Annotated in this window: 39 protein-coding genes, 1 other RNA gene and 9 pseudogenes (2 of these 49 running past the window's edge); 7 read left to right on the top strand and 42 right to left on the bottom strand. The window is 70.0% G+C overall.

The genetic code is table 11. The features are described from left to right. From G4Q83_RS23070 to G4Q83_RS06315, 22 genes and pseudogenes are all read right to left on the bottom strand, one after another. Positions 1-365: the 5' portion of a glycoside hydrolase family 97 C-terminal domain-containing protein gene (locus G4Q83_RS23070; protein ID WP_246432297.1), read on the bottom strand. Its footprint begins 94 nt before the window's first position; the window shows 365 of its 459 coding nt (coding positions 1-365); it begins with the start codon at positions 363-365; its stop codon lies beyond the left edge, outside the window. A 78-nt stretch (positions 366-443) separates the two neighbouring features. Beyond that, positions 444-833, bottom strand: coding sequence for a glycoside hydrolase family 97 catalytic domain-containing protein (locus G4Q83_RS23065; protein ID WP_484632462.1), 390 nt, complete (start codon positions 831-833; stop codon positions 444-446). A 202-nt stretch (positions 834-1,035) separates the two neighbouring features. Next, positions 1,036-1,653: pseudogene (locus tag G4Q83_RS23060) on the bottom strand (glycoside hydrolase family 97 N-terminal domain-containing protein); the annotation flags it as partial. A gap of 46 nt (positions 1,654-1,699) precedes the next feature. Then, positions 1,700-1,831: a hypothetical protein gene (locus tag G4Q83_RS24035; protein WP_281401994.1), complete on the bottom strand. Its 132-nt coding sequence runs from the start codon at positions 1,829-1,831 to the stop codon at positions 1,700-1,702. 29 nt (positions 1,832-1,860) lie between these two features. After that, entirely contained in the window at positions 1,861-3,654 is a 1,794-nt protein-coding gene (locus tag G4Q83_RS06395; protein WP_246432296.1) for a glycoside hydrolase family 127 protein, read from the bottom strand. 162 nt (positions 3,655-3,816) lie between these two features. Next, positions 3,817-4,845: a galactofuranose ABC transporter, permease protein YjfF gene (yjfF, locus tag G4Q83_RS06390; RefSeq protein WP_185817355.1), complete on the bottom strand. Its 1,029-nt coding sequence runs from the start codon at positions 4,843-4,845 to the stop codon at positions 3,817-3,819. Then, positions 4,842-5,897 carry an ABC transporter permease gene (locus tag G4Q83_RS06385; protein WP_185817291.1) on the bottom strand — a complete coding sequence of 352 codons (1,056 nt, stop codon included), beginning with the start codon at positions 5,895-5,897 and terminating at the stop codon, positions 4,842-4,844. Before G4Q83_RS06385 ends, yjfF begins: the two co-directional genes overlap by 4 nt. Beyond that, positions 5,894-7,408, bottom strand: coding sequence for a sugar ABC transporter ATP-binding protein (locus tag G4Q83_RS06380; RefSeq protein WP_185817290.1), 1,515 nt, complete (start codon positions 7,406-7,408; stop codon positions 5,894-5,896). The genes G4Q83_RS06385 and G4Q83_RS06380 overlap by 4 nt, the downstream gene beginning before the upstream one ends. 12 nt (positions 7,409-7,420) lie before the next feature. Then, the gene (locus G4Q83_RS06375; protein ID WP_128421897.1) at positions 7,421-8,413 is read right to left on the bottom strand and encodes an ABC transporter substrate-binding protein; all 993 of its coding nucleotides are present in this window, start codon (positions 8,411-8,413) and stop codon (positions 7,421-7,423) included. A gap of 97 nt (positions 8,414-8,510) precedes the next feature. Further along, the gene (locus G4Q83_RS06370) at positions 8,511-9,950 is read right to left on the bottom strand and encodes an aldehyde dehydrogenase family protein (protein ID WP_128421896.1); all 1,440 of its coding nucleotides are present in this window, start codon (positions 9,948-9,950) and stop codon (positions 8,511-8,513) included. A 34-nt stretch (positions 9,951-9,984) separates the two neighbouring features. Beyond that, entirely contained in the window at positions 9,985-10,992 is a 1,008-nt protein-coding gene (gene araD1 / locus G4Q83_RS06365) for an AraD1 family protein (RefSeq protein ID WP_128421895.1), read from the bottom strand. A gap of 317 nt (positions 10,993-11,309) precedes the next feature. Next, positions 11,310-11,569, bottom strand: a pseudogene (locus G4Q83_RS06360) (transposase); the annotation flags it as partial. 201 nt (positions 11,570-11,770) lie between these two features. Continuing rightward, positions 11,771-14,179, bottom strand: a complete 2,409-nt coding sequence (locus G4Q83_RS06355; protein ID WP_128421121.1) for a glycoside hydrolase family 127 protein — start codon at positions 14,177-14,179, stop codon at positions 11,771-11,773. Between the two features lie 209 nt (positions 14,180-14,388). After that, the gene (locus G4Q83_RS24030; protein WP_343068440.1) at positions 14,389-15,012 is read right to left on the bottom strand and encodes a porin family protein; all 624 of its coding nucleotides are present in this window, start codon (positions 15,010-15,012) and stop codon (positions 14,389-14,391) included. Beyond that, positions 14,994-16,973 carry a TonB-dependent receptor domain-containing protein gene (locus G4Q83_RS06350; protein WP_281401993.1) on the bottom strand — a complete coding sequence of 660 codons (1,980 nt, stop codon included), beginning with the start codon at positions 16,971-16,973 and terminating at the stop codon, positions 14,994-14,996. Before G4Q83_RS06350 ends, G4Q83_RS24030 begins: the two co-directional genes overlap by 19 nt. A gap of 547 nt (positions 16,974-17,520) precedes the next feature. Continuing rightward, a pseudogene (locus G4Q83_RS06345) lies at positions 17,521-19,332 on the bottom strand (Svx/AvrXca family virulence/avirulence protein). Between the two features lie 90 nt (positions 19,333-19,422). Next, a complete protein-coding gene (locus G4Q83_RS06340) occupies positions 19,423-20,589 on the bottom strand; it encodes a hypothetical protein (RefSeq protein WP_185817459.1) in 1,167 nt (388 codons plus the stop codon). Continuing rightward, a pseudogene (locus G4Q83_RS06335) lies at positions 20,540-22,501 on the bottom strand (MGH1-like glycoside hydrolase domain-containing protein); the annotation flags it as partial. The pseudogene G4Q83_RS06335 and the gene G4Q83_RS06340, both read right to left, overlap by 50 nt. A 59-nt stretch (positions 22,502-22,560) precedes the next feature. Beyond that, a complete protein-coding gene (locus G4Q83_RS06330) occupies positions 22,561-25,413 on the bottom strand; it encodes a TonB-dependent receptor domain-containing protein (RefSeq protein ID WP_128421123.1) in 2,853 nt (950 codons plus the stop codon). A gap of 317 nt (positions 25,414-25,730) precedes the next feature. Continuing rightward, complete coding sequence (locus G4Q83_RS06325) at positions 25,731-28,106, bottom strand: glucosidase family protein (protein ID WP_128421124.1); 2,376 nt, start codon at positions 28,104-28,106, stop codon at positions 25,731-25,733. 112 nt (positions 28,107-28,218) lie between these two features. After that, positions 28,219-28,527 (bottom strand): flagellar basal body protein, encoded by a 309-nt coding sequence (locus G4Q83_RS06320; RefSeq protein WP_128421125.1) that lies wholly within the window; start codon positions 28,525-28,527, stop codon positions 28,219-28,221. 476 nt (positions 28,528-29,003) lie between these two features. Then, positions 29,004-30,154 (bottom strand): annotated as a pseudogene (locus G4Q83_RS06315) (IS3 family transposase). Positions 30,155-30,191: 37 nt separating this feature from the next. On the opposite strand from G4Q83_RS06315, the gene G4Q83_RS06310 reads away from it, so the two are divergent. Beyond that, the gene (locus tag G4Q83_RS06310) at positions 30,192-30,629 is read left to right on the top strand and encodes a hypothetical protein (RefSeq protein ID WP_185817354.1); all 438 of its coding nucleotides are present in this window, start codon (positions 30,192-30,194) and stop codon (positions 30,627-30,629) included. 126 nt (positions 30,630-30,755) lie between these two features. Here G4Q83_RS06310 and G4Q83_RS06305 read toward each other — a convergent pair whose 3' ends face one another. From G4Q83_RS06305 to G4Q83_RS06255, 11 genes and pseudogenes are all read right to left on the bottom strand, one after another. Further along, on the bottom strand, positions 30,756-33,086 hold the full coding sequence (locus tag G4Q83_RS06305; RefSeq protein ID WP_128420319.1) for a S9 family peptidase: 2,331 nt from the start codon (positions 33,084-33,086) through the stop codon (positions 30,756-30,758). Positions 33,087-33,198: 112 nt separating this feature from the next. Continuing rightward, positions 33,199-34,770 (bottom strand): APC family permease, encoded by a 1,572-nt coding sequence (locus G4Q83_RS06300; RefSeq protein ID WP_128420318.1) that lies wholly within the window; start codon positions 34,768-34,770, stop codon positions 33,199-33,201. Between the two features lie 129 nt (positions 34,771-34,899). Continuing rightward, positions 34,900-36,732 (bottom strand): DUF885 domain-containing protein, encoded by a 1,833-nt coding sequence (locus G4Q83_RS06295; RefSeq protein WP_128420317.1) that lies wholly within the window; start codon positions 36,730-36,732, stop codon positions 34,900-34,902. Then, positions 36,729-37,034: pseudogene (locus tag G4Q83_RS24490) on the bottom strand (DUF885 family protein); the annotation flags it as partial. The gene G4Q83_RS06295 and the pseudogene G4Q83_RS24490, both read right to left, overlap by 4 nt. 482 nt (positions 37,035-37,516) lie before the next feature. After that, positions 37,517-38,725, bottom strand: a complete 1,209-nt coding sequence (locus G4Q83_RS06285; protein ID WP_128420315.1) for a M24 family metallopeptidase — start codon at positions 38,723-38,725, stop codon at positions 37,517-37,519. Next, complete coding sequence (locus G4Q83_RS06280) at positions 38,722-40,314, bottom strand: aldehyde dehydrogenase family protein (RefSeq protein ID WP_128420314.1); 1,593 nt, start codon at positions 40,312-40,314, stop codon at positions 38,722-38,724. Before G4Q83_RS06280 ends, G4Q83_RS06285 begins: the two co-directional genes overlap by 4 nt. Before the next feature lies 1 nt (position 40,315). Next, positions 40,316-41,221 carry a dihydrodipicolinate synthase family protein gene (locus tag G4Q83_RS06275; RefSeq protein ID WP_128420313.1) on the bottom strand — a complete coding sequence of 302 codons (906 nt, stop codon included), beginning with the start codon at positions 41,219-41,221 and terminating at the stop codon, positions 40,316-40,318. Then, the gene (locus G4Q83_RS06270; RefSeq protein WP_128420312.1) at positions 41,218-42,567 is read right to left on the bottom strand and encodes an NAD(P)/FAD-dependent oxidoreductase; all 1,350 of its coding nucleotides are present in this window, start codon (positions 42,565-42,567) and stop codon (positions 41,218-41,220) included. Before G4Q83_RS06270 ends, G4Q83_RS06275 begins: the two co-directional genes overlap by 4 nt. Then, positions 42,560-42,808 carry a (2Fe-2S)-binding protein gene (locus G4Q83_RS06265; RefSeq protein WP_246432295.1) on the bottom strand — a complete coding sequence of 83 codons (249 nt, stop codon included), beginning with the start codon at positions 42,806-42,808 and terminating at the stop codon, positions 42,560-42,562. The genes G4Q83_RS06270 and G4Q83_RS06265 overlap by 8 nt, the downstream gene beginning before the upstream one ends. Then, entirely contained in the window at positions 42,805-43,905 is a 1,101-nt protein-coding gene (locus tag G4Q83_RS06260; protein ID WP_128420311.1) for an NAD(P)/FAD-dependent oxidoreductase, read from the bottom strand. Before G4Q83_RS06260 ends, G4Q83_RS06265 begins: the two co-directional genes overlap by 4 nt. Continuing rightward, a complete protein-coding gene (locus tag G4Q83_RS06255; protein WP_128420310.1) occupies positions 43,902-44,843 on the bottom strand; it encodes a 4-hydroxyproline epimerase in 942 nt (313 codons plus the stop codon). Before G4Q83_RS06255 ends, G4Q83_RS06260 begins: the two co-directional genes overlap by 4 nt. A 174-nt stretch (positions 44,844-45,017) precedes the next feature. Here G4Q83_RS06255 and G4Q83_RS06250 point away from each other — a divergent pair, with 174 nt between their 5' ends. The 4 genes from G4Q83_RS06250 to G4Q83_RS06235 all read left to right on the top strand — a co-directional run bounded on the left by G4Q83_RS06250 (position 45,018) and on the right by G4Q83_RS06235 (position 48,776). Next, positions 45,018-45,725: an AraC family transcriptional regulator gene (locus G4Q83_RS06250; RefSeq protein ID WP_128420309.1), complete on the top strand. Its 708-nt coding sequence runs from the start codon at positions 45,018-45,020 to the stop codon at positions 45,723-45,725. 154 nt (positions 45,726-45,879) lie between these two features. Beyond that, complete coding sequence (ftsY, locus tag G4Q83_RS06245) at positions 45,880-47,250, top strand: signal recognition particle-docking protein FtsY (protein ID WP_128420308.1); 1,371 nt, start codon at positions 45,880-45,882, stop codon at positions 47,248-47,250. A gap of 155 nt (positions 47,251-47,405) precedes the next feature. After that, entirely contained in the window at positions 47,406-48,467 is a 1,062-nt protein-coding gene (gene mutY / locus G4Q83_RS06240) for an A/G-specific adenine glycosylase (RefSeq protein ID WP_128420307.1), read from the top strand. 30 nt (positions 48,468-48,497) lie between these two features. Then, positions 48,498-48,776, top strand: coding sequence for an oxidative damage protection protein (locus tag G4Q83_RS06235; RefSeq protein ID WP_128420306.1), 279 nt, complete (start codon positions 48,498-48,500; stop codon positions 48,774-48,776). Between the two features lie 339 nt (positions 48,777-49,115). Here G4Q83_RS06235 and G4Q83_RS06230 read toward each other — a convergent pair whose 3' ends face one another. The 3 genes and pseudogenes from G4Q83_RS06230 to G4Q83_RS06225 all read right to left on the bottom strand — a co-directional run bounded on the left by G4Q83_RS06230 (position 49,116) and on the right by G4Q83_RS06225 (position 51,824). After that, positions 49,116-49,598 (bottom strand): DUF6491 family protein, encoded by a 483-nt coding sequence (locus G4Q83_RS06230; protein WP_128420305.1) that lies wholly within the window; start codon positions 49,596-49,598, stop codon positions 49,116-49,118. 127 nt (positions 49,599-49,725) lie between these two features. After that, positions 49,726-49,923, bottom strand: a pseudogene (locus G4Q83_RS23055) (M48 family peptidase); the annotation flags it as partial. Between the two features lie 20 nt (positions 49,924-49,943). Continuing rightward, positions 49,944-51,824, bottom strand: coding sequence for a formylglycine-generating enzyme family protein (locus G4Q83_RS06225; protein ID WP_128420304.1), 1,881 nt, complete (start codon positions 51,822-51,824; stop codon positions 49,944-49,946). 103 nt (positions 51,825-51,927) lie between these two features. On the opposite strand from G4Q83_RS06225, the gene rnd reads away from it, so the two are divergent. After that, on the top strand, positions 51,928-53,013 hold the full coding sequence (gene rnd, locus G4Q83_RS06220) for a ribonuclease D (protein ID WP_128420303.1): 1,086 nt from the start codon (positions 51,928-51,930) through the stop codon (positions 53,011-53,013). On the opposite strand, the gene G4Q83_RS06215 is transcribed toward rnd, so the two are convergent. The 4 genes and pseudogenes from G4Q83_RS06215 to G4Q83_RS06200 form a co-directional block, all read right to left on the bottom strand. Further along, positions 53,010-53,498, bottom strand: coding sequence for a transcriptional repressor (locus G4Q83_RS06215; RefSeq protein ID WP_128420302.1), 489 nt, complete (start codon positions 53,496-53,498; stop codon positions 53,010-53,012). The two genes, rnd and G4Q83_RS06215, sit on opposite strands and share 4 nt — an antisense overlap. A 17-nt stretch (positions 53,499-53,515) precedes the next feature. Further along, positions 53,516-54,922, bottom strand: coding sequence for a glutamate--tRNA ligase (gltX, locus tag G4Q83_RS06210; protein ID WP_128420301.1), 1,407 nt, complete (start codon positions 54,920-54,922; stop codon positions 53,516-53,518). Positions 54,923-55,025: 103 nt separating this feature from the next. After that, positions 55,026-55,622: pseudogene (locus G4Q83_RS06205) on the bottom strand (IS630 family transposase); the annotation flags it as partial. 29 nt (positions 55,623-55,651) lie between these two features. After that, positions 55,652-56,642 (bottom strand): annotated as a pseudogene (locus tag G4Q83_RS06200) (IS630 family transposase). A 312-nt stretch (positions 56,643-56,954) separates the two neighbouring features. Here G4Q83_RS06200 and ffs point away from each other — a divergent pair. Next, positions 56,955-57,051, top strand: an RNA gene (ffs, locus tag G4Q83_RS06195) — signal recognition particle sRNA small type. 101 nt (positions 57,052-57,152) lie between these two features. Here ffs and G4Q83_RS06190 read toward each other — a convergent pair. Further along, on the bottom strand, positions 57,153-57,581 hold the full coding sequence (locus G4Q83_RS06190) for a molybdenum cofactor biosynthesis protein MoaE (RefSeq protein ID WP_128420300.1): 429 nt from the start codon (positions 57,579-57,581) through the stop codon (positions 57,153-57,155). 3 nt (positions 57,582-57,584) lie between these two features. Next, on the bottom strand, positions 57,585-57,671 hold the final stretch of the coding sequence (locus tag G4Q83_RS06185; RefSeq protein ID WP_128420299.1) for a MoaD/ThiS family protein. Its footprint extends 159 nt past the window's final position; the window shows 87 of its 246 coding nt (coding positions 160-246); its start codon lies off the right edge, out of view — the gene reads right to left on this strand; its stop codon occupies positions 57,585-57,587.

Here is a 57,671-nt window from a genome sequence, read left to right as displayed (position 1 = left end):
AGCGGGCCGTCGCCATCGACGATCAGGCGCGCGCCGACGCCGAGCTCGCGGAGATCGAGCCGCAGCGTGCGCGGCTGCGCGTCGGCGTTGATGCCGGCCACGTACCAGCGCGCGCCGCCGCGCCGCGCAAACACCGCCAAGCGCCCGGGATAGCCGTCCACATAGCGGCTGTCGTCCCACGCCGAGGGCAGTTCGCGCAGCAGCGCGCGCACCTGCGGCGCGGCCTTTTCCAGATTCTCGGGCGTCTCGGCGTAATGCTCGATGCCGGACACGAACAGCACCGTCTCGGCCAGCTCGAACCCCGGCGTGGTGCGGCGTTGCACCTTGTCGTTGAGCTTGACCAGGGCCAGCGGGGTGAAGTCCATCGGGTCGAACCGTTGCGCGCGAACGGCAGCATCGCCGCATGCGCCGGCACCTGGTCGGCGTTGGCCTGCTCGGAGGTGTCAAATTCCAGGCCGCGCACCGCCTCCATCGTCATCAGGTCGGGCCAGGTACGTTGCCAGCCGCGCGGCAAGGGGGCCATGGAAGTTGAGCAGCAGGCCGTACGGCGCGGCGTCCTGCAGGATGTCCAGGTAGTAGCCGATCATCGACTGCCCGTCGCCGCCGAAGAAGTCGATCTTCAGCCCGGCCACGCCCATCGCCTTGAGCCGCTCGAACTCGCGAATGTGGCTGGCGTGGGTCAGCATGCGCCCGCGCGGAGTCTGCGGCGCATCGTTCCAGCTGCCGGCCGAGTTGTACCAGAGCAGGATCGCGACCCGCTTGCCGCGCGCGTAGTCGATCAGCTCGCGCATCCTGTCCTCGCCGATCTGCGTGTCCCACAGGGCGTGGATCAAGGTGTAACGCCAGCCCATGCGCGCGGCGAAGTCTGTAGCGCTTCTGCACCTCGAAGATGGTGGCGCCGTCGCCGAGCAGCGGCCAGCTCCACGATGCCTTGCCCGGCTGCGGCTGCGGTGGCGCGACCGGCGCGGCCGCGGGCGGATCGGCCAGGTCGGTGGCGAGCGTGGACTCGGCGATGGTCTTCAGGCTGCCGACCGCGACGATGCGCCACGGCGAGCGCCACGGCAGCGCGAAGTGCGGATTGGCCGCGCCGCCGGGCAGCACTTCGCGCGGATCGGGCATGCCGCTCGCATATTCGCCGGGCGCGGCGGCGACCTCGCGCAGGCGGCTGCCGGCATGGCCGCGGCCGAGCGCGCCTTCGCTGAGCAGGACCCAGTCCGCAGCGTGGCGGAACAGGGCCGGATACACCCAGCCGGCGGCGAGCGGCGACGGCGTGCCCACCGCGATGTCCTGCAGGTAATACTCCTCGTGGGACGGATTGGTCCTGGCGAACCCGGTCTGCGCCTGCGACCTCGGCTGCAGCCAGGCGCGCGTGGCGGCGGCGAAGCGGAACGTGGTGGCGTCTTCGCGCAGTCGGCGGATCGTCACGTCGCGCTGCGGGAAAGCGTAGCGGAGCGCGACGCCGTCGTTGGAGACCTGGAATTGGATCTGCAGGCGTTCGCCGTCGGCGCCGCCCCAGGAGAACACGCGGCGGTTGGCGCGGTACTCGTTGATGCGCCGCTTGCCGGTGAGCAGCTCGTAGCGATCGCGCACCGCCTCGACCGGCGACACGGCGAGCAGGCGCAGGCCCTTGGAGAAATCGGCATCGTCGCGCACCAGGCCCAACCGCGAGCGCAGCAGCACCTCGCGCCCGTCGCGCAGCCTAGTGCGCGGTGCCGGCCGTGTCCACGCTCAGCTGCGCGCGCAGCGTCGCATCCGGGCTGGCCACCTCGCCGACCATGTGCTCGGCGGCCAGCGCCGGCAGCGCGCACAACAACAGCGCACAGGCCGCCACGATCGCGGCCGACGCGCGACGCCGGCGGCTCAGAATTGCGGATTCTTTTCCCATACGGGCCTCGCTCGACAATAGACGGCATACCGCTCGTGGGCGATGCGGTAGAACGGCACCAGGGTGATCGGGCCTTGGATGCCGTCGGCCTCGAACACCTGGGCCTGGCCCTCGCGCTGGCGCGCCCACAGCTGGTCCGGCGCGAAATACACCGCCGGCAGCTGGCGGCCGACGATCCTGTTGAACGACGGGCGCTGGTCGGACACGTGCAGCTGCGCCGGATCGATGCCGTCGCTGCCCAGCTGCGCGGCCAGCACCAGCGGGCCGTACATCATCGCCTGCAGGCTGGGTTCGTCCGGCAACGGCGCGGCATGCAGTGCCATCGGCAGGTCCAGTTCGATGCGGTCGCCGTCGGCGAAGCGGCGTTCCAGCGCCAGGTAGCTGCCTGGCGTCGCCTGCACCGCCTGCGCCTTGCCGTTGATGCGCAGGCGCACGCCCTGGGTGGCCCAGTACGGGATGCGCAGGCGCAGCGTCATCCGTTGCGCGCGCTTGCACTGGAACTCCAGCGCGGTGCCTTCCTGCTGCGGGAAGCGGGTGCGCTGCACGACGCGCAGGCCGCGCTCGGCCCAGTCCAGCTGCGAGGCGATGAACAGGTTGACGGTGAGGCCGGCGGCGTCTCGGAAATAGATGCTGTCGTTGCTCTTGGCGAACTCCTCCACGCCGGTGCCGGTGCAGCACCAGAACGAGGCGTACGGCGTGTTGTAGAGCTTCCAGTAGCCGGCATCCATCGGCACGAAGTACATCAGCATGCCGGCTTCGTCCTGGGTGCCCAGGCGCGCGTTGAACAGCACGCGCTCGTAGTAGTCCATCAGCGCCGCGTCCGGCTGCCAGGTGTACAGGTGCCGGGTCAGCTTGAGCATGTTGTAGCTGCAGCAACACTCGTGGCTGTGCCCGCTCAGGCGCCCGGCGAAGTGGTCCGGCTTGCCGAACAGTTCGTAGTCGCTGGTGCCACCGGTGCAGTAGGCGTGGTGGCCGCTGACCGTGCGCCAGAAGAAGCTGGCGATGTCGCGCTGGCGCGGGTCGCCGTCGATCTCGTAGGCGCGCGCGGCGGCGACGATCTTCGGGATCTGGGTATTGGCGTGCAGACCGGCCAACGCGTCGCGCTGCTGCGCCAGCGGTTCCAGCAGCGAGGCATGCTCGTAGCGCGCGGCCCAGCGCCGGTACCTGGCATCGCCAGTGAGCAGGTACAGCTCCAGCAGCGACTCGTGCACGCCGCCGAACTCCACGCCGAGGATGCGCTGCCACTGCGCGTCGTCGAAGCCGTCCATCCACGCGCCCAGCCAGTCGGCGAAGCGCTGCGCGCTGCGCAGCGCCTGCGCGTTGCCGGCATGGCGGGCCATGTCCAGGTGCCCGGCCAGGATCTTGTGCGCGGTGTAGAGCGGCACCCACACCTCCTCGCCGCGGCCAAGCCGGTCGTAGAACGAGGACGGATACGCGCTCAGGTAGCCGTCCGCGCGCTGGCAGCGCGCCAGTTCGGCGACCAGCGCGTCGGCCTTGTCCTTCAATGCGGCATCGCTGGTGGCGGCGTACAGCAATGCGCAGGCGGACAGGTAATGGCCGCCGGCGAAATGCCCGCGCAGTTCGCAATGCGGCGATTCCCAGCCGCCCAGCGGCTCGGCCTGCGAGTCCAGGCCCGCGGCCAGGCGGAAGTTGTGCAAAAGGCGATCGTTGGGGATCGACATCAGGTAGCGGCGGTCGCGCTCACGCGCCTGCAGGAACGGACCGTCGAGCAATTGCACCTGGCCCAGCGCGAACGGCTGCTCGCGCAACTGCAGCGCCGGCTGCCGCCTGGCCGGTTCCGGCGCCGCCGCCGGCGCCGCGGCGCCCAGCGCCTCGCCCTGCGCCAGCAGGCCCAGCGCGGCCAGCGAGGCGCCGCCGTAGTGCAGGAACGCGCGCCGCGCGCAGGTGCCCGCATGGGTTCGGATGTCCGCTCATGCGTGCTCTCCGGTGGTCCGAGGGCGCCGGGTCAACAGCCGCTGCAGCAGGCAGAACAGCAGCAGCAGCGCGCCGATCACGATGCGCGTCCACCACGCGCTGAGCGTGCCGTCGAACACGATCAGGGTCTGGATCACGCCCAGGATCAGCACCCCGAACAAGGTGCCGATCACGTAGCCGCTGCCGCCGGCCAGCAGGGTGCCGCCGATCACCACCGCGGCGATCGCGTCCAGTTCCAGGCCCAGCGCGTGCAGGCTGTAGCCGGACAGCATGTAGAACGTGCACACCACCCCGGCCAGCGCCGAACAGCCGCCGCTGAAGGCGTAGACCTTGATCTGGAGGGCGGCCACCGGCAGGCCCATCAGCCGCGCCGAGGCCTCGCTGCCGCCCAGGGCGTACACGCCGCGGCCAAAACGCGTGCAGTGCGCCAGCCACATGCCCAGCGCCACCGTGGCCAGCGCGATCAGCGCGCCGATCGACAGCGAGGCGCCGGCGCCGATCGGCACCCGGAACTGGGCGATGGCCACGTACAGCGGCGCGTCGATCGGGATCGAGTCGACGCTGATCAGATAGCTGGCGCCGCGCGCCAGGAACATGCCGGCCAGGGTCACCACGAACGGCTGCAGCCGGTAGCGCTGGATCAGCATGCCCATGAACGCGCCGAACAGCGCCCCGAGCAGCAGCACCAGCGGGATCACCGCCAGGGGCGACCAGCCGTGGCGCTGCACCAGCGAGGCCGACAGCACTGTGGTGAAGGCGATCACCGCGCCCACCGACAGGTCGATGCCGCCGCTGAGGATCACCAAGCTCATGCCAACCGCGGCGATGCACAGGAAGGCATTGTCGATCAGCAGGTTGGCGAACACCTGCGGCGACAGGAAGCCGTCGTAGAGCACGCCGCCGGCGCCGGCCATGGCCGCGAACAGGGCCACGGTGATCGCCAGCGGCAGGCGCGCGCCATGCAGCCGCGCGCCGACGCCGCGCAGGCCGCGTGCGCGCTGGACCGGCGCCCCGGCCGCGCTCATCGCCCCGCTCCGACGGGCGCACGCCGCACCCAGCCGCGCACGCTGGCGCGGAACCGCGGCGATTGCAGCAGCATCACCGCGAACACCAGCAGCGCCTTGATCAGCATGGTGACCTGCGCCGGTACGCCGATCGCGTAGATCGTGGCGGTCAGGGTCTGGATGATCAGCGCGCCGATCAGGCTGCCGGCCAGGCTGAAGCGGCCGCCGTCGAGCAGCGTGCCGCCCAGGGTGACCGCCAGGATCGCGTCCAGCTCCATCAACTGGCCGGCGTTGTTGGCGTCGGCGCTCTTGACGTTGGAACTGATCAGCAGACCGGCCAGGCCGGCGCTGAACGCGCAGAACACGTACAGCAGCACCGCGATCCGCCGCGCCTTGATCCCGGCCACGCGCGCCGCGCGCGGGTTGTGCCCGATCGCGCGCACGAACAGGCCCAGCGCGGTGCGCCCGAGCAGCAGCTGCAAGGCCACGAACACCGCCGCGACCACGAACAGCGCGAACGGCAGGCCGAGCAGGTAGCCGTTGCCCAGGTAGAAGTACGGCCGGGAGTAGATGGTCAGGATCTGGCCGTCGCCGATCAGCTGGGCCACGCCACGCCCGGCCACCATCAGGATCAGCGTGGCGATGATCGGCTGCATGCCGACCTTGACCACCAGCAGCCCGTTCCACAGTCCGCACGCGGCCGCGACCAGCAGCGGCGCGGCGATCACCGCCCACAGCGGGAAGCGGCTGTGCGCGCCGCCGCCGATCATCCACGCCGCCACCGTGGCGGCGATCGCCACCACCGCGCCGACCGAGATGTCCAGCCCGCGCACCGCGATCACCAGGGTCATGCCCAGCGCCACCAGCGCCAGCGGCGCGGCGCGGTTGCCGATGTCCACCAGATTGCCGTACAGGTGCCCGTCGCGCCATTGCAGCGCCAGGAAGCCGGGATTCCACAGGCCGTTGCCGAGCAGCAGCAGCGCCAGCGTGGCCAGCGGCCAGAACAGCGGGTGGGCGAGCAGGCGCGCCGGCAGCCGCGGCGCGCTCGGCGCAGGCGTGGCCGCCGCGCTCATGCCGCCGCGCTCCCGGCGATCAGTTCGAACACCGCGCGCTCGCCGCAGCCGCCGGGCAGTTCGCCCACCAGGCGGCGTTCGCGCAGCACCGCGATGCGGTCGGCGATGCGCGCGATCTCGGCCACTTCGGCGGAAATGAACAGCACCGCCATGCCCTCGCGGGCCAGCGTCAGGATCCGGGTCATGATGTCCTGTTTGGCGGCGATGTCGATGCCGCGGGTGGGTTCGTCGAGGATCAGCAGCCGCGGCTGCGTCGCCAGCCAGCGCGCCAGCACCACTTTCTGCTGGTTGCCGCCGGACAGCAGGCCCACCGGCGTCTCCACGCTGGCGGTCTTGATGTCCAGCGCGTCCACGTAGCCCTGCGCGAGGCGCAGCTGCTCGGCCAGCGGCAGGAACCGGCGCAGGCCCATGCGCGCCTGCAGCGCCAGCACGATGTTCTCGCGCACCGACAGCTCGGCGACGATGCCCTCGGTCTTGCGCTCTTCCGGGCACAGCGCCAGGCCGTGGCCGATCGCGTCGGGCGGGCCGAGCAGCGTCACCGCCTGCCCGTCGATGCAGATGCGGCCGCCATCGGCGCGGTCCAGGCCGAACAGCAGCCGCGCCAGTTCGGTGCGGCCGGCGCCGAGCAGGCCGGCCAGGCCCAGCACCTGGCCGCGGCGCAGTTGCAGGTCCAGCGGATGCAGCTGGCCGCGCCGGCCCAGGCCCTGCGCCTGCAGCAGCACCGGCGCGTCTTCGGGCGGCGCGGCGTCCACCGCCGCCGCCGCCGCCGCGGCCACGTCGAGTTCGCGTCCGACCATCGCTGCGATCAGCCGCGGCGCCGGCAGGTCCGCGGCCAGGTACTCGCCGACCAGGCGACCGTTGCGCAATACGCTGATGCGGTCGGACACCGCGTACACCTGGTCGAGGAAGTGGGTCACGAACAGGATCGCCAGGCCCTGCGCGCGCAGGCCGCGCATGACCCGGAACAACTCGGCGACCTCGCTCCCGTCCAGGCTGGAGGTGGGTTCGTCCAGGATCAGCACCCGCGCCGACACGCTCAGCGCGCGCGCGATCGCCACCATCTGCTGCACCGCCACCGGATAGGCCGACAGCGCGCGGCGCACGTCGATGTCCACGCCCAGGCGCTGCAGGCCCTCGCGCGCCTCGCGCTCGACCCGGCGCCAGTGGATGCGCCGCGGCCAGCCCGTCAGTGGATAGCGGCCGGCGAAGAGGTTCTCGGCCACCGACAGGTTCGCGCACAGGTTCACTTCCTGGTAGACCGTGCTGATGCCCAGTTGCTGCGCCTGCAGCGGCGAGCCCGGCGCGACGGCCTCGCCGCCCAGCGCGATGCGCCCGGCGTCGGCGGCCACCACCCCGGTCAGCAGCTTGATCAGGGTCGATTTGCCGGCGCCGTTCTGGCCCATCAGCGCATGGATCTCGCCGCCGCGCAGGCACAGCGCCACGTCCTCCAGCGCCGCGACGCCGGCATAGGCCTTGCTCAATCCCTGCGCGTGCAGCACGACCGGGGTCATCGCCGCGCCCCGTCAGTACTTGCGCTTGGGCAGCTCGGCGGCGGCCTGCTCCTGGGTATAGACCGACTCCTCGACCACGATGCGCTTGGGCAGCGGCTTGCCGGCCTTGACGTCGCCGATCGCCTGCACCAGTTGCGGGCCCAGCAGCGGATTGCATTCCACGGTGACGTTGAGCTTGCCGGCCTGCATCGCCTCGAACGCGCCCTTCACCCCGTCGATGGAGATCACCAGGATGTCCTTGCCCGGCGTCAGCCCGGCTTCCTCGATCGCCTGGATCGCGCCGATCGCCATGTCGTCGTTGTGCGCGTACAGCACGTCGATGTTGCGCCCTTCCGACTTCAGGAACGCCTCCATCACTTCCTTGCCCTTGGCCCGGGTGAAGTCCCCGCTCTGCGAGCGCACCACCTGGAAGCGCGGGTTGGCGGCGATGATCTCCTTGAAGCCCTTCATGCGGTCGATCGCCGGCGCCGAGCCCACCGTGCCCTGCAGTTCGACGATGCGCACCGGCGTGTCGCCGTCCTTCAGCGGCGACTGTTCGAGCAGCCAGCGCCCGGCCTTGCGCCCTTCCTCGACGAAGTCCGAACCGATCAGGGTGACGTACAGGCTGTCGTCGGACACCTTGACCGCGCGGTCGGTCAGCAGCACCGGGATGTTCGCCGCCTTGGCCTCGCGCAGCACGGTCTCCCAGCCGGACTCGACCACCGGCGAGAACGCGATCACGTCCACGCGCTGGGCGATGAACGAACGCAGCGCCTTGATCTGGTTCTCCTGCTTCTGCTGCGCATCGGAGAACTTCAGCTTCATGCCGGCCTGCTCGATCGCCTGCTTCACCGAGGCGGTGTTGGCGGTGCGCCACTCGCTCTCGGCCCCCACCTGGCTGAAGCCGACGGTGATCGGGGCGTCCTTCCCGGCCGCGTCCTTGCCCCCGCCGGAACACGCGCTCAACGCCCAACCCAGCAGCACCGCCATCCCCAGCACCGCCGCACGCACTCCTGACTTCTGCATAACCCCTCCTCGTTCGTTGCACGCTGGCGGCCGTGCGGCGTTCGGGCCGCGGCGGCCGCCCACCCTCCCAGGCAGGCGCGCGAGTGGATCGATCAGTTCATCCCGCCAATGTATAGGCCGTCTTGACCGTCGTATAAAACTCCACCGCATAGCGGCCCTGCTCGCGCGGGCCGTAGCTGGAGGCCTTGCGCCCGCCGAACGGCACGTGCGGATCGACCCCGGCGGTAGGCAGGTTGACCATCACCATGCCCGCCTGCGCATGCCGCTTGAAATGCGTGGCGTGCTTGAGCGAACGCGTGGCGATGCCGGCGCACAGACCGAACTCGGTGTCGTTGGCCAGCGCCAGCGCATGTTCGTAGTCCTCGGCCGGCATCACCGCCGCGACCGGACCGAACACTTCCTCGCGCGCGATGCGGTGCTGCGGCTGCGCGGCCAGCAGCGCCGGGCGCATGTAGTGGCCCGGGTGCGCGCACTCCAGCGCCTCGCCGCCGTACACCAGCTCGGCGCCCTCTTCCTGGGCGATGCGCACGTAGTCGCGGTCCTGCGCCAACTGGCTGGCGCTGGCCACCGGGCCGATGTCGATGCCGGGGCTCAGCGCATGGCCGATCTTCAGCGTGGCCAGGCGCTTGCTCACGCGCGCGACGAACTCCTCGTACACCGCGCGCTCCACGATCAGCCGGCTGGACGCGGTGCAGCGCTGGCCGGTGGAGAAGTACGCGCCGTTGACCGCGATCTCCACCGCCACCTCCAGGTCCGCATCGGCCAGCACCACCAGCGGATTCTTGCCGCCCATCTCCAGCTGGATCTTCAGCCCGCGCGCGGCCGCCTGCTTGAGCAGATGGTTGCCGGTCGGCACCGAGCCGGTGAAACTCAGCGCGTCGATGCCGCGGTCCTCGACCAGCGCCTGGCCGACGGTGCGGCCGCTGCCGATCACCAGGTTGAACGCGCCATCGGGCAATCCGGCCCGGCTCAGGATCTCGGCGATCGCCCAGGCGCAGCCGGGCACGATCTCGGCCGGCTTGAACACCACCGTGTTGCCGTAGGCCAGCGCCGGGGCGATCTTCCACGCCGGGATCGCCAGCGGGAAGTTCCACGGCGCGATGATGCCCACCGTGCCGACCGGCTCGCGGGTGATCTCCACGTCCACGCCGGGGCGGGTGGAGGCGAGCTTCTCCCCGGGAATGCGCAGCGCCTCGCCGGCGAAGAACTTGAAGATCTGCCCGGCGCGGGCCGCCTCCCCGATGCTCTCCGGCAGCGTCTTGCCTTCCTCGCAGGCCAGCAGCGTGCCCAGCTCCTGCTTGCGCGCCAGGATCTCGCTGCCGACCAAGTCCAGCGCGTCGGCGCGCTGCTGCGGCGTGCTCGCCGCCCACTTGGCCTGCGCCGCATTGGCCGCGGCGATCGCGCCGCGCACCGCGTCGGCGTCGACGCTGCCGACCTCGCCGACCGGCGCGGACAGGTCCGAGGGATTCTCGTCCGGCGCCGCATCCGTACCGGCCACCCACTGGCCGTCGATATAGCTCTGGAAACGTTGGTTCATGCAGTCCTCCTGATGTGGTGGCGGCGCGTGGCGATCACAGCGCGCGCACCCCGCCGAGCGCGAACCCGGTCGGCACCCGCTGCAACGGGTTGACCAGCGCCGCGCCCAACGCGGGCAGTTCGATCTCGAAACGGTCGCCCGGCTCGGCCTGCACGCCGTCGGCGAAGCTCAGCGTGGCGGTGCCGAAGAAGTGCAGGTGCACGTCGCCGGGCACGCGATGCGCAGCGTACTTGAAATGGTGGTACTCCAGATTGGCCAGCGAATGGCACATGTTGGCCTCGCCGGTGACAAAGGGCTTCTCCCAGATCACCGCATCGCCGCGGCGGATGCGGCTGCTGCCGCGCAGGTCGCGCGGCAACGCGCCACTGCGCAGTTCCGGACCCACCGCGCAGGCGCGCAGCTTGGAATGGGCCAGGTACAGGTAGTTCTGGCGCTCGGTGACGTGGTCGGAGAACTCGTTGCCCAGCGCGAAGCCGAGCCGGTACGGCACGCCGTCGGCGCCGATCACGTACAGCCCGACCAACTCCGGCTCCTCGCCGCCGTCCAGCGCGAACTCCGGCGACGGCAGCGGCGCGCCCGGCGCCACCAGGATGCCGCCGTCGCCCTTGTAGAACCACTCCGGCTGCGCGCCGGGCTGACCGTCGCACGGAATCCCGCCCTCCACCCCGAGTTGGAAGATCTTCATCGAATCGGTGAGCGTGCCCAGGCTCGCCTGCTGCTGCAGCTGCTGGTGCATCGCATCGCGGGCCGCAGCGCTGCCCAGGTGGGTCAGGCCGGTGCCGGTGACACGACAGTGCGCCGGGTCCGGATGGGTCAGCGGCGACAGCACGCGGCCGCTGCCCAGCAGGTCGGCGTAGTCGAGCACGCTGTCGCCGCGCTGGCGCGTGGCGTAAGCGTCCAGCGTGGTGCCGGCGGCGAGCGCGGCGTTGGCCAGCGCATAGATCGAACCAACCTCGCGCAGCACGCGCACCTGGGTCCCGGACGCCTCCACCACCCCCACGCAGGGAAGGCCGCCATCGTCGAGCAGTTGGATCAGTCGCATGAATCGGTCGCCTGTCGGAATGCGCTAAGAGCGGCGCGGCAACGGGACCACCCCGCAGCCTCGGATGCGGCTCCTATTCTGGCCGGATGACCTATATACAACAAATATCGTTTTTAGATTAATGTATACCAACATTAATATGCATCGGCCGCCATGCCCACCACCGCCACGCCCTGGTTCGTCCGCGCCCGACTGAAGACCCGGCAAGTCACAATCCCCCGGCAAAGCCGGGGGCATTCGTAATGTGAGCCGCTCAAAGCGGCTGGCGGGGGCGCTAACGCGCCTCCCTCGAATGGCGCCACCTGAAAGTGGCTGGCTTATCGCAGCAACTGCAACTGATCGAGCCGGTCATCCTCCTTCTCCTGATTGCGCACGTCCTCCCGGACCTCCGCTCCATCCCGACCTACCGTCGATACAAAGTAGCCTCTGGCCCAGAAGTGCCGACCCACGACGTTCCGTTTACGCTCGGCATACCCCCCTGCCAGATGGATCGCGCGCTTGCCCTTGATGTAGCCCACCACCGGCGACACCGCCAGCTTCGCCGAATCCGCAACATCCTGTGCACGTGATCGGGCATCTTGGCTGTGACTTAGACTCTGATACCTGTCCATCTCCGGATTCTCCGATCGTGTGCTTGGCGGCTCACAACCGCCGTCTCCGCGATGGACTCCTGTAAACGGCAAACGGCTACTGCTACCCCGGCAAAGCCGGGGGAACTCCCTTGGGGGTGAGGGAGGTCCGTGCCGCGGCGCGCATGCGCCGCGACGGTGGCCAGGGCTCAGGCCGGGATCAGCCAGCCACCGAACAGCGGCCCGGCGGTGTCGCCGTGCTGCGGCTCGATGCGGATCGTCAGCCGCGCTGCATCACGGGTCAGCGCGGGCGGCAGCGGGTAGTCGCGGTCGACGAAGTCGATCACCTGGCCGCGCTCCACCTGCACTTCCACCGCCAGCTTGCCGTCGACCAGGATGTTGAAGCGCCCCTTGTCGCTGCCCCAGAAGCGCAGGCGCAGCGCCAGGGGCCGCGCGCTGCCCTGCATCTGGAATTCGACGAAGCCCTTGCCGCGCACGTCGCGGCACTGCTGGCGGCGGTAGGCGCCGCCGAACGAGGTGTCGCTGCGCAACTGGTGCGCCTGCTCGGAGGCCGCGTCGCCGAACTGGATCATGTCCACTGCGCTGGCCTGCAGCGCGGCGCGCTCGGCCTGCTGGCGCGCACGCCGCACCGCTTCCTGCGCCCATTGCGCTGGCGCCATGCGCTTGAAGTACAGCGCGCTGCGGCGCTCGTACTGCGCGTAGAACGGCACGAAGGTCAGCCCCGGCGGCTGCGTGCCGGCGGCCAGGAAGTGCCCGGGCTGCGGCAGTTCCGAGAACCCGGCCAGCGGATCGGCCGACGCCACCAGCGCCGGGTCCGGCGCGTCGTAGGCGCCGGCGACCGGGCCGAGGTCGGCGGCCAGCGCCAGCGGGCCGCGCATCACCACTACCGTGTCCGGATCGCCGGCGGCGTGTTCCAGCCGCAGCGGTGCCGCCAGCTCCAGTTCGATCACGTCGCCGCTGCGCCAGGCGCGCTCCAGCGCCAGGTAGCCGTCGGCCACCGCGCCGCGCAGGGCCTTGCCGTTGAGGCGCAGCGTGTAGCCGCCCTGGCACCAGGCCGGCAACCGCAGCAGCAGGCGCCGCGGGGTCCGTGCGCCGGCGCGGCGCAGCTGCAGCCGCACCTTGCCGTTGTCCGGCACGCCGCTGTCCAGTTCCAGCGCCAGGTCGCGCTCGGGCCAGTCCAGGGTCGAAGGAATGTACAGGTTCACGTACAGCGCCGCCGCGTCCTGCCAGTAGATCGAGTCGCCGAACTGCGCGTGCGCCTCCATGCCGCTGCCGACGCAGCACCAGAACGAATCGAACTTGTCGGAGAAGCCGCGCTCGCCGCCGCCGATCATCGGCGTCATGTAGGTGAACATGCCGGTGGCCGGATGCTGCGCGGCCATCGTATGGTTGTACAGGGTGCGCTCGTAGTAGTCGAAATAGCGCGCCTGCGGCGTCCACTGGTACAGGTGCCGGGTCAGCTTGAGCATGTTGTAGCTGTTGCAGTGCTCGCAGGTCTGCTCGGTCAGGAACGCGGCGATGCTGTCCGGCTCCTGGAAGTACTCGCGGTCGGCGTTGCCGCCGATCACGTAGCTGTAGTGCGCGGTCACCGTTTCCCAAAAGAAGCGCGCGGCGGCGGCCGCGTCGGCATCGCCGGCGACCTCGAACTGGCGCGCCTCGCCAATGAACTTGGGCACCTGGGTGTTGGCGTGGAGATGCGGCAGCGCATCGCGCCCGGCCGCCGCCGGATCGATCACCTTGTCGTGGCGCAGGCGCTTGCCGACCGCGACCCAGCGCGCCTGGCCGGTGCGCGCGCCCAGTTCGATGTAGGACTCGTTGAGGCCGCCGAACTCGGTATCCAGCAAGGTCTGCATCTGCGCGTGGTCGAGCGCGTCGAACACGCCGGCGAAATAGCCGGCCACCGGCACCAGCACCACCAGCGCCTGGGCGTTGCAGGCCAGCGCGTGCACGTCCAGCAGCCCCGCGAACAGCTTGTGCTGGGTGTACAGCGGCGACCAGCTGCCGTTGAGGTTGAACTTGCTGCCCTTGATGATGCCGCGGCGCAGGTCCTCCATGACCGCCTTGCCGCCTTCGATCTGGCCGTTGTCGTTCTTGCGGGTGAAGCCGCCGACATAGCCGTCCGCATCCTGCGCCTGCGCGCGCGCCAGTTCGGCGACGATGTAGTCGATGCGCTGGCGCAGTTCGGCGTCGCGGGTCTGCGCGTGCATCTTCGCCAGCGCGCTGAGATAGTGGCCCAGCGTGTGCCCGGCGATGGTGTCGCCTTCCCAGCCGCCATAGACCGCGCCCTTGGCCGGCAGCCCGGCGTACTGCAGGAAATTGTGCAGCAGCCGGTCCGGTTCCAGCTCCAGCAGGTAGCGGCGGTTGGTCTGCAGCGAGTCCAGGAACAGCGACGGCTTCAGCGTGACCTGCTGCAGCGGCAACGCGCGCACGCGGCCGGCGCTGGACGCGGCCGCGTCCAGCGGGAAGCGCAGCAGCCCGGCCGCCGCCGCCAGCGCGCTCCATTGCAGGAAGCGGCGCCGCGATGGATCCAGCGCCGCGGCGGCCGCGGCGGCGGACGCGCACTGCGCCGAGTGCCGGTGGTCGCGACCGCAATTCATCGGGCGCCACGCGGGCCGGTGGCAGCGAAGACCAGACGGGATACGAAACCAGGCATGGCGTCTCCTTTGCGCTGGCTCCAGCGCGGCAACCGACCGCCGCCGCGCTGGAGCTGCGTCCCGGCACTGTGTCACCGATGCGTCGCCCGGTCTTGTCGGTCGCACCGCGCTGGCATGCGGATTTGTGCCGAATGGCGCCGGCGGCGCGCCGCTCACAGCGCCAGGCGGATCCCGCCGTAGTACATGCGGCCGATCACGTCGTACACGCCGGCATGGTAGCCGAGCTCGAAGTTGGCGCCGCCCGCTTCCGCGCCCGGGACCCGCGGCGGCGCGCGGTCGAACGCATTGCTGAGGCCGCCGAACAGTTCCAGCCCCGACTTGCGCCGGTAGTAGCCGGAAACGTCGCTGTAGAAAACGTTGCCGGTCCATACCTTCTGGTAGTCGGCGTCGCCGATCTCGGTGCTGTTGCGCATCCTGGAGACGTGCCGCAGCGACCAGGTGGCGCCGGCCTGCGCGTTCGACCAGGTGCCGCGCACCACGCCCTTCCAGTGCGGCGAGCCGAACACGCCGGCGAAGCGGGCGACGTCGTCCGGCCGATCCGGATCGAGCGTGTAGTCCTGGCGGATCAGGCGCGTGTAGTTGAGATCGAACGACACGGCGCCGGCGTTCTGGCCCCAGTTCGGCGCCAGGTCGTAGCGGTACTGGGCGAAGAAGTCGACGCCGCGGGTCAGGTAGCGCGACAGGTTCAGCTTCTGGGTGATCGCGTTGCGCAGATTGCCCTGGGCGTCGCGGCCGACGAATGCGCAGAACGGGTTGTTCAGGCTGGCCGCGTCCACGCACTTGTTGATGATGGTCTGCGCCGGGAACGAATCGATCGCCCCGCGCAGGTCGATATTGTATGGTAGTCCACCGACAGCGAGACATCCTCCAGGAAGCGCGGACGCAGCACGATGCCGAGGGTGCGGGTCTTGGCGGTCTCGTTGGCCAGTTCCAGGTTGCCCTTGGTGATGATGTCGCGGTACAGCCAGTAGGTGCTCTTGTCGGAGGGATCGAGCTGCGCGCAGTTGGCCGCGGTGTATTGGCTGCGGTCGGTGCGGTAGCGCAGGTTGTCGCTGTTGCACGGGTCGCTGATCCACATCCCGCCGATGCTGCTGGCGGTGTACAGCTCGCCGATGTTGGGCGCGCGCACCGCCTTGCCGTAGGTGCCGCGCAGGGTGACGTCGCGGACCGGCGCCCAGTCGAAGCCGAACTTGTTGGTGATGGTGCGGCCGGCGACGTTGTAGTCGGACACGCGCACCGCCGCATCCATGCCCAGCCGCTGCGCGAACGGGCGCTCGGCCAGCAGCGGCAGGTGCAGTTCGCTGTACAGCTCCTTGACGTCGTACTGGCCGACCAACGGCAGCTGCGTGGTGCCCAGCGAGGCGTCGTAGGCCGGGCTGGCCGGATCGTACTGCGGCACCGCGCCGATGCTGTTGCGCTCCTTGCGGTACTCGCCGCCCAGCGCGATCTGCGCCTCGCCGCCAGGCAGGTCGAATACGCCGCCGGACGCGTATGCCGACACCACCTGCTGGGTCATGCGGGTGATCGCCCAGTCGCTGCTGTAGCGCAGGTAGCCGATCTCGGCCCGGGTCAGGCGCTTGAACGGATTCAACGGCACGCAACCGTTGCCCGGATCGGTAAGCGTGCTGCGGCAGACCGCGCTGCCGTCGGCGCCGGTGGTGGAGTCCAGCGCCAGGTAGTAGCGGCTGTAGGCCACCGTGTCCAGATCGCGGTTGCGCTGGCGGGTGCGGCCATTGGAGTAGTAGGCCGAATAGTTCCAGGCGCGCGCGCCGAGGGTGAAATCGCCCTCCAGGCCGATCACGCCCTGCAGCAGCTGGCGCCGGTAGTCGCTGCGGCCCTGACCCAGTTCGGCGTCGAAATGGCGGGCGAAGTACACCGGGTCGGTGATCGCGCCGCCGTTGGCGGCGCGCATCGCCTCGGTGATGAACGGGCTGTCGGCAGGGACCGCCTCGCTGCCGAACGCACTCAGCGCGCGCCATGCCGATTGCGAACGGGTCTGCGAATAGCCGAGGTTGGCGAACGGGCGCAGGCTGTCGCTGACATCGAAATTGAACGTGGCGCGGCTGGCGAAGCGGTCCGAGGGCACCGCCAGATACCACGAATCGTAGCGCCCGCCGTACTCGCCGCCGCCGGTGAGCAGGCTGCCCAGCGTGTCCGCGCCATTGGCCAGGCGCACCGGCGCGGCGTTGACGTAGCCGTCCGGCCCCAGCACCGGATCGCGCAGGCGGCCGTCGGCGGTCATCGCATAGTGGCGCCCGCCCAGGATCAGCTGCGCGTCCTCGGCGTTGTTGATGTTGCGGTTGCCGTTGGAGATCCAGTAGCGCTGGTTGCGGTTGTTGCGCGTGTACATCGGGTAGCCGCTGGCGGTCCACGGCCGGTCCTGGCCGGACACCGAGTCCGGTTCGCGCTCGTAGAAACCGTAGACGGTGACGTTGCCGCGGTTGTCGGCGAAGTTGCGCCCGGCCAGCGCATCGACGCTGCGGCTGCGCATGTCGCCGCGGCTGGAAGCGCCGTAGCGCGCGCTGGCGTCCACGCCCTGGAAGTCCTTCTTGAGGATGAAGTTGGCCACGCCGGTGACCGCGTCGGCGCCGTACAGCGCCGATGCGCCGCCGGTGATGACATCTACGCGCTCGACCAGGCTGGAGGGGATATTGCTCACGTCCACCGCCGACATGCCCGGGATCGCCGGCACCTGGCGGCGGCCGTCGACCAGCACCAGCGTGCGTTGCGTGCCCATGCCGCGCAGGTCCCTCGCCTCTGGCGCGGAAATGTGTAAACACATCGCAACGGGCGTCGGCCGTTGCCACACGGCGCGCGCGGTGCGCCGCGCGGCTCGATGCGCGACGGGCGCCGGCGCTGTGGCCTGCCGATCCAGTCCGGCGTCGGCGCCTGCCGCAGCCAGCGCACGAAGAAATCCGCCAGCCGGGGCGCATGATCGCCTTGCCGCCTTCGATCTCGCCCGCTTCGTTCTTGCGGGTGCAGACGCCGACGCAGCCGTCAGCTCCCTGCGCCTGGACAGCGAGTCCGGTTCGTCGTGGAGGCAGTGCGCGGCGACGTTGCCGAGGCTGCCGAAAGGGACGAGCGGCCAGTGCATCGGGCCCTGGCACCGCGCCATGTCGTCGCAGCCGCCATGGCCCACGTCGGCGTCCACGTCCTGCAAATCGTTGCCCGAGATGGAATTGACCGCGCCGGTATTGACGGCGTACGCCAAGGAGCGATCGCCACGCCGCCACGGCGTCCGGAATCGGCCGCCGCGGCGAGACGTCGCCCCGATCGGGATGCGTTTACGGCTGGGCAGTCACTTCCGGCACCGCTTCGGTCAGATCGGCGCCGAAGTCCGGATTGAGGATCGTCTCGGCATCGGCCGATCCGTAGAACACGCCCTTGCTCGGCGACACGCCATGCGCCGCGATGTCGCCCCGGAACTGCGCGCTGCCCGACAGCGTGACCGCGCCCGGCCCCATGAACACGGTGTGCGCCTGCGCAGCATTCTGCACCGTCGCGCCATCGTGCAGCACGGTCAGTCCGCCGACGATCGCGTTGTCCTTCACCGTCCCGCCCATGATCGTGGCATGGTCCTGGATCCGGGCGTTGCCCAGCACCTGCCCGCCAAGCACCCGTGCATTCGGCCCGACGTAGGCGCTGGCGGCGACGTTGGCGGTATTGGCGACCCAGCCACCGCCGTTGGCATGCCGGCGGCCGGTCGGGGTCGGCGTCGGCGCGTCGGGCTGGCGGCCATCCGGATAGGCGCCGGTCAGGGCGACGCTCCACGGGTAGCGGTAGATCGAGTAGTAGGACTGATCCCACTTGATCTTGTGCATCGCGCTCGGCGTGCCCATCACCACCAGGTACACGCCCTGATCGCCTGCGCGCAGCGCGAAGTTCAGCGACGCGCCGGCACCGCGCTGCAGCGCGCTGTAGCGGGCCTTGCCGGCGGCATCGATCGCGACCACGCCCCAGCGCCAGTCCGAGTCCGGCGCCTCGATTCGCTGCGGGTCGTTGGCCAACCCGGGCAGTTCCTGCACCGCCGGCGCCGACTGCACGTCGCCTTTGAAGTTCACGCCGATCGCCTGCGCATCGGCGGCCGGCACCAGCCGCACCAGGTTGTAGCCCCAGCGCTGCGGCGCCCAGGCAAAGGGCACGCGGTAGCGCCCGGCCTGGCCGGCCACCGGATCGAGCGTGGTCAGGCGCAGCGCGCGGTCGCGGTTTTCCCAGTCTTGGATGTTCTTCGGATCGAACGCGGTGTTGGGGCCATACTTCTCGCGCAGCAGCGCGCCGTGATCGCGGCCGTCCGGATCGGTGTAGTCCCAGTTGACGTTGTGCAGCGCCCAGTCGCCGAACATGTCGTTGAGTTGCGCCTGACTCCAACCCATGTTGTCGCGCAGCACCACGAACGGGTCCGCCTCGGCCTGGCCGGCCTGGCCGGGCTTGGGAGCCTTGGCCCAGATGTCGTTGACCACCGAGTACCCGTAGCGGTTCTTCAGGTACTCCATGAACTACCAGTTGCAGTAGCGGTCGCGGGTGGAACCGAGGTAGATGTGCGGATAGTTCACCCGCTTCGCCGAACAGTGCACCTCGCGGTCATGGAATTGGTCCATCTGGTGCGCCATCCAGTTGGCATGCGATTCCCAGATCCAGCCCGTGTAGGGGGAATCGCGCAGCCCGCCGGTGCTGCCCTGCAGCGCATGGGTGAACTCGTGGGCGAGCCCCCAGCGGTCGGCCAGCGCCCGCGTTCCGATCCACATGCCCATGCCGCCGCTGGCCGCGACGCCGCCGTTCAGGCCGAAACCGGGATCGATGTAGATGCTGACCTTGTACTTGGGCGCCGATCCGCAGTACGGCTCGGGGAAGCCAATCCGGTCGATGAACGTGTCCCAGATCAGCTCCAGTTGCTGGCCGGCGGAGCGGGCATCGGCGAGAGCGACGTCGTCGTTCTTCCAGCGGAAGGCGAAATGCTCGGTTTCATAGCGGACCGCCGGCATGTCGGTGTCGCGCGGGTTGGCGACCCAGTCGCCGGCGGTACAGGACGCGTTGGCGGCACGCGCGCCGGCCGATGCCATCGCCAGCCCCGCGCACAGGCACAGCAGCGCGAACATGCGCGACAGACAGGAAAAATTGACCTTCATATTGGTTTCTCCCTCTTTTCGAATCCGGACGATTGAACGATGCAATTGGCGCGTGCCCTCCTACCCGCAGCGCGCTATCGCCGGCCGCGGACCAGTTCCCGTTGTAGCGGACGACGAAGTTGGTCGAACGCGGCGCCGAGCGCACTCTGCCCCCGTAGCACAACTCGCGAACCTGGGACGGCCCATCATAGTGACCATAGTGCGGATCAACCCAGACGAACCTGTCACGATTGAGGAGATTGGACACACCGAATTCCACGCGCAGGGGCTCGGTCCCCAACTGTATGCCCAGGCCGCGTTCGCGTTCAGCAGCCACCAGTTGGGCAGACGCCCCAGGCTGCCGCGCGTCACCGCCACGCCGCCGCAATAGTAGGCATGCTCGCCGGCGCTGCTGGCGGCATCGGCCGGCACCGGGTCCTGCGAGTAGCAGGATTTGTTCGCCCCGCCCTGCCAGTTCGCCCCCAGCCTGGCGCTGAATCCGCTACTGCCGAACGTATGCGAGGCGTTGAGCAGGAACGAATGGCGGATATCCTGCAGCAGGTTGCCGGCCGCCCTCTGGGTCAGCGCAGCGCACTGGAAGACCTGCGATCCCGGCAGATTGCTGGCCGGGTCGCCTTCGGCGTAATAGCCTTCGTAGTTGCCCAAGACGTGCTTCCAGGTGTAGCTCGCCTGCAGGAAGAACGGCTGCTCCTGGGTTTCCGGATGGACCATCTCGACGCCGACGGTGTAGGCCCTGCGCTTGGGCTTGGGCTGGCCGCCGCGCCGGCGGGGACGACGACGGTTTCCAGGGTGCCGTCGTGATTGAGATCGTTGGTCAGCACGATGTCCCGACCGGGATTGACCAGCACGACGTTGTCCAGATACGGATTCTCGTATCCCAAGGACTGCAGGTACCGGTAGCCGACGCTGCTGTAGCCGGGCGTGTTCAAGTCGCGCCAGGCCGAAATCGCGCTTGACGTTCGAATAATTCAGTTCGACCGTTTCCGAACAGTTCGGAATCGATCCGTTGTCCTGGAAGTACAGCCCCAGGTTCTCCTGCTGCGACGTCCTGATGTTGCGCGAGGACACCGCCCGCGGATCGGAGACCGTGCTGGTGACGGCGTGGCTGCCGAACTGCTGCGGATCGACCGGCGTCCCGTCGGCGTTGATGCCGGCATAGGTGGCGTACGTGTATTGCGTAGTGCGCCCAGGCGTTCCAGTACAGCAGCTTGCGGTAGCTGCCGGCATCCAGGTACGGGCTGGGATAGTCGCGCAGCGCGCTGCCGAGCAGGCGGGACGCGACGGTGGCATTGATCACCGAGAAATTGTTGCTGCCGCCGGCGCCGCGCGCCTGTTGGTCGGCCTGGTTGGCGGTGTAGAACGGGAAGATCGGGTACTGCCGCGCGTCGGCCAACAGGCGCAGCGCGCGCACGTACTTCGGGTCATAGTCGACGTCACCATGCCTGGGAATCAGGCCGACGCTGAACGGGTAGTAGTTGTTGGTTTCCTTCCAGTCACCGGCAGCCGCGCTCCCTCGGCCTGGCGCTGCTTGAGCAGGTCGCCGTGCAGGCCCATGCCGTCGGCGCGCGCGCTGCGGTCCTGCCACAGCACCTCGAGCACGGCGCGGCGGATCTTCGCCGCCAGCGCCTGCATGCGCTCGGCGGTGGCCGCATCGCCGGCCAGCTGCGCCGCCTGCGCCGCGGCCAGCGCGTTGGCGTAGACGTAGGCGCTCTCGCTGCGGTCCATGCGCGCCTGGCCATGGCGCTTGGCCCAGTCGAAGGACACCGCATCGGCGTCGTTGCCGGTCATCGCCGCCCAGTCGTACTCGATCAGGCCGTTGCCGTTGCGGTCGTAGGCACGCAGCAGGTCGGACACGTCGCGGCTGCCGTACTCGGCCAGCTTGCCGGCCAGCGCGGCCGGCCCGCCGTGCAACCGGTAGGCGCGCCAGGCCGCGGCGGTGATGTACTGGGCCTAGGAATTGGACCGGTTCTCCGGCGCGCCGGGATTGTCGACGTATTTGCCGCCGGCCGCGACCTCGCCCGCGCAGGTACTTGAGGTGGTCGATGAACATGCCGGTGGTCAGCACGATCGCGTTGTCGTAGCCGAGCACGCCTTCGATCGCCACCGGGAACTGGTAGTGGTTGCCGGGCACCGCGGCGTCGAGGAAATTGAAGCGCAGCAACCACCAGCGGTAGAACAACGTCTTGTCGATGTTGTCCTCAGGCGTATCCAGGTACGGCAGGATGTCGGCCCACCAGCGGTTGTAGGCGACCACGTGCTCGGTATACGCCTGTCGCGGCACCTGCGGGGCGATGCGCCGGTATTGCTGCAGCGACGCCGGCAGTTCGCGGGTGACCAGCCCCAGCTGCACCTTCAGCGTGGCCGCCTCCCCCGTGGCCGGCAGCGCCACGCGGCGCGCGATGGAACCGCCCTGGACCGTGAAACCGTCGCCGGACGGGCGCGGGAATACCGCGGTGATCGCGTTGTGGGTGGCGAACGCGCCGGTGAGCTCGGCGCCGTCGGCATGCGTGGCCATCGGCGAGGTCGCGCGCAGGGTCAGCGTGCGCGCCACGCCGTCGCTGCTGGACAGCGTGACCTCGGCCACGGTCACGTTCTGCTCGCTGATGAACTTGACCAGGCACCGCCGCACGCCGGCGCCGGCATCGGCATCGGCATAGACGCTGCTGAAATAGCTCGGCGTCTGCCGCCGCTGCGCGCTGTCTTCGACCAGGCGCAGCGGCTTGCCGTCGAGCTCGGCCTGCAGCCGGAACAGCGCATCGTGGCCGGTCTTGTGCACGTAGGCGACATCGCCGACGAAACCCGGCTGCTGCGGCTGGTGGGTGTACAGGCGGCGCGGCCGCGGCTGAACAACCAGTCGTTGCTGTCGTCGAAGCCGCCGTCGGTGCCGCTGCGCGCGAGCATGCGGTCGATCCAGAAATCCTCGCCCGGCGCGGCGCCGACGCCGGCCGCCAGGTCGGCGGCGAACACCCGTCCGAGGTAGCCCTCGTCCGGTGAAGGCCACGCCGCTGTCCGGGACGGGCGTCGCTGCGCCCTTGAAGTGCGGGTCGCCGAGCGCGGCGTTGCTGGCCTGCAGCGCCTCACCGTCCGCGGCGGCGGCCGCCACCGCACTGCACGCCGCGGCCAGCAGCACCGCGACCAGGGTGGTGGCGGCGCGCGGCCCCCACCCTGCTGCGCCTAGGCCGCCGCCTGTCGGGAAACTCAAAACTCGATCCTGATCCGGGACCAGAAGTAGCGCCCCAGCGTGTCGTAGGTGAACGCGTCGGTATTGGCCGCGCTTGCATAGCCGTAGTACTGCGGCGGCTTGCGGTTGCCGAGGTTGTCCACGCCGGCCGACAGCGTGGTGTGCAGGCGTTCGAACTTCCGGCTCAGCGCGGCGTGGTGGTAGGTCACCGTGCCGACCCGGAAGTAGACGCAGCTGCCGGCGGCGGCGGTGTTCGCGCAGACGTCCTCGTAGGCGCTACCGACCGTGGTCGGGCCGAGCAGGCGCGTGTTCCAGCTGGCGTGCCACGGCCCGTTGTCCCAGCCCAGGTTGAAGCTGGCGCGCCAGCGCGGCATGTTGCCGTAGCTGGACATCTCGCCGACGTAGTTGTGGCCGTTGCCGCTGAACGTGTAGCTGGACAGGAAGGTGGCGTCGACGCCGGCCTGGAAGTCCCCCCAGCGGGTGTCGCGCAGCGCGTACTTGATGCCGATGTCGTAACCGCGGATGTCGACCTTGCCGCTGTTGATCGCGAACGGCACGGTCACGCTGACCAATTGCCCAGTCGCATTGCGCTTGATCAGCGGACAGTAGGCGCTCTGGCCGTCGTAACAGTGCTGCAGCACCTGGTCCAGGCCGACGCCGCTGATCATGTCGTCCAGGGTGACCCGCCAGCTGTCCAGGTTCAGCGACAGCCCGTCCGCCCAGCCCGGATCGTAGACCGCGCCGACGTTGTAGGAGCGGCCCTGCTCGGGCTTGATCGCGAAGCCGGCATTGGCCGAGCCGGTGGTCAGCACGGTGAACGCGGCAGTGTTGACGAAGCTGCCATCGGTGGGCACGTTGATGCAGGCCGTGGCGTTGCCGCCGCCGGTGTAGCCATTGCACGGGTCGGTGTAGTTGCCAGTGCTGTCGACCACAGAATTGTACGGCGAGCCGTACAGGTCGCCGAGCGCCGGGGCGCGGAACACCTGCGAGCCGGCGGCGCGGACCAGCAGGTTGCCGATCGGGCGCCATTCCAGCGCGACCTTGCTGTTGGTGGTGTCGCCCCAGTAGTCGTACTTGGAATAGCGCGTGCCCAGGTTGAGGTTCAGCGCCTGCACGCCGGGCAGATCCGCGAGCAGCGGGATCAGCACTTCGGCGTAGGCTTCCTTGATCGTCTCGTCGTGGCCCTGGTTCAGGATGCAACCGTCGTTGTAGTCGCAGTTGCCGCCGGCATCGGCGGCGGCGACCGGATTGCTGGTGCCCTGCGCGAAATCGTTCTTGCGCAACGACAGCCCGAACGCGGCCTGCACCCTCCCCGCCGGCATCGCGAACAGGTCGCCGTCGATGCTGGCCTCGGCGAACTTCATGGTGCTCTCGTCGATCAGGTCGACCGCGCTCTGGGTGGCCTTGATCGCGGCGATGGTGGCCGGGTCGTCGGGATTGAACACGTTGATCGGGGTACAGCCGGCGATCGCGTTGCCGGGCGTGCCGCACTTGACCACGCCGTCGCTGTCCAGGAACGAGGCGCCGACCGCGTTGTTCAGCGCCGAGGTGATGGAGAAGCCGTTGCGCACCAGGGTGTCCTTGTAGCGCGCATAGCCGGCCGCCGCGTCCCACTGCCAGCTGCTGTGGGCGAACTTGCCGCGCAGCCCGGCCACGATGTTGGTCTGGTACATGGTCGAGGAGTAGACGCGGGTGTTGGCCGGCACCGAGCGCAGCAGGTAGCGCGAGAGCTGGCTGCCGAACGGATTGTAGTAGTTCTGTGCGACGTTGGGCAGTTCCAGGCCATAGGCGGTGAGCTGCGAGGTGGTCTCGCTGCGGGTCCAGAACATGTCCAGGTAGCCCTGCACGTCCGGGGTGAAATCGAAGCTGGCGTGGGCGGAGAAGTTGGTCCGCTGCACCGGGGTGATCAGGTATTGCCCGGTGTAGGCGTTGTAGCCCTCGACCGCCTGATCGTAGGGGTGGAAGTCGCCGGCGTCGACCGCGCCCGGGGCCAGGCCGCTGTTCGGGGTCAGCACGCGGCCGTCGCGGAGGAAGGCGCGGGTGCCGTTGCCGCGGCGCTCCACCACTTGCCCGTTGAGGTAGTTCACCGCGGTCTTGGCGTCGCTGCGGTCGGCAGCGTACAGCGCGTTCATCGAGCTGCGGCTCAGGCCCAGGATCAGCCCGCCACGCTCCCAGGTCTTGCCCCACTCCACGCCCGGCGAACGGCGGTTGCCGTCGCCGTGCGTGCTCTGGCCGTAGTCCGCGGTGGCGGCGAAGCCGTCGTACTTGTCCTTGAGGATGATGTTGACCACCCCGGCGATGGCGTCGGAGCCGTACACCGAGGAGGCGCCGTCGGTCAGCACCTCGATCCGCTCCACCATCGCCGCCGGGATCGCGTTGACGTCCACGCCGGGCGCGGCGGAGACGCTGCTGGCCGGCCCCGCCATGCGGTGGCCGTTGACCAGCACCAGGGTGCGCTCGGCGCCAAGATTGCGCAGCGAGACCAGCGCGCGGCCATGGCTGAAGCCGGAGTTGAGCGCGATGTTGGGCATGTTGCCGGCCATCGCCGGCAGCTGCTGCAGCAGTTGGCCGAGCGTGTTCTGGCCGCTGTCCTCGATCCGCTGCCGGTCGATGGTGATCACCGGGCTGGCGGTCTCCGCATCGACGCGGCGGAGACGGCTGCCAGTCACGGTGACCGGTTCCAGCGTGGTGGCCGCCGCGTCCGTGGCGGTGGCGGTGGCGGTGGCGGTAGCGTCCTGCGCCAGCGCGGCCGGTGCCGACACCGCGACGGTCAATGCGGCGCAGATCGCCGCCGTCAACGGGCCCGGCCGCTGCACACGGCGCCATGGCGATGGGAAGAGCGGCGCAACGTGTTCAGACAAAGACGACATCGGATTCTCCTGGGCCAGGCACGGCGATCGGCAAGGCCGGCACGCCCATCGCCAGCGATCGTTGGCGAGTACGGAAAGAACGTGTTCCGCAGCGCGGCGGCGGGTGGGAGGTCCCACCGCCGCACGCACCGCGACGCGAATGGGCTACGCGCTGCGTCCTGCGCTACATGGTGCGGGAATCTCCCCCCGGCAGAATTCATTGCACGGCCACAATGTGCGCGTACGGTAACCGCACCGTCTTGTCGTATTTATCGGCAAAACATGCGGAATACCGCATTGCGCGACGCGCGCCGGGACGTTTCCGACTTTTTCGCCACTCAGCCGTAGGCGGCCGAGAGCGTCATTTGCCGTGCAGCGCCGGCGGGCACCTGCACGCGCTCGTCGTGCGGCCCGGACAGGGCCACCGCGCGCCCGTCCAACCGCACCTCGCGCAGGCGCGTGCCGGCGGGAACGCGCAGGCTCAGCCAGGTGCACGCCGGCGCCCGTGCCGGCAGGGTCAGCGTGCCGTCGATGCGCTGCCGCGCCGGATCGGCGCGCAGCGCCAGCGACACCGCGCCCCAGCGGGTCGGCGCGGCCTCGATCGCGATCGGCTCGCCGCTGCCCAGCCAGTCGCGCGGCAGCGCCCGCGCCAGAAACAGTTCCTCGCCGGCGCTGTCCTCGAACACCAGCATCCAGCGCAGCAGCAGCGGGATGGTCATCTGCGCCGGGATGCAGAACAGCGGCATGCCGCCGCTGATGCCGCTGACCTCGCCCGCGGTCCAGCTGCCGCGGGTATGCACATGGTAGCGGTGCGCGTACAGGAACAGCAGGTATTCCTCGATCCGATCCAGGCGCAGCAGCAGCTGCGCGTAACCGTAGGAGATGAAGCCGAGCAGGTCGCGCCCGTCCGGGGTCGGCGCGGCGATGTTGCCGACCACGCCGAGGCTGGTGCCGCCGTGGCCGCGCACGCAGTCGATGACCAGGTGCGCCAGATCCTCGGGCAGCACGTCGGCCTGCAGCAGTTCGGCGTAGGCGCGGTGCGGCCAGCCCTGCTCGCTGGGAGTCTCCTGCTGCAGCGACTGGCGGAAGGTCAGCGTCACCCCGGGCAGCGGGCCGATGTAGGCCGGGGTCAGGTCGCGGCGGATATTGCCGCGCAGGGTCTTGTGCAACTGCGCGGTCAGTTGCTGCGCACGCTGCCGCCATTGCGCCGCGGTGGCTTGCGCGCCCGGCCCGGCGATCGTGGTCCATACCGCGGCGATGTCCTGCCAGCCGCGCACGGCCAGCGCGCTGTTGGCGTAGTACGGCTTCCACCATACGGTCGGGTCCGGGAACAGGCAGGCGTCGGATTCGTTCCAGCCATGGATCAGGCCATGCCCGGGCGCGTTGGCCGGCAACGTCAGGCTGGCGTCGTGCAGTTCCAGCAGCAGCTGCGCGGTGGCGGCGATCTTGCCGCCGTGCTTGCGCAGCAACGCCGCATCGCCGGTGTAGCGCAGGTAGCGCGCCAGCAGCGACAGGGTCAGGCCGAACTGGCCGGTCTCCGCGCCGCGCATGTTGACCATGCCGTCGTCCTGCACGAAGTCGCTGAAGTAGCCGTCCAGCACCGCCGCGGCCTGGGCGAAGCGGCCCCATTCCAGGTTCGCGTACAACGAACTGGTGAAGGTGTCCTGGAAACCGTCGTACTCGTTGCCGTAGTAGTCGCGATCGACCGCGCCATATTTCGGATAGGTGCCGCCGGGGCGCACCACCAGTTCGCGGGCGAAGGCGAAGCGCGCCATGTCGCTCCAGCCGGCATCGGGCAGTTGCGCCTGCACGGTGTCGGCGAGCAACCCCTGCCAGTAGCCGGCGAAGGCCAGCAGGCCGCGGTAGAAGTCCTCGGCACTGCGCGGGCCGCGGCGCGGCGGGTAGTCGGGATAGCTGTAGCCGTACACCACCTTGGTCACCTGGCCGTGCTCGACCAATGCGCTGCGGTGCCAGGTCTGCACGACGAAGCGGTCGCTGGCGAGCACGTCGGCGAACAGCAGCACGTCGTAGTAGCGGCCCTCGCCGGCCGGCACCACCTTGCGCACCGCCGGCATCCAGCCACCGATCAGGCCTTCGTGGCGGCGCTCCACCAGTTCCTTCTTGTCCAGCTCGGGGAAGGCGTGCAGCGCGCGGTAGCCGCGGGTGCGCCCATCCGGGTACACCGGCATGGTATCGGCGCACTCGCGGGTGCCGACGAAGGTGGTCCACGGCAGGCGCCCGTTGTAGTCCTTGGGATCCAGCCGCGAGGCCGGCGGCGGTGCCGCGTCGCGCACTTCGTCCACACGCGGGTCGCCGTCGCGCAGCAGGCGTTCGGCGAGCAGGTCGGCCTGCGCCATCGCCACCTCGGCCAGCGGCATGCCGAAATACGGCGGCGCATCGCCGCCCCAGACCGGTTCGGTGCGCTTGCCGAGCACCAGCGCGCCGCCGGGGCCGAGCAGGGTCAGGTCGCCGTCGGCGCTGCGCAGGTCCTCGTACACCTGCCATTGTGCGCCGGCCTCGACGAAGCGGCATTGCAGGGTGTGGCCGGCGAGCGCATCGGCGGCCAGCGGCCGCAGCTGCGGCCGCGCAGGCGCAGGCGCCGCGGCGGACGCGGCATTCGCGTCGGCGGCGACGCTGCCGCTGCCGGCGAACGCTGCGACCCCGGCCGACGCGCCGGCCGCCAGCCCCTGGCGCAGGAAATCTCTCCGATCCATTCATCGTCTCCGCTCAGCACTAGCGGCCCATCCTGCGCCGCGTCAACGCCGGCGTCTTGTGCGTCGTGTCGGGGATGAATGCGGAAAACCGCACAGCCGCGACCGCGGCGGCTCAGGCGAGCACGTCGAGCAGGCCGCCGAGCGTGGTGTCGGCCGCGCGCAGCACCCGCGCACTGGCCTGGAAATCGTCGCGCGCGGACAACCCGCCGAGCATGTCCTCGACCAGATCGCGGCCCGCGCCGCCGGCCGCGGTCACCTGGGCGACCACGCCGCCGCCGGCGGCTTCCTGGTTGGCCGGCACCTGGCGCTGGAACCCCTCGGTGGCGGCGTTGGCGACATTGTTCGCGCGCACCTGCAGCCCGGTCGCGGCGGCGCGCATGCCGGACAGGGCGATCGAGGACACCGAAGCGATGGAATTCATGTGCGTACGCTCGTCGGGCGGCCGTACTGCGACCGCTTGGTCGATGGGGTCCCACGTTCCATCGCGGCACGGGGGGATCGCTGCGGCGCACGTTGCGCCCGTGATCGGTCCGGTCGTCGTCACGCAGGCGCACGAAGCGTCATCGCCGAGCAACGTCGTGGCCGGCTCACAGGGACAGCCATCCACCCTCCCCGTCATCGGCACGCTGGCGGATAACTTCAATGCGTGGAGCGCAAGGTGTGACCGGCAACACATCCGACTCCCTGCGCGTGCAGTCGCGGGCCACACTGCGCCAGGCTGGCATTCGCTGGTCCGGACACCGCCGACTGCCGCTCATCGGTGGCCTGTGATGCAACACCGGACAGCGATAAACCAGAAAGATCGGGATATGCGCGCTGCGATCGTGCGTTACCGTGAGGCCGGGTTGTTTGCAAAGCTGCAGGCTCGTGCTGGACCGGCCAGATTTCCGTAGACACTCAGTCGCCGCTCTGCGCGTAGCGCCTTTCAAACTCTACCGGTGACACGCCGCCAGCGGAACCATGCCGGCGGATCGGGTTGTAGAACATCTCGATATAGTCGAACACGTCCGATGCCGCCATGGCGCGTGTCGGGTAGATCCGACGCTTGATACGTTCCTTCTTCAAGACGCTGAAGAAGCTCTCGGCCACGGCGTTGTCATGGCAGTTCCCGCGTCGGCTCATGCTCGGCACCATCCGGTGCGCCTTCAGGAACGACTGCCAATCGCTGCTGGTGGACTGCCAGCCCTGGTCGGAGTGCACCATCACGCCAGGACCGGGCTTGCGCCGCCACGCCGCTGCCACCAGTGCCTGCAGCACCAGATCGCTGGTCATTGTCGAAGCGGTTGCCCAACCCACGATCTGGCGCCAATACAGCTCCATTACCGCTGCCAAGAACAGCCAGCCCTCGTAGGTGCGGATATAGGTGATGTCCGTGACCCAGACCTTGTTCGGGGCCTGCGGAATGAAGTCCCGGTTGAGCACATTCGCCACCACGCCGACCGGACCTCCCCGCTAACGCGGCTTGCTGCCGTAGCCAACCTGCGCTCGCAAGCCTTCGGCCTTCATCAAGCGCCGCACCCGGTGACGGCTGCAACGCTCGCCGGCCTCACGCAGATCCAGGGTGAGCTTGCGATAGCCGTACACCGCGCCGCTGGCCAGCCAGTGGTGCTTGATCAGGCCCAGCAAGCGCTGGTCCTCGCGTTCGCGGACGCTGGTGCCGTTGCGCAGCCAGGCCTAGTAACCACTGCGATGCACGCCCAGCACCCGGCACATCGTCGCCAGACGAAACTCCCGGACGTGCGCACGCATGAACGCGTACTTCGCCCTTACCCCTTGGCAAAGTACGCGGCGGCTTTTTCTAGGATGTCGCGCTCCTCGGTTACCCGCCTCAGTTCGGCCTTGAGCCGGCGAATCTCCGCTGAGTCGGTCGACGCCGCTGCAGCGCCGGCTGCCGGCGCCATCTTCCTGGCGGCCTGCACCCACCCGTATAGCGTGTGCTTGGGAATCCCGATTCGGGAGGCCACATCCACCACCGTGAAGCCGCGTTCGATCACCTGCTTCACCGCCTCGGCCCGGAACTCATCCGTGTACTGCTTGCTGTTGCCCATAAACACCTCGGTCATTGCCATCAATTATGGCGTCCGGATGTCTACGAAAGGCTGGCCGGTCCAATTCACTATGACGACGTACAAGAAAACGCTCCTGACGTGCATTCTCCTTTCCGCCGCCGGAGCGGCAAATTGCGGGATAAGCGAGAGGGCGTGGCACTTCGAGCCTTTGGAAGAGCAGTTATTCGATTCCACGTACAATCAAGGTTTGGAAACCGGGTGCGAATCATTCACTGCGCGCCGGGTCTCATTCGTGATCTCGTACATCCCCGATCCCAGGACGGAAAATAGGATACATGTCAGAACCAACGATCCAGGCAATGTCGTCCATGACAAGGTGGCGAAGAAGTTCTACGTGAAAGATGCGACGCAGCTTACTGTGGGATTCCCAAGCTGGGGAGCCTACACCATTCAAAACGTCACGCCTGGATCGGCCGTGACAGCTCACGATTGTGACAGCGGAATATACGACTGAGGTTCTGACGCACCACCGCTGATTCGGGTTTGCCCGCGCACAGGTGTTTCCACGCCTGCGCGCTACCGGACCATGACCTGGCAGCGTTGACTGGGCAATGTTGCCACTTCCACGGACACGGCCCGCTCATCGCGCCGGTCGGCTGTCCAGTTCATTCCACCGCGGCGTCGGCGCACCCAGCAGGTGCCGCACGAAGAAGTCGTACTGACGCCGCTGCACGTAGTCGATCGGGCCGCTGGACCGGCCCACCGAGTGCTCGCCGCCGGGCACGCCGAGCAGGTCGAAGTCCTTGCCGGCCTGGATCAGCGCCTCCACCACTCGCGCGGTCGAGGCCGGGTCGACGTTGCTGTCCTGCTCGCCGACGATCAGCAGCAGTTCGCCGCGCAATTTGGAGGCATTGTCCACGCCGGACGCAGCGGCATAGCTGGCGTCCACCGGCCAACCCATCCACTGCTCGTTCCAGCTGATCTTGTCCATGCGGTTGTCGTAGCAGCCGGCATAGGCCACGCCCACCTTGTAGAAATCCGGATGCCGCTCCAGCGCGCCGAGCGTGCTCTGGCCGCCGGCCGAGGCGCCGTAGATGCCGACGCGGCCGATGTCGTAGGACGGATCCTGCGCCGCCAGCGCCTTGTGCCAGGCGATGCGGTCGGGGAAACCGGAATCGCCGAGGTTCTTCCAGGCCACGTCGTGGAATGCCTTGGAGCGGTTGGCGGTGCCCATGCCGTCGATCATCACCACGATGAAGCCCAGGTCCGCCTGCGCCTGCATGCCGATCTGCTTGTCGCCGCCGGCGTGGTAGCCGAACGGCCAGAAGGTCTTGGGCACGAAGTTGTCGTGCGGGCCGGCGTAGATGTTCTCGATCACCGGGTATCGCTTGCGCGGATCGTAGTCGCGCGGGCGCACCACGATGCCCCAGATGTCGGTGCGGCCGTCGCGGCCCTTGGCCACGAAGGTCTGCGGCGCGCGCCAGCCGGCGGCCTGCAGCCGGCCAATGTCGCCACGTTCCACCACCTGCAACAGCGTACCGTCGATGGCGTGCAGTTCCATCACCGGCGCCAGGTCCGGGCGCGAATAGGTGTCCACGTAGCGGCGGCCGTCGTCGGCGATGGCCACGTCGTGGTCGGCATCGGCCGTGGTCAGCCGGGTCAGCCGGCCGCCGTCGAAATCCACCGCGAACAGCTGGCGATGATACGGATCCCTGCCCGCGTCCATGCCGCTGGCGGAGAACCAGATGCGGCGCTGCGCATCGTCCACGCGCAGCACCTCGCGCACGATCCACTGGCCCTTGGTGATCTGGGTCTTGAGCTTGCCGCTCACGCCGTCGAACAGATAGAGATGACGCCAGCCGTCGCGCTCGGAAATCCACAGGATCTCCTTGCCGAGTCCGTCCACGTCGTGGCGGTAGCGGCGGTCGGCGTAGACGAAGGTCCTGGCGTCCTCGCCCACCGCCACGTGCGCGCGGCCGCTGGCGGCGTCCACCGCGATCGCACGCACGCGCTGGAAGCCGCGCTGCACGTAGTCGAACACGAAGCTGCGACCGTCCTTGCGCCACTGGATCGGCGACAGTTGGTACGGATTGGCGAACAGCGCGTCGTCGATGGCGATGCGGCGCGCGCCGGCGCCGGCGGACACCCCGGCGAGGTCGAACAGCACCGGCCGCTCGATATCCACCGCATCGCCGGGCTTGGGATACAGCTGGGTGCGCACCCGCGGCTGGCCGCCGCCGGGCGGCGCCGCCTCCACCCGCGTCACCCGCCGCACGAAACCCGGGCGCACCCGGTACACCGCCAGCCGCTGCGAATCCGGCGACCAGGCCAGCGTTTCCGGATCGTAGAAGTCGTCGGCGCGACCGTCCTCGCTGAGGCGCAGCACGTGGCCGTCGGCGGCACTGCGCAGCACGATGTCGTGGCCGTCGCCGAACGCGTCCCAGCGCCCGTCCGGCGAGCGCCGCGGCGTGTTGTCGGCGGCGACCGCCGGATCGCGGACCACGCCGAAGCCGCGTGGGCGCGGCTGCGAACCTGTGTCCAGGCGCGCGCATACGTAGTCGGTCAGCGTGCAGCGCCACGGCACCTCATCGATCTGGAACACGATCGCGGCGTCGGCGCGGTCTGCCTCGGCCACATAGGCGAAGCGCTCGAACGGCAGCCGCAGCGCCGGATAGTCGATGCCGGCCGCCGTGCTCAGCGCCCGCGCCAGCCGCGCCGCATCGAACGCCGGCCGCTTGCGCTGGCCGGCCACGTCCTCGCGCACGAAGGCGAAACCGCCGGGCACCGTCTTGCGGTAGTAGAACGCGCCGTCGTCGCGCCATTGCGCTGGCCAGGCGACGTGCTCGGTCAGCGTCATCCATGCCTCGCGCAGGCCCAGCGAGCGCTGGTAGTCGGCGGCGCCCGGCGCGGCCTGGGCGTGGCCGGCGAAGGACGCCGCGGCCAGCACGATCGATGCAACGAATCTGTTCATTCTGTTCCGATATCCCCGATACAGCTTTTTTGTAGGAGCCGCTGCAACCGAGACAGGATGTTTCAGCAAGTTCTGTCGCGGCTGAAGCCGTTCCCACGGAAGCGAGCAAAACTCACTCCCCGTCGTCCTCTTCCAGCGCCAGCTGGTCGCTGCGCAGCCCGGTGCGCGCGCCCCAGTGGTAGCAGCCGAACGCGATCGCGGCGACGCTGAGCGTGTCCCAGGGATGCGCGATCCAGCCGCTGCCGCCGAAGGTGCCCAGGCAGGACACCAGCAGCAGCATGGCGAAGAACCCGATCAGCCACAGCGCGCCGCGCACCTGCCGCCACAACTGCGCGCGCCCGGCCGCGCTCGGCAGCTTGTACAGCACGTACAGCGCGAACATCGCGATCTGCAGGCCGAGCAGCCACGACAGCGTGCTCCAGGTGGACCAGTAGACGATCAGCGCGGCGACGATGAACGACAACGGGCCGAGGACGGCAAAGCCGCGCAGCAGGAACGGCCGCGGTAGCTGCGGCGCGCTGCGGCGCAGCGCGGCCACGGTCACCGGCGCCACCGCATAGCTCAGTACCAGCGCCGCCGACACCACCTGGATCAACGTTTCCCACGACGGGAACGGCAGGGTCCAGAACACCGACAGCGCCAGGCTCAGCCACAGCGCCGGGCGCGGGATGCCGGACTTGGCATCGATCCGGGTCAGCACCGGCAGGAAGCCGCCGCTGCGCGCCCAGCCGTAGACCACGCGCGGGGTGGCGTTCATGTAGATGTTGCCGGTGCCGCTGGGCGAGATCATCGCATCGCAGATCACCAGCGCCGCCAGCCAGCCCATGCCCAGCGCCAGCGCGATGTCGTGGTACGGCAGCGCGAACGCCTTGTCGATGCCGCCCCAACCCTGCGCCAGGTACGTGGCCGGCACGCTGCCCAGGAACGCCAGCTGCAGCAGCACGTAGACGACCGTGGACAGCGCCACCGACAGGATCAATGCGATCGGGATGTTGCGCTGCGGATTGCGCACCTCGCTGGCCACCGACACGATCGGGGTCAGCCCCAGGTAGGCGAAGATGATGCCGCCGGCCGAGATCGCCGCCTCCACGCCGGCCGCGCCCGACGGTGCGAAACCCTGCACGTGCAGGTTCTGCGGATTGAAGTGCGCCATCAGCAGCACGATCACCAGCACCGGCACCAGGAACTTGAACACGCTGACGATGTTGTTGGCGGTGGCGAAGGTCTTGACGCTGAAATAGTTGAGCAGGAAGAACGCCACCAGCAGCGCGAGCTGCAACAGCCAGCCGCCGACGCTGGGATGACTGCTGCCGGCCTGGTTCAGCGACGGGAACCAGGCCGCGGCGTACTGGCGCGCCGCCTCGACCTCGATCGCGATCAGGCTGGAGAACGCGATCAGGGTGATGAAGCCCATCAGCCAGCCGAGCAGCGCGCCGTGCGAATACTCTGGATAGCGCACCACCCCGCCGGCGCGCGGCAGCGCCGCGCCCAGTTCGCAATACACCAGGCCCAGCAGCAGCACCGCCACGCCCCCGGCGATCCACGACACGATGCCGGCCGGGCCGGCGATGGCCGACACGTGGCTGGCCGAGAACAGCCAACCGGAGCCGAAGATCGAACCGAGCCCGATGAAAGTCAGGTCGGTCAGGTTCAGACGCTTGTGGAACTTGCCTTGTGTGGCCATGGTATCCCCGCTGGAAGATCGTGATCGGCGATGCGACTGCTGGTGCTGTCGGCGCGGCGGCGGCCGCGACCGCATGTTACCGGCGGCGGCCTGACGCGGCCGCAGCCGCTCCTGCAAAACACAGCGGCATTAGTGCTGCCCGGACGTGGCGGATGGCTCCGACCACGGCGACGTGCCGCCGTCGGCGATGAAGCGGTCGATGCGCTGCTCCAGCACCGGCAGCGGCACCGAGCCGGTTTCCAGGATCGCATCGTGGAAGGCGCGGATGTCGAACTTCTCACCCAGCGCCTGCTCGGCCTTGCGCCGCAATTCCAGGATTTTCAGCTCGCCCAGGTAGTACGACAGCGCCTGCCCGGGCCAGGCGATGTAGCGGTCCACCTCGGTGGTCACCTCATGCTCGCTCAGCGCGGTGTTGTCGCGCAGGAAGGCCTGCGCCTGCGCGCGGCTCCAGCCGTCGTGGTGGATGCCGGTGTCGATGACCAGCCGGCACGCGCGCCACATCTGATAGGTCAGGTAGCCGAAGCGGTCGTACGGGGTGTCGTACAGGCCCATCTCCAGGCCCAGGTACTCCGAGTACACCGCCCACCCCTCGCCGTAGGCGGAAATGAAGGTGTAGCGGCGGAAGTCCGGCAGGTCGTCCTGCTCGGCCGCCAGCGGCATCTGCAGTGCGTGGCCGGGCGAGGATTCGTGCAGGGTCAGTGCGGTCAGGTTGTACAGCGGCCGCGACGGCAGGTCGTAGGTGTTGACCAGATAGATGCCCGGGCCGCCGCGGCCGCCGGTGTAGAACGGCGCCAGTTCCGCCGGCACCGGTTCGATCGCGAAGCGGCGCCGCGGCAGGCGGCCGATGTAGTCGCCGACCTTGGCGTCCACCCGCTTGGCGATCCAGGCCGCGTCCTTGAGCAGTTCCTCGGGGGTCTTGGCGTAGAACTTCGGATCGGTGCGCAGGTAATGCAGGAACGCCGGGAACGTCTGCTGCCCGGGTGGGGTCTTGAAGCCGCTGTCGGCGATCGCCTGGTCCATCTCCTTGCGCAGCCGCGCCACTTCCTTCAACCCGACCGCGTGGATCTGCTCCGGGCTCATGTCCAACGTGGTGTATTCGCGGATCTGCGCGCGGTAGTAGGCGGCGCCGTCGGGCAGCGACTCGGCGGCCAGCGCCGGGCGCACCTTCGGCAGGTATTCCTCGCACATGAAGCGCAGCAGCTTGGCGTAGGCCGGAACCACCTGCTGCGCGATCGCCGTGCGCGCCTGCGCGCGCAACTGCGCCTGCACCGCGGCGGGAATCGCCGCCGGCATCCGCTTGAAGGGCGTGTAGAACAGGTTCCGCTCGCCCTGCGCCTGGGCGACCTCGGCGATCGACTGGTCGCGGCCGTCCAGGGTGACCTTCGGCTGCGCGAAACCGCGCGCCAGGCCGGCGCGCATGTTGGCGATCTGCTCGTCGAAGTAGCGCCGGATGTCGGCCAGCTGGCCGAGGTAGCGCTGGTAGTCCTGGCGGCTGTGCAGCGTGCTGCGTGCGGTGAAGCCCAGATCGCTCCAGAACGCGCTGTCGCTGTTGAACGGCATCTCCCAGCCGCGGAAGCGCTGCTGGTCGAGCAACACCTGCAACTGCTGCCGGTAGACCTGGTAGTTCACCTGGTCCTGCGCCGACAGCTGCGCCTGGTCGATCGCGTCCAGTTCGCGCAGCACCTGCTGCCAGTATGTGGTGCGCTGGTTCTGCGTGGCCAGGTCCACTTTCGGCAGATGGTCGGCCGCGGCGCCCTGGCTGTCCTCGTCGTCGGCGCCAGCGAACTGCGCCTGGCGCCACTTCCATTCGCGCAGGTACAGCGCCTTGAAGCGCGCGGCGGCGGCGCTGGCGACGGGCGCGGCGGCGGCTTGCACCGGCGCCGCCGCGCGGGCGCCCTGCCCGGCGAGCGCACAGACGATCGCCAGCAGCAGCGGCGCACGGAGTCGGGGACTGAGGTTCATCGCGGTTTCTCCGGAGTGGTGGACGGGCCGGCCTTGGCCTGGGCGATCCAGGCCGCGATGCGCGCGTCGAGCAGATCCAGCCGCATCGCGCCGCCGCCGCGGATCCGATCGTGGAAGGCGCGCAGGTCCAAGCGCGGACCAAGTTCGCGCTTGGCCTTCTCGCGCAGCACCAGGATGTCGAGTTCGCCGAGCTTGTAGCCCAGCGCCCGGCCCGGCCACACGATGTAGCGGTCGGTCTCGGCCTGGATGCCGGGCTGGTCGTCGGACGGGTGCGCGTGGAAGAAGTCGCGCCGGCGCGCACGCTCGGCCGCCGGCACCGCGTCGGGGAAGCGCTTCAGCGGCAGCGCGAACGGACTGTCGGCGCCGACCGGCGCGGCGATCTCGCGCAGCCGCGCCGGAATGCGCTCGAGCGGGCACTTCGGCTGCACCAGCCCATCCCTGGCGCCGGCGCGCGACAGCGCCACGACCTGGCCGAGCAGCGTCCGGATCGCCTGCAGCCGCGCGATGGAGTCCTCCTCGTCCCTGACGCTGGCGAACGGGAACGCCGGCGCGTAGCCCGGCAGCGCCAACCGGATGCCGCCGACCGGCTGCAGCGGCGCGGCGAAGGCCTGACTCGGTGTCGGCGCCGGCGGCGGGGCGGGCTGGCAGGCGCCCAGCAGCGCCAAGGCCAGTGCGCCGGGGACGAACAGGCGAATCGATCGCATCGGCCGACTCCGGTAACCCAGGGAAACCCAGGCAGCGGCGCGGTGCCCGGCCAGCACGATGCCATGGCTGCCGTCGTGCATCAGGCGAACGGCCGGTCGATCGCCGGCGACGGCGGGGTGAACCACTGCGCGCCGTGTTCGGTGACGTAGAAATGGTCTTCCAGGCGCACGCCGAACTCGCCCGGCACCACGATCATCGGCTCGTTGCTGCAGCACATGCCCGGCGCCAGCGCCAGCGCGTTGCCGCGCACCAGGTACGGCGCCTCGTGGATGCTCATGCCGCAGCCATGGCCGGTGCGGTGCGGCAATCCCGGCAAGCGGTAGTCCGGGCCCAGGCCGGCCGCCTGCAGCACATCGCGCGCCGCCTGGTCCACCGCGGCGCAGCTCACGCCCGGACGCACCGCGGCGAACGCGGCCGCCTGCGCATCGTGCTCCAGCTGCCAGATGCGCCGCTGCTGCTCGCTCGGCTCGCCGAAGATGTAGGTGCGGGTGATGTCGGAATGGTAGCCGTGCACGGTGCAGCCGGTGTCGATCAGCACCAGTTCCCCCGGGCGCAGCGTCTGCACCCCGGGAATGCCGTGCGGGTACGCAGTGGCATGGCCGAACTGCACGATGCAGAAGGTGGAGCCGTCGTCGGCGCCGAGCGCGCGATGCGCCTGGTCGATGAAGCGCACCAGTTCGGCGCTGGCGATGCCTTCGTGGAGCAGGCCGGCGGCCAGGCGCTGCACCTGCAGGGTCATGTCGCAGGCCTGCTGCATCAGCGCCAGTTCCGCGGCCGACTTGCGCATGCGGCAGCCGTCCACGATCGGCGTCGCGTCGCGGATCGCGATGCGGTCCAGCACCGCGCTCAAGCCGCTGTGCACGGCGAAGGCGATGCCCGGATCCAGGGCCAGCGCCTGCGCGCCGAGTTCGCTCAGCGCCTCGGCGACCAGCGCATGCGGGTCCTCGTGCTCCTCCCACAGCCGCTTGCGCACCGGAATGCGCAGCACCGCGTCGAGCGAGCCTTCCTCGAACGCCGGGCAGATCAGCAATGGATCGCCCTCGGCGGTCAGCAACATCGCCACCAGGCGCTCGCTGGCGCCCCATGGCACCCCGGTGAAGTAGCGCAACGAGGCGCCGGCGCCGATCAGCAGCGCATCGGCGCCCTGCGCGCGCAGCAACTCGCGCGCCCGCGCCAGCCGCTGCCGGTATTCCTGCAGCTGGATCGGCGGCGCCTGCTCGCGCCACGGCACCAACTGCGCATGCGCCATGGCCAGGCTCAGCCCGCCGATCTGCGCCGCCGCGCTCATGCCGTGCGCTCCACGTCGGCAGTGCTCCAGTAGCCGTCGATCAGGCGCTGCACGCCGCCGGGATTGCGGTCGCGCAGCAACGCCGGCAGCAGCGCATCGGGCAGGCCGTCGTAGCTGTGCAGCGCGGCGAAGCGGCGGATCGCGGCCGGCATGCCGACCGCGGTGAAGCCCGGATGGCCGGTGCTCGGATACGGCCCGCCATGGTTCATCGCCGCGCTGACCGCCACGCCGGTCGGCATCTTGTTGCAGATCAGGCGTCCCACCCGCGGCCGCAGCACCGCGGCCACCGCGGCGAAGAGCAGGTCGTCGCTGCCGTCGGCGGCGCGGTACACGGTGCCGGTGAGGTTGCCCTCCAGGCTGTGCGCCAGCGCGGTCGTCTCCGCCAGGCCGGCCACGCGCACCACCAGGCTGACCGGGCCGAACGCCTCGGTCTGCAGCGCCTCGGGCTGTTGCAGGAAGGCCTGCGCCGACACCGCCAGCAGGGTCGGCGCGTGCCGGTAGCCCGGCGCCGGCGCCGCCTCGCCGCCGGCTAGGACCGCCGCGCCGGCGTTGCGCAGCGTGGCCACGCCGCGCTGCAGGTGGTCGAGCACGCCGCGCGAGAACAGCAGGCTCGGCGCGGCCGCGGCGAAGTGCGCGCTGGCCGCGGCGACGAACGCATCACCGGCCTCGCCCCCGGGCACCACCACGATGCCGGGATTGGTGCAGAACTGGCCGCTGCCCATCGTGCACGAGGCGAAGAACTCCTGCGCCAGCGCCGCGCCGCGCTCGGCCAGCACGCCCGGCAGCAGGAACACCGGATTGACGCTGGACAGCTCCACGTAGGCCGGCACCCCGGCGCAGTCGGCCGCGGCCTTCAGCGCCAGACCGCCGGCACGGCTGCCGGTGAAACCGATTGCGCCCAGCCGCGGATCGCCGGCCAGCTCCAGGCCCAGCGTGTTGTCGACGTGGTACAGCAGTTGCACCGCCGCGGCCGGCAGGCCGTTGTCCAGCAGCGCCTGGTGCGCGAGTTGCGCCAGGCGCTGGCTGGTGGCCGGATGCGAGGGATGCGCCTTGGCGATGACCGGATTGCGCGCGGCGATGGCCGAGGCGAAATCGCTGCCGGCCACCGCGTTGAACGCGAACGGGAAGTTGTTGGGCCCGAACACCAGCACCGGCTTGTGCAGCGGCCCCAGTTGTGCGCGCAGCCCGGCCGCGGTGTCGATCACCGGCTGCGTCCAGCTATGGCGGCGCACCGCCTGCGCGGCCTGGCGCAGCTGCCCGCTGGCGCGCGGCAACTCCACCTTGGCCAGGCGCGGTTCGACCGGCAGGCCGGTCTCGGCATGCGCCAGCGCCACCAACTGCGCCACGTCGGCATCGATCGCCGCGGCGTAGGCATCGAGGAAGCCGGCGATGCGCTCGGGCGCGGCCGCGGCCAGCACGTCGGCGACCAGCACCGCCGCGCTCAGCGCCGCTTCCAGGTCGGCGGCGCCGCTGACCGGGAACTGCGGCCCGAACGCTTTCCCGTCGCGCGGGTCCTCGGCGCGGAAGCTGCCGCGCGCCTCCAGCGACGGCTGCCAATGGCCGGCGAGCAACAGCGGCTGCATGCGCATCTCAGCGCCCCGGGTGGGTGGCGATGGCATGGTCGATCACCTTCAGCGCCGCCTCGCGCTCGGCGCCCTCGACGACCAGGCGCGGCGCGCGCACGCGCTCGCTGCCCAGGCCGACCTTCTCCTGCACCAGCTTGATCAGCTGCACGAACTTGGGCACGGTGTCCAGGCGCAGCAGCGGCAGGAACCAGTCGTACAGCGCCTTGGCCGCCGTGTAGCCGCCGTCGCGGGCCAGCTCGAACAGCTGCACCGACTCCTTGGGGTAGGCGTTGACCAGGCCGGCGATCCAGCCCTTGGCGCCCATGCTCAGGCCCTCGACGATCGCATCGTCCATGCCCACCAGCAGCACCAGGCGGTCGTCGAGCAGCTCGCCCAGCGCGGCGAAGCGGCGCACGTCGCCGGAGGATTCCTTGACCGCTTCCAGGTTCGGGAATTCGGCGGCCAGCTCGGCGATCTGCGCCGGGCTGAAATCGGTCTTGTAGGCGACCGGGTTGTTGTACAGGATCACCGGCAGGTCGGTGGCGGCGATGACCGCGCGTGCATGCGCGCCCATCTCGCGCCAGTCGGTGGAGTACACGTACGGCGGCAGCACCATGATCCCGCCGCAGCCGATCTGCTTGGCCGCCTGCGCCAGGCGCACGGCCTCGCCGGTGGACAGCGCGGCGATGCCCGGCACCACCGGGATGCGGCCGTCCAGCGCCTGCACCAGGGTCTTCAGGATCGCGACCTTGTCGTCGAAGCCGAGCGTGGCGGCCTCGCCGAGCGAGCCCAGCGGCACGATCGCGGTGCAGCCGGCGTCGACCATGAACTGCGCATGCTTGGCCAGGAACGCGTGGTCGATGCCGCCGTCGGCATCGAACGGCGTGGTGATGGCCGGCAGCACGCCGTACCAGAAGGAAGCCTTGCTCATGGGATGACGCCTTTGTCGAGGGTTGCCAGTGGAGGTTCGGGAAGCAGCGGATCGGGAAGCGATTGGGCGAGCGCGTCCAGGCGCACCGGGAACAGCGGCGGCCGGCGGCCGTCGTCGGAAAAATCGGCGCGACGCGGCGCCAGCCCCAGCTCGGTCAGCGCGCTGCCGCAGATACGGCCCTGGCAGGCGCCCATGCCGCAGCGCGACACCAGCTTGGCGTCGCGCAGGTCGGCATGGCCGCGCAAGGCCGACAGCGGCACGTCTTCGCATCGGCACACCAGCGTGTCCGGCGCGGCCAGCGCGTGGATGCGCGGGTCCAGCGCGAACTGCCGTCGCAGCAGCGCGGCGAACGCGCGCGCGCGGCGCCGCTGCGGCTGCAGCGCCTGCGCCGCGGCGTCGTGCCCGGCCGCCAGGTGCCCGGCGATGGCGCCTTCCACCCGCGCGCAGTCGCGCCCGCCGATGCCCAGCGTCTCGCCGGCCGCATACACGCCCTCGACGCTGCTGCGCAGCTGCGCATCCACCGCCACGCACGGATGCGCGCCGCTGCGCGCCAGGCGGCAGCAGAGCAGCTGCGCCAGCTCCACGTTCGGCACCAGTCCGTAGCCGACCGCCAGCTGATCGCAATCGATGCGGCGGCGCCCGCGCGGGCCGTCGATCTCGACGGACTGCAGCTGGCCGTCGCCCTGCGCCGACAGCACCACGCTGCCGCTGTGGTAGCCGACGCCGGCCAGGCGCGCACGCACGGCCAGCGCCTGCAGCGCCTTGTCCGGCCAGCGCAACGGCAGTTGCGCGGCGAAGCCGGCCAGCGCGCGCAGCGAGGCCTGCTCGACGATGCCCAGCACCTGCGCGCCGTGGCGGCGCAGCGTCGCCGCCGAGGCCAGCAACAGCGGCCCGCTGCCGGCGACCAGCACGCGCTTGCCGGCCAGCGGCCAGCCCTGCTTGGCCAGCGCCTGCGCGCCGCCGGCGCCGGTGACGCCGGGCAGGGTCCAGCCGGGGAACGGCAGCAGCAGTTCGCGCGCGCCGGTGGCCAGCACCAGCGCGTCGTAGCCGATCCAGCGCGCGCCCTGCGGGCCGTCGGCCAGCAGTTGCTGGCCCTGCGCCATCAGCAGTTGGGTCTGCGCCAGGAAGTCGACCCTGCTCGCCGCCAGCTGCGCCAACGTGCGTGCGGCCAGCCGCGGCGGCGCATGCGTCACGTCGTGGCGCCAGATCTGGCCGCCGGCGCGCGCCTGCAGGTCGACCAGCGCCACGCGCCGGCCATGCCCGGCCGCGGCCAACGCCGCCGCCAGTCCGGCCGGCCCGGCACCGGCGACGACCACGTCGTAATGCAGCGCGCGCGGCTCAGCCATCGGTCCACACCTGCATGCCGTCGCGCACCGGGGTGATGCAGGCGCGCAGCTGGGCGACGCCGTCGATGCGCACCCGGCATTCGCTGCACACGCCCATGCCGCACAGCGGCGCGCGCGGCTGGCCGCTGCGCGAGCGGCGGACATGCACCGCGACCTGCGCCACCGCCGCGGCCACGCTGCTGCCGGGCAGCACGTCCACGGCCCGGCCGTTGACCTGCAGGCGCAGCAATGGCGCGCTCACGACAGCGCCCGCGCCGGCGCGAACGGCGCCGGGTCCAGGGCGGGCGGGCGCTGCAACAGCAGGTCCAGCAGCAGCCGCGCGCTGCCCAGCGCGGTGGTCACGCCCAGCCCCTCGTGGCCGGCCGCGACCCACACACCGTCGCGCTGCGGCACTGCGCCCAGATAGGGACGGCCGTCCGGCGTGGCCGGGCGCAGCCCGGTCCACACCCGGATCGCCTGCAACTGGCGCAATGCCGGCAGGAACGCGAACGCGCGCTCGAGCATGCGCTGCAGCATCGGCATCGACACGCTGCGGTCGCTGGCGTCGAACTCGCGCGAGGAGCCGATCAGGATCTGCCCGGTCGGACGCGGCTGCACGTTGAACGCCACGCTGCTGCCGTCGCTGCCGTGCGCGCTGTCGGCATAGCTCAGTTCCAGCAGCTGGTGGCCGACCAGGCCGGGATAGCGGTCGGTGATCACCAGCTGACCCTTGCGCGCGCGCATCGGCAGTTCCGGCAACAGCTCCGGCAGCGCGCAGCCGGTGGCGACCAGCACCGGCCCGCTCAGGCGGCTGCCGTCGTCCAGGCGCAGGCCGCCGCCGGCCAGCGCCAGCGCGCGGCGCCCGGCATACAGCTGCGCGCCGGCGGCGCACGCGCGCTCGACCAGATGCCGCGCCATGCGCGGCGGATACACCACCGCCTCGGCGGCCACGCGCATGCCGCCGGCCAGGCCCGGCACCAGCGCCGGTTCCAGCCGGTACAGCGCCTCGGCATCGACCGCCTCGGCGCGCACGCCGGCCGCGGCCAGGCGCTGGATCTTGCCCGGGATCGCCTCCAGCTCGCGCGCCTGCCGCGCCACCCACAGCGTGCCGCAGCGGCTGAACTCGGCCGCCGGCAACTGCGCGAATTCTTCCCACAAGCGCAGCGAATACGCCGACAGCGCCAGTTCCGCCGGATCCTCGTCCATCGCCACCAGGTGGCCCATCGCCGCGGCGGTGGAGCCGCCGCCGATGCTGCCCGACTCGACGATCGCCACCCGTAGCCCGGCGGCCGCGGCCGCATCGGCGCAGGCCGCGCCGACGATGCCGGCGCCGACGACGATCAGGTCCAAGCCGCTCATTCGGCGCCGATGCCCCAGGCGAATGGATCCTGCGCCTGGATCAGCAGTTGCGAACGGGCGGTGACATAGGCCTGCCCGGTGATCCGCGGCAGCACGCCGCCGCTCCCGTCCACGTAGCTGGCCTCGAACACGCTGCCGAGGATGCCCTGCTGGCGCCAGACCTGGCCCGCGGCCAGCTTGCCGTCGGCGGCCAGGCACGCCAGCTTGGCGCTGGTCCCGGTGCCGCACGGCGAACGGTCGTAGGCCAGGCCGGGGCACAGCACGAAGTTGCGCGCGTCGGCGCCGGCGTCCGGCGCCGGGCCGTTGATCTCGATGTGGTCGATCTCGCCGCCATCGGCGCCGCGGATCCCGGCCGCCTCCAGCGCCAGCCGCAGCGCCTGGGTGTAGGCGGTCAGCGCACGCTGATTGCGCAGCTCCAGCGCGCACGGCGTCTGCGCGGTGACGAAGAACCAGTTGCCGCCCCAGGCCACATCGCCGCGCACGCGGCCGTAGCCCGGCACCTGCACCTGGACGCCGGCGGCGTGGCGGTAGCTTTCCACGTTGTCCACCGACACCCGCCCATCGTCGTGCAGCTCCACGGCGACCGTCCCCACCGGAGTCTCGATGCGGTGCGCGCCCGGCGCCAGCCGGCCCAGCTCGGCCAGCGTGCGCACCAGGCCGATGGTGCCGTGGCCGCACATGCCCAGATAGCCGACATTGTTAAAGAAGATCACCGCCGCGCACGCGTCGGCCGCGATCGGCGGCAGCAGCAGCGCACCGACCATCGTGTCCGAGCCGCGCGGCTCGCAGGCGATGGCGCTGCGCCAGCGGTCGAAGCGATCGCGGAACAGGTCGCGCCGCTGCGGCAGCGGGCCGGCGCCCAGGTCGGGAAAGCCTGCGACGACGACCCGGGTCGGTTCGCCGCCGCTGTGGGAGTCGATCACATCGAGCGTATGCATGGATCCATGCTCACATTCCCGCCCGCCGCCGGCTAGCAGCGTTTGTCTGTCACGAATGCGGAAATTCGCACAACCCCGTTCGTCTGGCGAGCCTTGATTTAGGCTAGGATCGCAGCATGGGGGCACGCCGCGGCGTGCTCGCCGCAGCCGCCCGCAACCGCCCGGTGAGTGCAGATGGATACCTTGATTTCGGCACTGGAAATGCAGACGCTGTTCGATGCGCTGCCGGACGTGGTGTTCTTCGTCAAGGACCGCGACGGCCGCTACACCCACGTCAACCTGACCCTGGTGCGGCGCCTGGGCAAGAAGTACCGCGCCGACCTGATCGGCAAGTCGGCGCTGGAAGTATTCCCGCTGCCGCTGGGCGGCAGCTACCTGATGCAGGACCGGCGCGTGCTGTGCGGGGAGATGATCGAGAACCAGTTGGAAGTGCATCTGTTCCCGAACCGCACCCCGGGCTGGTGCCTGACCTTCAAGCGTCCGCTGTGCGAACAGGACGAAGTGATCGGCGTGGTCGGCATCTCCCGCGACCTGGGCCAGCCCGACAGCCGCCACTCGGCCTACGAACGCATCAGCCGCGCGATGGAGCATATGCAGTCGCGCTACGGCGACAACCTGCGCGTGCAGACCCTGGCCGACCTGGCGGAACTGTCGGTGGCGCAGTTGGAGCGGCACTTCCGCCGCGTGTTCCAGCTGACCCCGCAGCAGTTGCTGACCAAGATGCGCATCGAGGCGGCGATGCGCCTGCTGCACAGCCAGGACAGCATCGCCAGCATCGGCCAGGCGTGCGGCTTCGCCGACCAGAGCGCGTTCGCGCGCCAGTTCAAGGCCACGGTCGGGATGACGCCGCGGGATTACCGGTCGATGAAAGGGAAGCTCTGAAGAGCCGGGACTGGGGACTCGGAAAAGCGCGACACCGCGAACTGAAGAAGCTGTACCGACTCCCGTTGTTCGAGTCCCAGGTCCCGCCCTTCCCCCACCCAGGCGTAACAGGCACAAGTGGTAGCATTCTTGGTTTACGGTCCACGCGTTATCCATGGTCAGCCTATTCCGTCGCAACAAGCACCAGGACCGCGCTGGTGATAGCCGCAGCACCCAGCGCTACAGCATCGAGGAGCTGGCTGCCGCCTTCCCCAAGCCGGCCGGCGCAACGCCCGCCGCCGAGCCAGCCGCCGCCCAAGCCCCTGTTGCCGAACCCGCCTCGCCGCAGGTCGCGCCAGCCGCAGCGCCGGTGGCACGCGAGGACAGCCGCCCGAGCGCCGCCGTACCGTTGCCGCCCACGCCGGTCACGGTGCCGCAACCCGGCACCGCGCCGCGGCCGCCGCAGGCCCCGACCGCGCCAGCCGAAGCGCGCGTGCCGACGCCGGCCCCAGCCGCTCCTGCCGCAGCGGCGGCGCCCGCCGCGCCCGTGCCCACGCCGCTCCCGGCAAGCGCGCTCGCCGCCGATGGCGACCTGCGGCGCAGCGATGCCGCGCCCGCCGCGGCCGCCGGCAAGCCCGGCTGGCGCGAGCGCCTGCGCAACAGCGCCATCGCACGCAGCTTCGGCGGCCTGTTCTCGCGCAATCCCAAGCTCGACGACGACCTGCTCGACGAGATCGAGACCGCGCTGATCACCGCCGATGTCGGCGTGCCGGCGAGCACCGCGCTGATCGAGAACCTGCGCAAGCGCATGAAGGCGCGCGAGTTCGCCGACGCCCAGGCGCTGCTGCGCGCGCTGCGCGCCGACCTGATCGCGATCCTGCAGCCGGTCGCCGAACCGTTGCAGATCGACCGCAGCGCCAAACCCTTCGTGGTGCTCACGGTCGGCGTCAACGGCGTCGGCAAGACCACCACCATCGGCAAGCTGGCCAAGCGCTTCAAGGACGACGGCCACAGCCTGATGCTGGCCGCCGGCGACACCTTCCGCGCCGCCGCGGTGGCGCAGCTGCAGGCCTGGGGCGATCGCAACGGCGTGAGCGTGATCGCGCAGGGCCAGAACGCCGACGCCGCCTCGGTCGCGTTCGATGCGCTGCAGGCCGGCAAGGCGCGCGGCACCGAGGTGCTGATCGCCGACACCGCCGGGCGCCTGCACACCCAGACCGGGCTGATGAACGAATTGGGCAAGATCCGCCGCGTGCTCGGCAAGCTCGACCCGGCCGCGCCGCACGAGGTGCTGATGGTGATCGACGGCACCACCGGCCAGAACGCGCTGTCGCAGCTGCGCCAGTTCCATGCCGCGGTCGGCGTCACCGGCCTGGTGGTGACCAAGCTCGACGGCACCGCCAAGGGCGGCGTGATGTTCGCGCTGGCGCGCGAGTTCGGCATCCCGATCCGTTACGCAGGCATCGGCGAGCGCCCGGAAGACCTGCGCGTGTTCGACGCCGAAGCCTTCGTCGACGCCCTGCTGCCCGACGCCCTCGGCGCCTGACCTCTCAACGCCTCTCCCATCGGGAGAGGCGTTGGGGTGAGGCTACGGCGCGCAAGCGTTGGCGCTGTTCGAACCGCACGTGGCTTCGCCCGTCCCCTCATCCGCCCCTTCGGGGCAGCTTCTCCCGGTGGGAGAAGGAACGACTTCCTGCCAGCATGCGCCAGCTCCCGGACACCTTCGCCCCCCGCCTGCTCGCCTGGTTCGACCACAGCGGGCGCCACGACCTGCCCTGGCAGCACCCGCGCAGCCCCTACCGCGTGTGGCTGTCGGAAATCATGCTGCAGCAGACCCAGGTGTCGGTGGTGATCCCGTATTTCCTGCGCTTCCTGCAGCACTTCGCGACCCTGCCCGACCTGGCCGCCGCCGACAACGACGCGGTGATGGCGCAATGGGCCGGGCTGGGCTACTACGCCCGCGCGCGCAACCTGCATGCCGCGGCCAGGCGCTGCGTGGAACTGCATGGCGGCGAGCTGCCGCGCGATTTCGACGCGCTGCACGCGCTGCCCGGGATCGGCCGCAGCACCGCCGGCGCGATCCTGAGCCAGGCGTGGAACGACCGCTTCCCGATCCTGGACGGCAACGTCAAGCGCGTGCTGACCCGCTACCACGGCATCGCCGGCCATCCCGGCCTGCCGACGGTGGAGAAGCCGCTGTGGGCGATCGCGCAGGCGCACGTAACCACGGTCGCCGACGGGCGCATGGCCGACTACACCCAGGCGCAGATGGATTTCGGCGCGACCCTGTGCACCCGCGCCAACCCCGCCTGCGTGCTGTGCCCGCTGCAGCACGACTGCGTGGCGCGCCGCGACGGCCTGACCGAGGCCCTGCCCACGCCCAAGCCGGGCAAGCCGCTGCCCGAGCGCGAGGCGGTGGCGCTGCTGCTGGAGAACGCCGCCGGCGACCTGCTGCTGCAGCGGCGCCCGCCCAGCGGCATCTGGGCCTCGCTGTGGACGCTACCGCAGGCCGAGAGCGAGACCGCGCTGCGCGCCTGGTTCGAGCGCGAAACCCGCGGCCGCGACTTCGACGACGCCGAGCCGATGCCGCCCATCGTCCACACCTTTAGCCACTACCGGCTGCACCTGCAGCCGCTGCGCCTGCGCAAGGTCGCCTTGCGCGACGCGGTACGCGACAATGACGGCCTGCGCTGGGTGGCGCGTGCCGACCTGTCCGCACTCGGCCTGCCCGCCCCGATCCGCACACTGCTCGACGGCCTCTGATCCTCGCCCGCCGCGCCACCAGGAACCGCCATGTCCCGCACCGTCTTCTGCCAGTACCAGCAACGCGACGCCGAAGGCCTCGACTACGTGCCGTATCCCGGCGACATCGGCCAGCGCGTGTTCGCGCAGATCGGCAAGGCCGGCTGGCAGGCATGGCTGGCGCACCAGACCATGCTGATCAACGAGAACCGGCTGTCGCCGCGCGATCCCAAGCACCGCGCATTGCTGGAGGCGGAGCTGGAAAAGTTCCTGTTCCACGGCAACGCCGCCAAACCCGAAAGCTACGTCCAACCCGAGCAGGAATCCTGAGCGCGGCGCGCGGCCGCCGCGGCGCCCACGACGACGGTTTCCGCGGCAAAACGCTTGCGGCAATGCGCGCTCCGGACGATGCCCCGGCATCGGCGCCGGCGGTGCGCGAAGCTGGACCGCCGGCGCAGCGGGCGCGCTGCGGAACGGCTTCCCCCCCGGCGCGGTCTGCTCCCGTCAGGTCGCCAGAGCACTTTCGATCCAAGTGATGCCACTGGCGGGAGCGACTCCCGGTGGCCTCGGGCCATCGGTCGCGGCTAACTTTACAGTGTAGAGCCTCTCGCCACTGAAGTCGCCACCCACAACACTGCGCTGGCTACAAACACAAGAATCGAAAATGCTCTAGCGCGTCGCCGCCCCGTCCTGCTCGCCCGGCGCCCGCTGCTGCGTGCGCGCTTGCACCTTGGCCTGGCGCAGTTCCTTTTCCGAAGTGCGCAGCGCCTTCACGTCGAGCGGGCGGATGCTCTGGATGCGGCACGGCAGCCGGATCGCGGTCGGCCCGCCGACCACGATCACGTCGTCGAAACGCGCCGACACCCGGTCGCTGAAATGGGTGATGGCGATCGTCGGCGCGAAATCCAGGTCGGCGCAGCGGCCGCTCAGCTCCAGCAGATAGGCCTGGTTGGGGCGCGTCCACACCGCCAATGCGCTGTCGCCGAGCGCGGTCCAGCCGCTGAGCCGGTTGAGGTACTGGAAGTCGCGCACCGGCGCGGCGGCATGGGCGCGGTACAGCGACAGGCGCTCGTCGTCGCCGAGGCGGGTGGTGGCGCAGCCGGCCAGCAGCGCGGCCAGCCCGAGCGACGACAACAGCAGCAGGCGGTTCATGATGAGGCTCCCGGTGGCGATACGCGCATGATGCCCCCGCGCCGCCCATGAGCATGCGGTCGCAGGCGGCACATTCAGCCGCCAGGCAGCTGCCCGACACGCGGCGCCGCGCTCGCCGCTGCGCCATCTTCGCCGATTCGCCGAAGCATTGCCGGTACTCCATCGCCTTGGACAGCAGCGCCTGCAGGTTCTGGATCCGCGTGCCCGGATTCGGCTGCGTGGACGAGAACTCCGGCGGCGCCTGGGCGCCGCTGCTGGCGCTCATCCGCTCCCACAGCGGTACCGCTCCGCGCGGATCGACGCAGGCCGCCACGGCCAGCATCGGCCTGCCGCGGCGCAGCCGCGTCAAATTCCGCGCACCAAGCGGAAACCGACGCGGGCGCTGGTGGTGTCGGAATCCTGCATCAGCCGCCAGGCGGCCCGGGTCTGCTCCGGCGCGTTGGCCCAGTTGCCGCCGCGCACCACCCGCGAACGGCAGCCGGGGTTGTACCAGGCGGCGCCGTCGGCGGGCGCGCGGCGGTAGCTGGAATGCCAGCAATCGGCGACCCACTCGCTGAGGTTGCCGCCCATGTCGTGCAGGCCCCAGGCGTTGGCGCTGAAGCTGCCGACCGGCGCCGGACCCCAGAAGCCGTCGGCGTAGCCGACGAAGGCGTTGTTCCAGTGCCGGCCGCTGGGCGAGACGTCGCCGCCGCCGGTGAAATTGCCGGCGTCGCGCGGCGGCGTGCCGGCGTTGCCCCACGGATAGCGGCCGCGGCCGCCGGCGCGCAGCGCGTATTCGAACTCGGCTTCGCTGGGCAGCCGATAGTGGCGCCCAGTCTGCAGCGACAGCCATGCCGCGTAGGCCTCGGCGTCGCGCACGCTGACATGCATCACCGGGCCGTTCGGCACGGCGCGCGCGCCGTTGTAGCCGGATTGCCAGTCCGCGCCGCTGCGGCGCACGAAATTGCCGCTGCGCTCGTCGTAGACGATCGAGTGCCCGCGCCGGGTCGCCCGCGGCCGCGCGCCGCTGGCTTCGACGAAGCGGCGGAACTCGGCCACGGTAACCTCGGTGATCGACATCGCGAAGCCGCGGTCGAAGCGCACATAGTGCAGCGGCTGTTCCGCCGGCATCGCGCCGGGCTCGGTGTCGCTGGCGCCCATGCGGAAGCCGCCGTGCGGCACCACGATCATCTGCGGCCCGCGCTCGCCGTTGCCCATGCCGTCGGTGAACACCTGGCCGGGGCGGAAGCTGCCGTAGTGGGTGGCCAGGTCGATGCGCTCGCGCAGCATGGCCGCCACCGGATCGCCGGGATCGGCGATGCGCAGCACTTCGCCCAGCGTCTGGCGCGCCGGCTTCAACCCGGCCGGCGTGGCCAGCTCGCGCAGGCCGACGTCGCGCAGGCCGGCGATGCGCGCCATGCGCACTCCCTCCACCCGCACCCGCGCGTCGCGCACGGTGGCAGCGGCGCCGCGAACCCGCGCGGCGCGCGCCAGCCAGCTGCCGGCGGCGGCGAAATCGGACACCGCCGCGGCCGCCTCGGCACGGCGGATCAGCGCGCTTTCCACCGCCGCCATGCCCTGCCGCGCCCGCGCGTCGTCCGCATCCAGCTGCAGCGCTTCGCGGAAGTCGGCCAGCGCGCCGTTGCCGTCCTCATCCAGCCGGCCCGCGCGCAGATCCTCCTCGCCGGCGCGGTTGTAGGCCAGCACCCGCAGCGCGGTCTCCACCCGCCGCTGCAGGCGCCGCACCGCCGGATCGTCGGCGTCCAGCGACAGTGCCACCATCGCGATGCGGCCGGCGCGTTGCAGCGCTCGTTCCTGTTGCTCCGATGCGCGCAATAGCCCATCACCAAGCTGCAGCAGCCGGCGCCGCGCCTTGCCCAGGCCGTCGCGCGCCACGCGGTCGCCCGGCGCCAGCGCGCGGATCGCCAGGTACAGCGGGATCGCCGACTGCGCATCCTCGAACAAGCGATCCTCGGCCAGCGCGCGCGCAGCATCGCGGCGCGCCGGGGCCAGTGCGCCACGCTCCAGCACGGGCAAGGGCGGCTGCCAGTGCGCCACCGTCTCGGCGGCATCCTCGCCGCCGATGGTGACGCTGGGCGCCTGCACCGGCCTGGCCGCCACAGGCCTGGTGACGGGCGCTGCCGGCGCCGGCGCCGGGGCCGGCCCGGTGCAACCGCCCAGCAGCGCGGCCAGCAGGGTCCAGGCCATCACAGAACCGCTCGTGCGCACGCATCCTCCCAACGACATTGGCCTCCCGACGGCATTCGCGCCATCCCGTCCGTACGGCCGGCGGGCCGACGTTGGGCTATTCTCGCCTGCCTGAGCAAACCCTGCATTCGACGGAAACCACGTGCCTTATTGGATCAAGCAACCCGCCGAACTGGCCGAACGGCTGGCGCAGCGCCCGGCCAGGATCGGCCTGGATACCGAATTCGTCCGCGAACGCACCTACTGGCCGCAACTGGCGCTGGTGCAGATGGCGGTGGCCGACGAGATCCTGCTGATCGACCCGTTGGTTCCGGGCATGCCGCAGGCGCTGGCGCCGTGGCTGTCGGATCTCGGCATCCTCAAGGTCATGCACAGCGCCAGCGAGGACCTGGTCGCGTTCAAGCGCGCCTGCGGCGCGCTGCCGCGGCCCCTGTTCGACACCCAGATCGGCGCCGGCCTGGCCGGCATCGGCGCCGGCATCGGCTACCAGAAGCTGGTCCTGGAGATCACCGGCGTGTACCTGGTCAAGGGCCAGACCCGTTCGGATTGGCTGCGCCGCCCGCTGTCGCCGGCGCAGCTGGAGTACGCCACCGACGACGTGCGCCACCTGTTTGCGATCCACGACGCGCTGCACGCGCGGCTGCAGGCGCTGCACCGCAGCGCCTGGCTGCACGAGGACGGCGAGCGCCTGCTCGGCACGGTGGAGCACGACGACGGCGAGCGCTGGCCGCACCTGGGCATGCGCGCGGCGCAATTCATGGACCCGCCGTCGCAGCAGCGCCTGCTGCGCCTGCTGCGCTGGCGCGACGTGCAGGCCCGGCACAGCGACACGCCGCGCAGTTGGATCCTGGACAACGAACTGGCCGCCACCCTGGCGCGCTTCCCGCCGGACGACCGCCACGCTCTGCAGGCGACCCTGGACAAGCACCCCAAGGCGCCGCGCAGGCTCGGCGCAGCGCTGTGGCAGGCGCTGACCGCGCCGCTGCCCGACGAGGCGGACGCGCCGCTGGCGCTGGCCGCCAGCGACGACAACAAGGCGGCATTGAAGCGCCTGCAGGACGCGGTCTCCGCACGCGGCGCCGAACTCGGCCTGCCCGACGGCCTGCTCGCCTCGCGCAAGCACCTGGAAGCGTTGCTGGAAAGCGGGCAATGGCCGCAGCCGCTGGGCGGCTGGCGCCGGCGCGAACTGGAAGCGACGCTGCAGCCGCTGCTCGGCGCCGCCGGCTAGCCCGCGCAGCGCGCGCACAGGCCGTGCACTTCCAGGGTCTGCGCCTGCGGCTGGAAACCCAGCGCCTTGGCGCGCTGTTCCAGTTGCACGACCACGTCGCGGTCCTCCAGCTCGACCGCGCTGTGGCAGCGGTCGCAGATCAGGAACGGTACCGAGTGCTGGGCGCTGCTGGGGTGGTGGCAGGCGACGAAGGCGTTGACCGACTCGAGCTTGTGCACGAAGCCGTTGGCCATCAGGAAATCCAGCGCGCGGTACACGGTGGGCGGCGCGTCGGCGCCCACGCTCTTGCCCTCGCGCACCCATTCCAGCAAGTCGTAGGCCTTCACCGGGCGCCCCGCCTCGGCGATCAGGCGCAGCACGTTGGCGCGGATCGGGGTCAGCCGCAGCCCGCGCTCGCGGCTCACCTGCTCCACCACCTTGACGAAGTCGTCGGCGTCGTGGACGTGGTGGTGCGGCTCGGTGCAGGCGCTCTTCTTGCTGGACATGGCGGTTCTCCGGGGAATCAGCTTCCCGCTGGGATCTTGATGAGCGCGGCGTCGATGCGTTTCAAGGCCTGCTCGCGGCCGGCCAGGTACACCGTATAGGAGATGTCCGGGCTGACCTGGGTGCCGGTGATGGCAACGCGCAGCGGCTGCGCCACCTTGCCCATGCCGATCTCCAGCGCGGCGGCGGCGGCGTGCAGCGCGGCGGACACGCCGTCCACGCTCCACTGCCCCAGCGCGGCGAGCAGCTCGCGCGCCTTGCCCAGCGCCAGTTCGGCGCCCGGCTTCAGGTGCTTGGCCACCGCGGCCTCGTCATAGATCTGCAGCGGCCGGTACCAGACCACCGCCTTCTCGGCCATGTCCTTCAGCGTCTGCACGCGCTCGCGCAGCGCCAGCACCACGTCGGCGGCGGCCGGGCCGGTCGCCGGGTCGATGCCGAGCTTGGCCAGCTGGTACTCCAGCTGGGGCGCGATCGTGGCCGGGTCGTCGGTCTTCAGGTAGTGCTGATTGACCCAGCCGAGCTTGGCCATGTCCAGCCGCGCGGCCTTGGAGTTGACGTCCTTGACGTCGAACAGGTCGATCAGCTCCTGGCGGCCGAACAGTTCCTGGTCGCCGTGCGACCAGCCCAGCCGCGCCAGGTAGTTGATCAGCGCGTGCGGCAGGTAGCCGGCGTCCTTGTACTGCATCACGTCGGCCGCGCCGGTGCGCTTGGACAGCTTGGCGCCCTGCTCGTCCAGGATCATCGGCATGTGCGCGAACTTCGGCACCGGCGCGCCCAGCGCTTGGTAGATGTTGATCTGGCGCGGGGTGTTGTTGATGTGGTCGTCGCCGCGGATGACCTCGGTGATGCCCATGTCCCAGTCGTCCACCACCACCGCGAAGTTGTAGGTGGGGTAGCCGTCGGGGCGGAAGATCACCATGTCGTCGAGCTCGCTGTTGGCGATCTCGATGCGGCCCTTGATCAGGTCGTCGAACACCACGCTGCCGCCGTCGGGATTCTTGAAGCGGATCACCCGGTTCGGATCGTCGCGGTACGGCAGGCCCTGCTCGCGCGCGGCGCCGTTGTAGCGCGGCTTTTCCTGCCTGGCCATGGCCGCCTCGCGCATCGCGTCGAGCTCCTCGCGGGTCTCGTAGGCGTAATAGGCCTTGCCGGCGGCGAGCAGCTGCTCGGCCACTTCCTGGTAGCGGACGATGCGCTGGGTCTGGTAGACCGGGCCTGCGTCGTAGTCAAGGCCCAGCCAATCCATCGCTTCCAGAATGGCGTCGATCGCCGCCTGGGTGCTGCGTTCGCGGTCGGTGTCCTCGATGCGCAGCACGAACTCGCCGCCGCGGTGGCGCGCCTCCAGCCAGCAGTACAGCGCGGTGCGCGCGCCGCCGATGTGCAGGTAACCGGTGGGACTGGGGGCGAAACGGGTGCGGCAGGCCATGGAACGCTCGGAGCAAACGGGAACCGGACGATTTTACCCCGCCGTGCGCGGCGCTGTCGGCGGTGGCCTTTGTAGGAGGGGTTTGAAACCCCTCCTACAAGAGCTAGTGTTCTGTCCCCGAAATAACTTTACAGAGTCGTTGGACCTTGTCGAGGATGGATTGAGCGGTAGCCGTCCAGATGAAGGGCCGCTTGTGAAGGTTGTAGTGAGCGACATAGCGTTCGATGCGCTGGACCAGTTCTTTGACGCTGGCGAAGGAACCGCGCCGGATGGCTTGCTGGGTGATCAGGCCGAAGAAGCGTTCGACCTGGTTGAGCCAACTGGAGTAGGTCGGGGTGAAGTGCAAGTGGTAGCGCGGACGCTGTGCCGGCCACTGGCGCACCTTGGGATGGCGGTGGTTGGCGTCGTTGTCCAAGATCAGGTGTAGGTCCAACGCCTTGGGCACTTGCTGATCCAGGTGCTGCAGGAAGGCTAAGCATTCCTGGTGCCTGTGGCGTGGCTTGCACTGGGCCAACACCTCGCCGGTGGCCACGTTCAAGGACGCGAACAAGGTCGTAGTGCCATGCGGACATGGTCATGGGTGATGCCTTCGACATAACCCAGTCCCATGGGCAAGACCGGTTGGGTTCGCTGCAGCGCTTTGGCACTGGCTTTTTTCATCCACGCACAGCACCAGGGCGTTGGTTGGAGGACTCAGATACGGCTACCGCGATGACGCCGACTTCTTCCTCAAGATCCGCGCTGCCTTCCACGGAGTTGGGAGATGAACTGTTTTATGGTGGCCTTGGTCCGCGCCGGCACCTTGCTGCCGATCACCTGCTTGAGTTTCGGCGTTCAAGCGCTCATCTGGATTGAGCTCCGGGCTGTCGCTGAGCAGGTAGAACACCTCGATCTCATCGACATGGTCGGCCAGCCACGCCTTGACCGGGTTGCAGTGGTGCACCCCCGGGTTGTCCAGGATCAAGAACACCTTGCGCTCGGCGTCTTTGATCAACGCCTCGAAAAATTCGATCAGCCGCTCATGGTTGAACGCACCGTCGATGATCATCCAGCGCGCCTTGCCCTGGTTGGTCACCGTCGAGACCATCGACAGCTTCTGCCCGGTGCCGCCGATGACCCGGACCACCGGCCTCTGCCCCTTCGGTGCGAAGCTCCTGCCGCGCACGTCGGTGTTCACCAGCGCCGTCTCGCCGCCCCAGTGAATCTCGGCGTTTTCGGCCTTGGCGCGCCTGGCGATCGCCGGATAGTGTTCATCCAACCACGCTTTCACCGCCTGTGGCGATTGCGCGTAGGCGCGCCGGATCGACTTCTGCGACGTGAACCCCCAACGCGTGAGGTACTTGCCCACCGAGCGCATGTGCAGGCTGATCCCACACTCGTGTTCGATCAACTGTTGCACCGCAGGCCGACTCCACAGAGCGAAGTCCATCTTCTTCAACTGCTCGGGCCGGCGCTCGCAGATCAGGCGCTGGATGTACCCTTCCTGTTCTGCACTCACAGCGCGTTGCTCGCCTGCCTTGCGGCCGCGCGTACGGGGCGCCAGCGCCTTGGCACCGCCTTCTTCGAACAAGCTCACGCTATGGCAAACGGCCCAATAGCTCAGCCCAACATCGCGCGCGATTTGCCGTTTGTTGAGACCTCGCTTCCAGGCGCGGATCACTTGCCGGCGGCGCTCATGTTGTTCGGCGGCGCTGAGCCGCCGGGCGTCTTCTTTGTCCATGCGCTATTGGATATCAAACACGCACGATAGTTCCAGATTTTTATGGGCCGGGTCTATAACCTACCATACCTACGCTACACTATTAACGGGCGATGTAGCGATGGGGGCAAGAGCATCTGAGACGAAAACTTCTTGCCGGATCGTGCAAGTAGAGCGAGAATAAACACCTAGCGGATGAGCTAAGACCACCCAAGCGCGGTCCCTCTCTCCGCCAGATTCGAATTGCGCTTCCCTCGCAGAATTCCTTCGCCGCCGGCGGAAGAACTCAAAGGGAGAACCGCGCCACGGCGCGGTTTCGTCTCTATGGTGGCCCCGTCGGCCCCTCGCGACGCTAGGTCGAAAACCCCGCCAGGGCCGGAAGGCAGCAACGGTATCGATCGACGCGGGCGCCGAGGTCAGCCGGCGGGGTCGCCACCCTCCTCTCGAAGCGCGGCCGCATGGGCCGATTCGGCGCCCATCGCACGGGCTTGCGCTTGCTCGCCTGTCACCTCTTTGCAGTCGCGACAGGCCCTACTTCTGCGGATGCAGCCAGCCGGCATCGCCCTCGCGATAGCGCTCGTGCTTCCAGATCGGCACCCGCACCTTGACCTCGTCGATGACGTAGCGGCAGGCGCCGAAGGCAGCGTCGCGATGCGCCGAGACCACGCCGACCCACACCGCCAGGTCGCCGATCGCCAGCTCGCCGATGCGGTGTACGCAACGCAGGTCGAGGATGTCGAAGCGGTCCAGGGCCTCGTCAACGATACGCCGGCCTTCGGCCTCGGCCAACGCCGCGTAGGCATCGTAGCGCAGGCCGTCGACCGCGCGGCCATCGTTGTGGTCGCGCACCCAGCCCTCGAAACTGGCGTAGGCGCCGGCCTGCGCATGCGCCAACGGCGCGCGCAGCGCGGCGATGTCCAGGGCGCTGTCGGCGAGATGGAAGCGCTGCGTAGCGGACATCGATCAGCCTCCCGAGACCGGCGGGATGAACACCACTTCGCTGCCCTCCCGCAACGTGTCGTCCCAACTGGCGAAGGCGCCGTCCACGGC

The organism is Xanthomonas theicola, from assembly GCF_014236795.1.
In the GTDB taxonomy this organism is placed as follows: Bacteria; Pseudomonadota; Gammaproteobacteria; order Xanthomonadales; family Xanthomonadaceae; genus Xanthomonas_A; species Xanthomonas_A theicola.
Note: the sequence above shows the minus strand (reverse complement) of the source record. Positions and strands in the feature narration are given on the sequence as shown.

Bases quoted from the DNA above. Each gene is read 5' to 3' on its own strand.
- G4Q83_RS06225 (WP_128420304.1), bottom strand. From the start codon at position 51,824: ATGTCGTTGGGAGGATGCGTGCGCACGAGCGGTTCTGTGATGGCCTGG.
- G4Q83_RS06285 (WP_128420315.1), bottom strand. From the start codon at position 38,725: ATGAGCGCGGCGGCGCAGATCGGCGGGCTGAGCCTGGCCATGGCGCAT.
- G4Q83_RS06375 (WP_128421897.1), bottom strand. From the start codon at position 8,413: ATGCAGAAGTCAGGAGTGCGTGCGGCGGTGCTGGGGATGGCGGTGCTG.
- G4Q83_RS06370 (WP_128421896.1), bottom strand. From the start codon at position 9,950: ATGAACCAACGTTTCCAGAGCTATATCGACGGCCAGTGGGTGGCCGGT.
- G4Q83_RS06330 (WP_128421123.1), bottom strand. From the start codon at position 25,413: ATGTCGTCTTTGTCTGAACACGTTGCGCCGCTCTTCCCATCGCCATGG.
- ftsY (WP_128420308.1), top strand. From the start codon at position 45,880: ATGGTCAGCCTATTCCGTCGCAACAAGCACCAGGACCGCGCTGGTGAT.
- G4Q83_RS06355 (WP_128421121.1), bottom strand. From the start codon at position 14,179: ATGAATTGCGGTCGCGACCACCGGCACTCGGCGCAGTGCGCGTCCGCC.
- G4Q83_RS06275 (WP_128420313.1), bottom strand. From the start codon at position 41,221: ATGAGCAAGGCTTCCTTCTGGTACGGCGTGCTGCCGGCCATCACCACG.
- gltX (WP_128420301.1), bottom strand. From the start codon at position 54,922: ATGGCCTGCCGCACCCGTTTCGCCCCCAGTCCCACCGGTTACCTGCAC.
- G4Q83_RS06300 (WP_128420318.1), bottom strand. From the start codon at position 34,770: ATGGCCACACAAGGCAAGTTCCACAAGCGTCTGAACCTGACCGACCTG.
- G4Q83_RS06250 (WP_128420309.1), top strand. From the start codon at position 45,018: ATGGATACCTTGATTTCGGCACTGGAAATGCAGACGCTGTTCGATGCG.
- G4Q83_RS06255 (WP_128420310.1), bottom strand. From the start codon at position 44,843: ATGCATACGCTCGATGTGATCGACTCCCACAGCGGCGGCGAACCGACC.
- G4Q83_RS06230 (WP_128420305.1), bottom strand. From the start codon at position 49,598: ATGAACCGCCTGCTGCTGTTGTCGTCGCTCGGGCTGGCCGCGCTGCTG.
- G4Q83_RS06190 (WP_128420300.1), bottom strand. From the start codon at position 57,581: ATGTCCGCTACGCAGCGCTTCCATCTCGCCGACAGCGCCCTGGACATC.
- G4Q83_RS06295 (WP_128420317.1), bottom strand. From the start codon at position 36,732: ATGAACCTCAGTCCCCGACTCCGTGCGCCGCTGCTGCTGGCGATCGTC.
- G4Q83_RS06340 (WP_185817459.1), bottom strand. From the start codon at position 20,589: ATGCCGGCAGCTACCGCAAGCTGCTGTACTGGAACGCCTGGGCGCACT.
- G4Q83_RS06235 (WP_128420306.1), top strand. From the start codon at position 48,498: ATGTCCCGCACCGTCTTCTGCCAGTACCAGCAACGCGACGCCGAAGGC.
- G4Q83_RS06380 (WP_185817290.1), bottom strand. From the start codon at position 7,408: ATGACCCCGGTCGTGCTGCACGCGCAGGGATTGAGCAAGGCCTATGCC.
- G4Q83_RS06215 (WP_128420302.1), bottom strand. From the start codon at position 53,498: ATGTCCAGCAAGAAGAGCGCCTGCACCGAGCCGCACCACCACGTCCAC.
- G4Q83_RS06385 (WP_185817291.1), bottom strand. From the start codon at position 5,897: ATGAGCGCGGCGGCCACGCCTGCGCCGAGCGCGCCGCGGCTGCCGGCG.
- G4Q83_RS06260 (WP_128420311.1), bottom strand. From the start codon at position 43,905: ATGAGCGGCTTGGACCTGATCGTCGTCGGCGCCGGCATCGTCGGCGCG.
- G4Q83_RS06305 (WP_128420319.1), bottom strand. From the start codon at position 33,086: ATGAACAGATTCGTTGCATCGATCGTGCTGGCCGCGGCGTCCTTCGCC.
- G4Q83_RS06325 (WP_128421124.1), bottom strand. From the start codon at position 28,106: ATGGATCGGAGAGATTTCCTGCGCCAGGGGCTGGCGGCCGGCGCGTCG.
- yjfF (WP_185817355.1), bottom strand. From the start codon at position 4,845: ATGAGCGCGGCCGGGGCGCCGGTCCAGCGCGCACGCGGCCTGCGCGGC.
- mutY (WP_128420307.1), top strand. From the start codon at position 47,406: ATGCGCCAGCTCCCGGACACCTTCGCCCCCCGCCTGCTCGCCTGGTTC.
- G4Q83_RS06350 (WP_281401993.1), bottom strand. From the start codon at position 16,973: ATGGGCACGCAACGCACGCTGGTGCTGGTCGACGGCCGCCGCCAGGTG.
- araD1 (WP_128421895.1), bottom strand. From the start codon at position 10,992: ATGCGACTGATCCAACTGCTCGACGATGGCGGCCTTCCCTGCGTGGGG.
- G4Q83_RS06320 (WP_128421125.1), bottom strand. From the start codon at position 28,527: ATGAATTCCATCGCTTCGGTGTCCTCGATCGCCCTGTCCGGCATGCGC.
- G4Q83_RS06270 (WP_128420312.1), bottom strand. From the start codon at position 42,567: ATGGCTGAGCCGCGCGCGCTGCATTACGACGTGGTCGTCGCCGGTGCC.
- G4Q83_RS06310 (WP_185817354.1), top strand. From the start codon at position 30,192: ATGTCTACGAAAGGCTGGCCGGTCCAATTCACTATGACGACGTACAAG.
- G4Q83_RS06280 (WP_128420314.1), bottom strand. From the start codon at position 40,314: ATGCGCATGCAGCCGCTGTTGCTCGCCGGCCATTGGCAGCCGTCGCTG.